The sequence below is a fragment of the Cupriavidus sp. C2SS-8b genome (assembly GCF_057073745.1).
Genome location: NZ_CP172718.1, coordinates 515,412 through 573,082, shown reverse-complemented (window position 1 = coordinate 573,082; position 57,671 = coordinate 515,412). Strand labels below are relative to the sequence as shown.

41 protein-coding genes and 8 pseudogenes (1 of these 49 only partly in view) are annotated in these 57,671 nt (G+C 60.4%); 22 read left to right on the top strand and 27 right to left on the bottom strand.

Annotated features, from left to right (window positions below; genetic code table 11):
• Window positions 1-40: 40 nt before the first annotated feature.
• The 5 genes from ACIGJB_RS32260 to ACIGJB_RS32240 all read right to left on the bottom strand — a co-directional run bounded on the left by ACIGJB_RS32260 (window position 41) and on the right by ACIGJB_RS32240 (window position 5,351).
• A complete protein-coding gene (locus ACIGJB_RS32260; RefSeq protein WP_483734928.1) occupies window positions 41-1,207 on the bottom strand; it encodes an MFS transporter in 1,167 nt (388 codons plus the stop codon).
• Entirely contained in the window at window positions 1,111-2,709 is a 1,599-nt protein-coding gene (gene tnpC / locus ACIGJB_RS32255; RefSeq protein WP_483733013.1) for an IS66 family transposase, read from the bottom strand. Before tnpC ends, ACIGJB_RS32260 begins: the two co-directional genes overlap by 97 nt.
• A gap of 70 nt (window positions 2,710-2,779) precedes the next feature.
• Window positions 2,780-3,118, bottom strand: coding sequence for an IS66 family insertion sequence element accessory protein TnpB (gene tnpB, locus ACIGJB_RS32250; RefSeq protein WP_058698242.1), 339 nt, complete (start codon window positions 3,116-3,118; stop codon window positions 2,780-2,782).
• Window positions 3,115-3,519, bottom strand: coding sequence for an IS66-like element accessory protein TnpA (gene tnpA, locus ACIGJB_RS32245; protein ID WP_483733012.1), 405 nt, complete (start codon window positions 3,517-3,519; stop codon window positions 3,115-3,117). Before tnpA (ACIGJB_RS32245) ends, tnpB (ACIGJB_RS32250) begins: the two co-directional genes overlap by 4 nt.
• Before the next feature lie 572 nt (window positions 3,520-4,091).
• The gene (locus ACIGJB_RS32240; protein WP_483734927.1) at window positions 4,092-5,351 is read right to left on the bottom strand and encodes an MFS transporter; all 1,260 of its coding nucleotides are present in this window, start codon (window positions 5,349-5,351) and stop codon (window positions 4,092-4,094) included.
• Window positions 5,352-6,132: 781 nt separating this feature from the next.
• Between ACIGJB_RS32240 and ACIGJB_RS32235 the strand changes: the two genes are divergently transcribed.
• Window positions 6,133-7,113, top strand: coding sequence for a LysR family transcriptional regulator (locus ACIGJB_RS32235; RefSeq protein WP_483734926.1), 981 nt, complete (start codon window positions 6,133-6,135; stop codon window positions 7,111-7,113).
• Window positions 7,114-8,278: 1,165 nt separating this feature from the next.
• On the top strand, window positions 8,279-9,211 hold the full coding sequence (locus tag ACIGJB_RS32230; protein WP_483734925.1) for a LysR substrate-binding domain-containing protein: 933 nt from the start codon (window positions 8,279-8,281) through the stop codon (window positions 9,209-9,211).
• Here ACIGJB_RS32230 and ACIGJB_RS32225 read toward each other — a convergent pair.
• Window positions 9,187-10,476 carry an NAD(P)/FAD-dependent oxidoreductase gene (locus ACIGJB_RS32225; protein WP_483734924.1) on the bottom strand — a complete coding sequence of 430 codons (1,290 nt, stop codon included), beginning with the start codon at window positions 10,474-10,476 and terminating at the stop codon, window positions 9,187-9,189. The two genes, ACIGJB_RS32230 and ACIGJB_RS32225, sit on opposite strands and share 25 nt — an antisense overlap.
• Before the next feature lie 262 nt (window positions 10,477-10,738).
• Here ACIGJB_RS32225 and ACIGJB_RS32220 point away from each other — a divergent pair, with 262 nt between their 5' ends.
• From ACIGJB_RS32220 to ACIGJB_RS32205, 4 genes and pseudogenes are all read left to right on the top strand, one after another.
• Window positions 10,739-11,740, top strand: coding sequence for a tripartite tricarboxylate transporter substrate-binding protein (locus ACIGJB_RS32220; RefSeq protein WP_483734923.1), 1,002 nt, complete (start codon window positions 10,739-10,741; stop codon window positions 11,738-11,740).
• Window positions 11,741-11,987: 247 nt separating this feature from the next.
• The gene (locus tag ACIGJB_RS32215; protein ID WP_483734922.1) at window positions 11,988-13,313 is read left to right on the top strand and encodes an IS4 family transposase; all 1,326 of its coding nucleotides are present in this window, start codon (window positions 11,988-11,990) and stop codon (window positions 13,311-13,313) included.
• Between the two features lie 88 nt (window positions 13,314-13,401).
• A protein-coding gene (locus ACIGJB_RS32210; protein WP_483734921.1) for an IS630 family transposase occupies window positions 13,402-14,390 on the top strand; the annotation gives its coding sequence in 2 pieces (ribosomal slippage) (window positions 13,402-13,864 and window positions 13,864-14,390; 990 coding nt in all).
• Between the two features lie 506 nt (window positions 14,391-14,896).
• Window positions 14,897-15,722 (top strand): annotated as a pseudogene (locus tag ACIGJB_RS32205) (IS5 family transposase).
• 98 nt (window positions 15,723-15,820) lie between these two features.
• On the opposite strand, the pseudogene ACIGJB_RS32200 reads toward ACIGJB_RS32205, so the two are convergent.
• Window positions 15,821-17,157, bottom strand: a pseudogene (locus tag ACIGJB_RS32200) (IS701 family transposase).
• Window positions 17,158-17,210: 53 nt separating this feature from the next.
• Window positions 17,211-18,137, bottom strand: a complete 927-nt coding sequence (locus tag ACIGJB_RS32195) for a LysR substrate-binding domain-containing protein (RefSeq protein ID WP_483734920.1) — start codon at window positions 18,135-18,137, stop codon at window positions 17,211-17,213.
• A gap of 144 nt (window positions 18,138-18,281) precedes the next feature.
• Between ACIGJB_RS32195 and ACIGJB_RS32190 the strand changes: the two genes are divergently transcribed.
• The 11 genes and pseudogenes from ACIGJB_RS32190 to ACIGJB_RS32140 all read left to right on the top strand — a co-directional run bounded on the left by ACIGJB_RS32190 (window position 18,282) and on the right by ACIGJB_RS32140 (window position 33,983).
• Window positions 18,282-19,262, top strand: a complete 981-nt coding sequence (locus ACIGJB_RS32190) for a Bug family tripartite tricarboxylate transporter substrate binding protein (RefSeq protein WP_483734919.1) — start codon at window positions 18,282-18,284, stop codon at window positions 19,260-19,262.
• A 45-nt stretch (window positions 19,263-19,307) separates the two neighbouring features.
• Entirely contained in the window at window positions 19,308-20,603 is a 1,296-nt protein-coding gene (locus tag ACIGJB_RS32185) for a hypothetical protein (protein ID WP_483734918.1), read from the top strand.
• A gap of 415 nt (window positions 20,604-21,018) precedes the next feature.
• Window positions 21,019-21,861 (top strand): IclR family transcriptional regulator, encoded by an 843-nt coding sequence (locus tag ACIGJB_RS32180; RefSeq protein WP_483734917.1) that lies wholly within the window; start codon window positions 21,019-21,021, stop codon window positions 21,859-21,861.
• Between the two features lie 445 nt (window positions 21,862-22,306).
• Window positions 22,307-23,359 (top strand): porin, encoded by a 1,053-nt coding sequence (locus ACIGJB_RS32175; protein ID WP_483734916.1) that lies wholly within the window; start codon window positions 22,307-22,309, stop codon window positions 23,357-23,359.
• A 45-nt stretch (window positions 23,360-23,404) separates the two neighbouring features.
• The gene (locus ACIGJB_RS32170) at window positions 23,405-24,229 is read left to right on the top strand and encodes an alpha/beta fold hydrolase (protein ID WP_483734915.1); all 825 of its coding nucleotides are present in this window, start codon (window positions 23,405-23,407) and stop codon (window positions 24,227-24,229) included.
• 203 nt (window positions 24,230-24,432) lie between these two features.
• Window positions 24,433-25,278 (top strand): Bug family tripartite tricarboxylate transporter substrate binding protein, encoded by an 846-nt coding sequence (locus ACIGJB_RS32165; protein ID WP_483734914.1) that lies wholly within the window; start codon window positions 24,433-24,435, stop codon window positions 25,276-25,278.
• 111 nt (window positions 25,279-25,389) lie between these two features.
• Window positions 25,390-26,901 carry a carotenoid oxygenase family protein gene (locus ACIGJB_RS32160; protein ID WP_483734913.1) on the top strand — a complete coding sequence of 504 codons (1,512 nt, stop codon included), beginning with the start codon at window positions 25,390-25,392 and terminating at the stop codon, window positions 26,899-26,901.
• A 10-nt stretch (window positions 26,902-26,911) separates the two neighbouring features.
• Window positions 26,912-27,625, top strand: a complete 714-nt coding sequence (locus ACIGJB_RS32155; RefSeq protein ID WP_483734912.1) for an alpha/beta fold hydrolase — start codon at window positions 26,912-26,914, stop codon at window positions 27,623-27,625.
• Between the two features lie 733 nt (window positions 27,626-28,358).
• A pseudogene (locus ACIGJB_RS32150) lies at window positions 28,359-29,050 on the top strand (transposase); the annotation flags it as partial.
• A gap of 290 nt (window positions 29,051-29,340) precedes the next feature.
• Entirely contained in the window at window positions 29,341-31,896 is a 2,556-nt protein-coding gene (locus tag ACIGJB_RS32145; RefSeq protein WP_483734911.1) for a putative bifunctional diguanylate cyclase/phosphodiesterase, read from the top strand.
• Between the two features lie 494 nt (window positions 31,897-32,390).
• Window positions 32,391-33,983, top strand: a complete 1,593-nt coding sequence (locus ACIGJB_RS32140; RefSeq protein WP_483734910.1) for a methyl-accepting chemotaxis protein — start codon at window positions 32,391-32,393, stop codon at window positions 33,981-33,983.
• Between the two features lie 261 nt (window positions 33,984-34,244).
• On the opposite strand, the gene ACIGJB_RS32135 is transcribed toward ACIGJB_RS32140, so the two are convergent.
• The 14 genes and pseudogenes from ACIGJB_RS32135 to ACIGJB_RS32070 all read right to left on the bottom strand — a co-directional run.
• Window positions 34,245-35,060, bottom strand: a complete 816-nt coding sequence (locus tag ACIGJB_RS32135) for an AraC family transcriptional regulator (protein ID WP_483734909.1) — start codon at window positions 35,058-35,060, stop codon at window positions 34,245-34,247.
• A 24-nt stretch (window positions 35,061-35,084) separates the two neighbouring features.
• On the bottom strand, window positions 35,085-35,735 hold the full coding sequence (locus tag ACIGJB_RS32130; RefSeq protein WP_483734908.1) for a hypothetical protein: 651 nt from the start codon (window positions 35,733-35,735) through the stop codon (window positions 35,085-35,087).
• 1,182 nt (window positions 35,736-36,917) lie between these two features.
• Window positions 36,918-37,976, bottom strand: coding sequence for an AAA family ATPase (locus tag ACIGJB_RS32125; RefSeq protein WP_483734907.1), 1,059 nt, complete (start codon window positions 37,974-37,976; stop codon window positions 36,918-36,920).
• 92 nt (window positions 37,977-38,068) lie between these two features.
• The gene (locus ACIGJB_RS32120; protein WP_483734906.1) at window positions 38,069-40,030 is read right to left on the bottom strand and encodes a hypothetical protein; all 1,962 of its coding nucleotides are present in this window, start codon (window positions 40,028-40,030) and stop codon (window positions 38,069-38,071) included.
• Window positions 40,031-40,032: 2 nt separating this feature from the next.
• Entirely contained in the window at window positions 40,033-40,569 is a 537-nt protein-coding gene (locus tag ACIGJB_RS32115; RefSeq protein WP_483734905.1) for a hypothetical protein, read from the bottom strand.
• Between the two features lie 378 nt (window positions 40,570-40,947).
• Window positions 40,948-41,511 (bottom strand): hypothetical protein, encoded by a 564-nt coding sequence (locus tag ACIGJB_RS32110; RefSeq protein ID WP_483734904.1) that lies wholly within the window; start codon window positions 41,509-41,511, stop codon window positions 40,948-40,950.
• A 437-nt stretch (window positions 41,512-41,948) separates the two neighbouring features.
• Entirely contained in the window at window positions 41,949-42,563 is a 615-nt protein-coding gene (locus ACIGJB_RS32105) for a hypothetical protein (protein WP_483734903.1), read from the bottom strand.
• Between the two features lie 10 nt (window positions 42,564-42,573).
• On the bottom strand, window positions 42,574-43,557 hold the full coding sequence (locus tag ACIGJB_RS32100) for an AAA family ATPase (protein ID WP_483734902.1): 984 nt from the start codon (window positions 43,555-43,557) through the stop codon (window positions 42,574-42,576).
• Window positions 43,558-43,582: 25 nt separating this feature from the next.
• Window positions 43,583-45,571, bottom strand: coding sequence for a helix-turn-helix domain-containing protein (locus ACIGJB_RS32095; RefSeq protein ID WP_483735190.1), 1,989 nt, complete (start codon window positions 45,569-45,571; stop codon window positions 43,583-43,585).
• A gap of 2 nt (window positions 45,572-45,573) precedes the next feature.
• Window positions 45,574-46,200: a hypothetical protein gene (locus tag ACIGJB_RS32090; RefSeq protein WP_483734901.1), complete on the bottom strand. Its 627-nt coding sequence runs from the start codon at window positions 46,198-46,200 to the stop codon at window positions 45,574-45,576.
• 188 nt (window positions 46,201-46,388) lie between these two features.
• Window positions 46,389-46,889 (bottom strand): annotated as a pseudogene (locus ACIGJB_RS32085) (transposase family protein); the annotation flags it as partial.
• A gap of 226 nt (window positions 46,890-47,115) precedes the next feature.
• Complete coding sequence (locus ACIGJB_RS32080) at window positions 47,116-47,823, bottom strand: site-specific integrase (RefSeq protein ID WP_483734900.1); 708 nt, start codon at window positions 47,821-47,823, stop codon at window positions 47,116-47,118.
• A 757-nt stretch (window positions 47,824-48,580) separates the two neighbouring features.
• Window positions 48,581-49,753, bottom strand: coding sequence for an IS91 family transposase (locus ACIGJB_RS32075; protein ID WP_483735189.1), 1,173 nt, complete (start codon window positions 49,751-49,753; stop codon window positions 48,581-48,583).
• Window positions 49,754-49,772: 19 nt separating this feature from the next.
• A pseudogene (locus ACIGJB_RS32070) lies at window positions 49,773-50,372 on the bottom strand (tyrosine-type recombinase/integrase); the annotation flags it as partial.
• A 138-nt stretch (window positions 50,373-50,510) separates the two neighbouring features.
• Here ACIGJB_RS32070 and ACIGJB_RS32065 point away from each other — a divergent pair.
• From ACIGJB_RS32065 to ACIGJB_RS32050, 4 genes and pseudogenes are all read left to right on the top strand, one after another.
• Window positions 50,511-52,292 carry an IlvD/Edd family dehydratase gene (locus ACIGJB_RS32065; RefSeq protein ID WP_483734899.1) on the top strand — a complete coding sequence of 594 codons (1,782 nt, stop codon included), beginning with the start codon at window positions 50,511-50,513 and terminating at the stop codon, window positions 52,290-52,292.
• 287 nt (window positions 52,293-52,579) lie between these two features.
• Window positions 52,580-52,987, top strand: a complete 408-nt coding sequence (gene tnpA, locus ACIGJB_RS32060; protein WP_483734898.1) for an IS66 family insertion sequence element accessory protein TnpA — start codon at window positions 52,580-52,582, stop codon at window positions 52,985-52,987.
• Entirely contained in the window at window positions 52,981-53,328 is a 348-nt protein-coding gene (gene tnpB, locus ACIGJB_RS32055; protein WP_265923203.1) for an IS66 family insertion sequence element accessory protein TnpB, read from the top strand. The genes tnpA (ACIGJB_RS32060) and tnpB (ACIGJB_RS32055) overlap by 7 nt, the downstream gene beginning before the upstream one ends.
• A 25-nt stretch (window positions 53,329-53,353) precedes the next feature.
• Window positions 53,354-53,758, top strand: a pseudogene (locus ACIGJB_RS32050) (IS66 family transposase); the annotation flags it as partial.
• Between the two features lie 225 nt (window positions 53,759-53,983).
• Here the strand turns inward: ACIGJB_RS32050 and ACIGJB_RS32045 are convergent.
• The 5 genes and pseudogenes from ACIGJB_RS32045 to ACIGJB_RS32025 form a co-directional block, all read right to left on the bottom strand.
• Window positions 53,984-54,599, bottom strand: a pseudogene (locus ACIGJB_RS32045) (IS5 family transposase); the annotation flags it as partial.
• Window positions 54,576-55,042: pseudogene (locus ACIGJB_RS32040) on the bottom strand (transposase); the annotation flags it as partial. The pseudogenes ACIGJB_RS32045 and ACIGJB_RS32040, both read right to left, overlap by 24 nt.
• 317 nt (window positions 55,043-55,359) lie before the next feature.
• Window positions 55,360-55,908, bottom strand: a complete 549-nt coding sequence (locus ACIGJB_RS32035; RefSeq protein WP_483734897.1) for an isochorismatase family protein — start codon at window positions 55,906-55,908, stop codon at window positions 55,360-55,362.
• Between the two features lie 80 nt (window positions 55,909-55,988).
• Entirely contained in the window at window positions 55,989-56,648 is a 660-nt protein-coding gene (locus ACIGJB_RS32030) for a GntR family transcriptional regulator (RefSeq protein WP_140949007.1), read from the bottom strand.
• Window positions 56,649-56,651: 3 nt separating this feature from the next.
• Window positions 56,652-57,395 carry a maleate cis-trans isomerase family protein gene (locus ACIGJB_RS32025; RefSeq protein ID WP_140949006.1) on the bottom strand — a complete coding sequence of 248 codons (744 nt, stop codon included), beginning with the start codon at window positions 57,393-57,395 and terminating at the stop codon, window positions 56,652-56,654.
• Between the two features lie 89 nt (window positions 57,396-57,484).
• Here ACIGJB_RS32025 and ACIGJB_RS32020 point away from each other — a divergent pair, with 89 nt between their 5' ends.
• On the top strand, window positions 57,485-57,671 hold the start of the coding sequence (locus ACIGJB_RS32020) for an isocitrate lyase/PEP mutase family protein (RefSeq protein ID WP_140949005.1). It continues 716 nt past the right edge of the window; the window shows 187 of its 903 coding nt (coding positions 1-187); the start codon lies at window positions 57,485-57,487; the stop codon falls past the right edge of the window.

Here is a 57,671-nt window from a genome sequence, read left to right as displayed (position 1 = left end):
ACCACTTCAACGGAAGCGAAAGGCGACGCCTAATCCGAGATCAGCGTCGAAAGAGACAGATGCTCATCTGCACGACTAGTCCAATGCTTGCCATTCCCGCTGCACAGAAAAAATTCAGTGTGTAGTCTCCCGACGCGTCGCGCAGCACACCCCCAAGCCAACTGCCAAGCCCCGATGCGATGAACCCCCAGAAGTACACTTCGCCGATTCGCTGCCCTGCCGCCGACGGTGGAAACATCTCCCGCACCGCAACGGCGAAACCGGGAATGTACACGCCGAAACCCACGCCGATGACCATGACCGAAATCCCTATGCCAATATAAGTGGTTGACGTGAGTAACATGCAAAGCCCTGAGATCAGGGCGAATCCGCTAATGGCTAGCATTCGATCCGTACCACACCACTTATTTAGTAGGACGAGCCCGAGTCTGAGGGGCAATGTGGACCCTAGCAACATCGGCATTAGCAGTGCCGCATGAACGGTGGTGAAGCCTCGCTCTTCGCCATATGCGGCCAGATGTCCCAATACCAGAAAGGTAGCAAGGTTGAATAGTGCAATTCCCGAACAATAGCCAACAAAGCGCCAAGGCGGAGAAGGATTATCCCGTCCACGTGCCACTGTGAGTTCCCGCTCAGGCGCACGGGCTGGCGGCGCACGCCTAAAGACTAGCGAGGCTGTGGCGATCAGAGTGCCCGCGATGATCGCAAAACAAGCAAGCGTCGCCCGCCAACCGTATGCCTGTGCGCCCAGCCTTAGTAAGAGCGGAGCGATCAATCCGCCAACCCCTTGGCTGCAAGCTGCAATGGACATTGCAAGCGGTCGATTTTTATCAAACCATAAGCTTACTGCCGCCACGAGCGGTCCAAAGAACGCCCCCTGCGCAAGTCCACCTACCAGTACGCCATATGCAAGTTCAAGCTGGCCGATAGTCGAGGCGCGGGACGCCAGAAACAGGCCCGCGCCAGTCGCCATCGCACCGATCAACGAGATTCGGAAAAACCCGATACGGTCGAAGATCCTGCCAAGCACCACCCCCCCGATACCCGAACCGTAAGCGTCTCGCCGTCCCACCTTGCCGGTTGGGAGCGGTTGTGAGAGAGCAGACGCGCTCAGCGTGCGGGACGCCAGTTGTGGGGAAGCAGCTCGTCGATGCGGCTGTTCAGATGGGTGGGCAGGCGGGTCAGCACATCGGTGATGTAGGCCCATGGATCGTGCCCTTGCAGCCTGGCTGATTGCACCAGGCTCATCACGACCGCGGCGCGCTGACCGGCCAGTTCGCTGCCAGCGAACAACCACGAGCGCCTTCCTAGGGCCCAGGGGCGGATCAGATTTTCTAGGCTGTTGTTGTCCACACTGACCTCTCCATCGAGGAGGTGGTGCGTCAGCGTCGGCCAGTTCTTGAGGCTGTAGTCGAGCGCCTTGGCTGTGATGCTGCCGTCAGGCACACGTGACCGCTCCAGTTGCAGCCAGGCATGCAGTTGCTCCCACAGCGGCTTGGCGTCGCTGTGCCTCCTGGCCTGACGTTGCTCGCTGCTCAGCGTGGCGAGCTCGCGCTCAAGACGGTAGATCTGCGCGATGCGACGCAGCGCCTCTGGGGCGACCGTGCTGTTGCCCTGGTTCCGCAGCAGTTCGTCGTACCGACGTCGGGCATGAGCAAGACATCCCGCCGCTACGCGACCGGGGCTGGCTTGCAACACGCTGTCATAGGCAGCGTATTCGTCGCGCACCAAGGTACCTTGCCAACATCGCTCGTTGCGGTCTTCGCTGGCACCTCCCAGGAAGGCAATCGGGTACTGCGCGCCTCGGCCAATACAGAAGTCGTAGATCACGCCAGGCAGTGGATCGAAGGCGCCGCGCGAGTAGGCCCAGACGTACGCTCGCTTGGTCTTGCCGGCTCCCGGGTCAAGCAATGCCACCGGCGTCTCGTCGGCGTGCAGCACCCTTGCTGCAAGTACGAAGCGCTTGTGCGCTTCATAGAGCGGTTCGAGCGCCGCACCAGCACGTCCGGACCAGGCAGCCAGTGTTGAGCGCGGCGTGTGTACGCCCGAACGGGCGTTGATCGTCTCCTGCCGGTAGTAAGGCAGATGGTCGACGAAGCGGCTGATCAGCGTGTGCGCCACCAGCCCGGCTGCAGGCAGCCCACCGTCGATGATCTGGGGTTCGACGGGTTCCTGTACCAGGCGTTGGCAGCAGCGGCAGGCCCACTTGCCATAGATGTGGCGGTGCACGAAGAACTCCGCCGGCACGATATCCAGCTTCTCGCTGACGTCCTCACCCACGCGTACCATGGTCCGTCCACAGCCCGGTGTTGGGCAGTGAGTATCCTCGGGTTCGTGGTGATGCTCGACTCGGCGCAGGTGGGCCGGCAGTGGCTGGCGACGGGGCTTGCGCGTGGACCTGGTGTTGTCTTCAACAGAGGGCTCGCCCTTGGCCTGCTGTAACTGCGCTTGCAGACTGGCCTCGTCCTCGGCCAAGGACTCCTCGAACAGCCGGCGCTGCTCAGCGCTCATCGCCTCGGTCTTGGCCCCGAACTTCCAGGCCTTGAGTCGCGCCAGCTCGAAGGTGATCTTCTCGATCTTGACGTCCTTGAGCTTGATCTCGCGTTCCTGCTGCTGAATGTGTGCGAGCATCTGCTGCGCCAATGCCAGCACGTCCTCGGGCGCGAGGTCCTGAAGGCCTTGGTCTTGTAGTTGGCGCAGGTTCAGCATGGAACCATCGTGCCAGCCACCGGGCACTACCACCATCCGGATTTATGCTGTCAACGCGCCGTGATCATCCTCATATCCGCGTAATGGCGCGCAGGTCCTCCAGGCGCTGCCAAGGTAGGCCGAGGACCAGGGCGTCGAACTGCGCCTGCGTCAGTTGTGCGCCGGTGGCGCCGGCCTGTACCGCAGGCCAGACAAATCGTCCCTGGTTGAGGCGGCGAGCGGCGCACCACACGCCAAAGCCGTCATGTATCAATAGCTTGACGCGGGTGTGGCGGGCGTTCGCAAACAGGTAGGCGTGATGAGACTGGGCTGCGCCGAAGACCTGTACCACGCGCGCCAGCAGCCGCTCGGTGCCGGCACGCATGTCGATGGGCTCGACGGCCAACCACAGCGCGTCGATGCGGATCATCGCAGCCAGTCCCGAAGCAGTTGGGCACATTGCTGTGCCGCTGACAGAGGCCAGTGCACAACCAGCGTGCCGCCTGGGCGCTGGATCTCGATGCGGATGGCGTCGGGAGCTGCCGGAGCTGGCGTCTCGCATGGGACCGCCTCGGCCGGCTGCATGGTTGGTGTCAAAGGCTGAACATGCAGTGGAATAAACGCACGGCTCTCGCGCTGCGTTGCCCGCATCTGGCGTTCACGTTCCTCTCTGACCCATCTGTGCACCATGTTCGGGTGCAGCCCATGGCTGAGCGCCACGCCGGCCACCGATGCCCCAGGCTGGCGAGCTTGCTCCAGTACCGTCGCCTTGAACTCGGCGCCGTACTCTCTGCGGCGCGGCCGCTCGATAGTTGTCGACACTCGATCCATCGTCCCCACGATCCTCCATCGTGGGGACGATGCAGGATCCCGTGGATCGATTCAAGGCGGAAGAACTGGACGCTTACCCCGAACCGACCATCGCCAAGCCATGAACGAGTGCGAGGTCCCGCGCATCCGCATGCCAGTCGCTCGCTAATGGCTTCAGCAACACCGGTATCGAAATGATTGCTGAAAAGCTCAGTGAGCCGATTAGTAAGGTCACGAAGAGTACATGCCAACTATACAAGGACTCTATCGAAGTGTCGGCAGGCGTTATCTTGCGGTACCGCTCAGCTCGAGTGCCTAGACCCGATTCAGTAAGCAAGTTGCGAACGGGGGCCCTGGATTGATCAACATCATTCATCTGGCTCCCTCACCAGTCGTCAGCCGCACCTCTTGGTTGGCCCGATGGGGCCTCCACGTAGATTCGCCGACTATTCCCTATGTCATGCTGCCCGCATCAAGACGCGGGTAACTTGCTTTGGAGCCGCGTCATCGCGCCTGGTTGCCGACGCGTGGCCGGCAGAATGTCATCCCTGCTGCTGGCTGCGCGTGCGGCAACTCGAGAAGCGAATCACAAGCTAATCAACTAATGTTTTTGCCTTTCTCTGGAGTTGAATCAACCGATTCACCGCATTTATTTCTCGTTGTGGATTAATTAACAGCAACCCAATAATTCCACCGAACGCAATTAGAACCCCTGAAATGAGGATAGCTGTATGGTATCCATCAATTCCGGAGCCATTTTGTTGAACGATGAACCCGAAAATAGAAGGGCAAACGACACCGCTAAGCGATAGCGTACCAACGTATATGCCGAGAAGCGCGCCGCGCTGCCGGACGGGAGCAAACTCCGAGATAATCGCTGCGCCTGTCGTGAAAGTGACAAGCACGAGACCGAACCCAACGCAAATCGTGGCCGTTTGGACACCTCCGGGCGCTATCATTGTACTCGCCACAATGAGACCTCCCGCGATGACGACGCTAGCAGAAGCCATCACTCCTCGCGCAATGCGTGTACTAACCCCTCGTGCCATTAAAGCTTGTGCGGTCATTGCCTGCGTTGCGAGAAAAAAGATGGCGGTAAGGGACACACCGAGCATAATACTTGCAGCATGGTCAGCGGAATATCCCTGTCCCTTGCGGAGATAGGCCGGCAGCCATGCAGAAACGATCGTGAGAGCCCAGTAGGCGACAAAGCCAACGCTGGTCGCACCGATAAAAGTGGGATTGAGAAGGAGCTTCCTATACGGAACCTGTAAATCAGCTTCTGCCAACGACGGAGACTGGGTCGACTTCGAACCACCGGAATACGGACCTTCCTTTCCCACAAAAGTCCAAAAGATCATCCATATCAGTCCGACGAGGCCAACGGTAAGGAATGCAGCGTGCCAGCTATAGTTGCTCACAACCCAGGTGAGTCCGGGCGCTGCAACTGCAATGCCTGCAAAGGCTCCGATGCTTTGCAACGCTATCGGTAGATTCCGTTCGCCATCTTGAAACCATTTTCCAACCGCATGGTAAGAAAGCCCAGATGCGGGGCCCTCACCTAAGCCGAGGAGAATTCGCGAAACTAGTATCACTGCGAAAGACGGCGCGAGCCATATGCTGAACTGGCAAATGGACCAGAGGGCCGCCATCCAAAACAAGATCCACTTCGCAGATCGGTGGTTGGCAAGGAAGCCAACGGTTGCTGCGGAGAACGAGAACAAAAAATAGATGGCTCCCGCCAGTGTGCCGTACTCCGTTGGACTCAACTTGAGTTCGGCCATCAGTGGGACAGCGACCATGCCGAGGACTGCTTTGTCCATCCAATTCACGACCGCAAGCAGGACCAGCATAATCGTTACAGCCCACGCTCTCGTGATTGACCGCGCCGGTGCCGCTTCACATGGCGCCGAGCCATGTTGGCTTGAAGTCGTTCTACTGCTCGCAACTTGGTGAACAAACGTCCCTTGAGGCTCGGGGGCAGTGTTGTGCATTTGAGAACTCATCGTGTCGCTCCAACTCCGTAAAGAAGCATCAAACAGCTTTGTGCAGTGCGCTGGCGCCACGCGCAGAACGGCGAAATGAAACTGGCATACGCACGTGGCCAAGACACCGGGACAGTAGGGGGATTTGCCGACGGGTCACGGACATCATCGTGCGCTCGCCCTGAATATAGGCTTACCATGCCCAGGAAGGTCTGATGCACTATGGGTTGGTCGAGCACATAAGCGCGAAGGATTCGGCCCGAACGGATGCGGCGAGGGGTCGATCGCTGACATGCTGCGTGGCAGCGGAACGGTGATGTGCTTGATGCATTACGTAGTCTCCAAACATGGTCAGGCCCAGTTGTGCCACTGGGTATGCACTTGGTACTTGAGTCGACCGGCTACCCGCAGGTCAGAGGAAAATGCCGGTGACATAACGATCCTAAACGTCACGCGCATTGAGCGCCCCTCGGAATTTGTGATAGCAGCTATGCAAGCTATGCAAGACGGCTCGACGGACAAGCCTCTGGGCCGTATATTTCACCTTTCGACCAAAGCCGCCAATGACATCTTGGTAAGACCGTGTTTTGGCAGACCCTCCCTCAAAACCTCATTGTCTATAGGTAAATGCACCTAATACAAGCACTTGGTGAATCGTCTGAATGAAGATAACAAATATTTTCCGACGCAAAAAATAATGCAGAGCGACACAACCGAAAAGTTCAGACTTCCTGCCATCCTCGATCCTCGATGGGAACTGTTTGTTAAAGTTGGCGAACTTCATAGCCTAACAAGGGCAGCCTTGGCGTTGGCAATGCCGCAGTCAGCAGTGAGCCGACATATCAGTCAGCTTGAGCTCGAATGCGGTAGCAAGTTGTTTCGGCGGACTGGTCGCGGAGTCATACTGACAGAATTCGGAGAACATATTTACCCAAGGATCAAAGAGTTGATCACGCAGGCGGCATATCTTGCTGACGAAATGCGGACAATTAGTAAAGCGCCTATGGGTGTCGTAAAAATCGGCATACTGCCGGCAATGGTTCCGTCGTTAGCCGGCAGGCTATTTTCGGACGTCCTTGAAAAGTATCCTCATGTACAACTACACCTGGTTGAAGGTTCAAGCGGGCAGCTAGAAGAATGGCTGGCCGAGGGCCGTGTCGACTGCTCGCTTCTGTTACGAGACGCGACAAGCTTGGCCCGAGGAGAGCTCTTGATTGCGCAGCAAGCGCTGCACCTGGTTGCCCGTCGCGACAGTATATTTAGGGGCCGATCAAATGTGGCGTTCGACGACTTGGAAGGGATTCCGTTGGTCGTGTCAAGTCGGCCACATGCTTTGCGTTCCTTGTTGGACGGCGTGGCACAATCTAAAGGTGTACGGATATTAGTACAGGCCGAGGCTGATTCAATTCGCCTTCAGCATGCGATTATCAAGCAAGGACGTATATACGGAATGATGTTCGGAAAATTGGCCGTTGGAGAGACGACCGAGCTTGAAGCCATACCTATTATTGAACCGACTTTATCGGAAGCAGTGGTATTAGCAAAGGCGCCGCAACGCCCTGACACACTGGCGACTCGGGAGGTCGCGAAGCGGCTTATTGCGTTGGCGTCTAGTTTACTCGCCGCCTGACGACTGGCCGCGATCTTTCGCCTACTGTTGTTGCAGATCGTTATGTCCGCCAATGGCGGTCACGATTTCCGCCAATGCAGTAATCTGGACCCGATTACTCACCCTTGCGATGACGCTTGCCAATCTCACGGAGCACCGCAGTGAGGTTGCGGCAGATGCGTAGCGTGCATGGCGAGAGCGCATTCAGTCTATGGCCAGGGACTTGGCAGACATCCGTGTGCGGATCAAGCCAATCCCGTTTCCGGCGAGGCGAGAAAACGTCGAATAGATTCAGCACAAGGCAGTCGAAGCAATATGGGAGCTGATCTCGGTCTGACACCCACGCCATTGGCGTTTGAAGCGCCTCCAGCCTTGGGATATCAACATGAGTCAGGCGCGCAAAGCGGCACAATCCACTGCCGGCTCGGATTGCTTGTCGAACGCGTTTGCACGCACCAAGTTTGGCGCCTCACCAAGAATCTGAGGTGCCAGCTCCTTCAGCGCTTCGCCTTGACGGCTTGCCCCCAATGTTTGCGATCTCGCGCTGGTGTTGCTGTTGCAGATTGCTATTTCCGCCAATATCGAGGTCCGAGCGCCTTCTCACGCCCTTTCGCTGACGCTTGCGCCCCTTGTTCGCATGGTCAGCCGTCGATATTCGGCGAGGCCGGCGCTCCATATCAGGCCTGCGCCTCGGCCTTGGCGGCCTGGGGCAGTCTGTTACGGCATCCACTCGGCGTAGCAGCCCACGACCGGGCCCGGCGTGCCGTCCTCGAGCGCGGGGCCACGCGCGGGCTGATCATCAGCCTGCAGTAGGACGATAGCCGCCTTAAAATAGAGCGCTTCTGCCTTTGGAGCCGCCGACGTGCCGACCTCGCCTTCTAACCCCTTGCGAATGATGGCCCCCCCTGTCCGACGCGGAAATGGACGAACTCGATCAGTTTCTGCTGTCTGACCCGACATCGGATGAGACGACGAGTCTCGACATGCTGGATGGGTATTGCTTGCCGAGTATGGCGTCGATGACTGATCGTGAGGCGTTCGCCGCCAACGCGGGTACCGGGCGATGGGATATCGGATGTTTGGAAGGGACGGGACAGAGTGATTGTTTCCCTGCAGCTGGATACGGCAGGGTTGCGTTTCCTTAAATTAATGTTCCAATGAGATGACGGGGGAAGAAAGCGGCTACATGAGAAGAAAACTGGGTTTTCGCCATATCGAGACAGTCCACGCGATTGTCCTGACGGGCTCGGTGACGGGCGCGGCGACGCGCCTGCATCTCACGCAGCCGGCGATCAGCAACATCTTGCGCGACGCTGAAGAGCGCCTCGGCTTTACGCTCTTTGAGCGACGTGGCGGGCGTCTGTTGCCCACACGTAGCGCAGACCAGCTGTTTGAGGAAATCGAGCGTTCCTTTATCGGGCTGGATTCCATTAACGCGTTCTGTGAGCGTATTCAGCGCAACCAGCGCAAGCATCTTTCGGTTGCCTGCACACCGGCATTTGGTGCGGCCGTCCTCCCGAGGCTGGCTGCGAGTTATGCACACCGCTGCGCTGACGTATTTCTTTCAGTTCATTCCCGTGTCGCGCATCATGTTGCCGCGTTAATCAGCTCCAGAAAGGCTGATATTGGCTTCGCGCTCGAGGTGCCGCCTGTCCCTGGCGTGGAGAGCGAAGTAATTGGGGAACTGCCGATGTTGTGCTACTTGCCGCCCAGCCACCCGCTGGCTCGACAGGATGTGGTCACGCCGGCGCAACTCCTCAGCGAGCCAATGATTTCGCTTTCGAGTATTGAAGGTATCGAGGAACTGGTGACGGCTTCGTTCCGGGACTGCGGCGCCACACCCGTCCCGGTGGCGGAATGCCCTGCCGCCATCGCAGCTTGCGGTATGGTTGCGGCGGGTATAGGCTTTACCCTGTTCGATTGCCTACCTGCCCAGATCTTTGATCCGGCTCGCCTGATTGTCAGGCAGTTCGCGGCGCCGAGCCACCTGACGTATCGTGCCTACTGGCTGAAATCCAAGACACCGGATTTCGACCCCCAGCCGCTGGTAGCCTTGGCGCGCTGCATCATGGCAGAGATGGCAGGCCAGGAAATTCAGCGGAAGCGTGCCAGCTGGTAGGATGCCAGGTCTATCGGGGCGGGTCCGCCGGTGATGAGCTGCGCCACGAGCCGGCCAGTCATGGGGGCTCCCGTCAGTCCTGTATGACCATGCCCGCATGCAATGTAGAGCCCCGGATGGCGCGGCGCCTCGTCGATGATCGGCACACTGTCCGGCGTCGATGGACGAAGGCCGAGCCACATGCTGGCGCCGCGTGTGTTGATGCCGGGAAAAAGGCGCCTGGCCGTTGCTAGGATGGCTTCAGTCCGCCGCTCGTCAGGCGGATGCCGCAGGCCCGCAATCTCGACCGTTCCCGCAAAGCGCAGGGCACCGTCCATCGGCGTTACGGCAACGGCTTTGTCCTTGTAGATAAAGGGATAGGGCACGGTGACCCCGGGATCGGGCAACTGTACGTGGTAACCACGCTCCGCTTCCAGCGGGAGTCGGATGCCGAGCGGGCGCAGCAACTCCCCCGAAAAGGCGCCAGCGGCCACGACCACGCGCCCCGCGTAGACCTCGCCCAGGTTGGTCCACAGCCGGAATCCGGCGCCATCCGGTTGCAGCTTAACGATTCGCCGTTGCAGGATGCGGCCGCCCTCGCGCTCGAACTGGGCGGCCAGTGCCCCGGTCAGGCGCAGCGGATCCACTGCGTGCGCGTGCCTCGGAAACCGTATGCCGCCGCGCACGTGGTCAGCCAGGCCCGGCATCATTGCTCGGATCTGCGCTTCGCTCAGGCTCTCGCACATGACGTCCTGCTGCCGGCGCAGCTCGTTTACCAACCGGTCGACCGGGGACTGGCCCGTACTGGCGGACCACAGATGCAGTTGCCCGCCGGTCCTAATGACCGCATCGCAGGCATCGCCGCCGAGCAGTTCACGATAGGCCAGCAAGGCCGGCGCGTGCAGTGCTCGCAGCGCGCGCGAGGCCTGGGTCACGCGCTTGCGACTGCTGGCGCGCAGCCACGCCAGGAGCCATGGCGAGGCGCGCAGCAGGTGTGGCGGGTGGATGGCAAGTGGTCCGGTGGGATCCAGCAGCCAGCGCGGCAGCTGCCGTGCCATGCCCGGTAGGGCGATCGGGATGCAGCTGTCGACGCTGATCAACCCGGCATTGCCATACGATGCGCCCCCCCCCGGGGCGAGGGTGTCGTAGATCGTTACCTTGCAACCCGCGCGCTGCAGCCACAAGGCAGCACACAGGCCGACGATGCCTGCGCCGATGACGGCGATAGTGCCTTGATGATCGGTACTGGCTGGCGGGGACGGAGGAAGATGCGAGCAGGATTGCATGTGTGAGTGCCGGTAGGATTAAGGAGCCGCGCGCGGTGCAGGATCGGCCCTGCCCAGGCTCTTGTTCCGATATTGCAGGTGAACGCGGAATCTGGCGATTTCGCATTCGTGATAGCGTATTTGCAATCATGATTCGACAGCGCTTCATTCGCCTCCGATGATTGGCTGACGCGGTCGCATTCGGCGAGTTCCGGGCACCCGCCCGGTCCGACACGTAACCGCAGATCAGCACCCAGACAACCGATAAAAGGGGGAAGCAATCATGTCAAGCGAAGCAAAACGAATTGGACGGCGCGATGTCGTACGCGGCCTGGCAGGAATAGGGGCCTGTCTGGCTATGGGCCTTGGCGTGACGCAGGCTGCCCGCGCTGAAGCGCCAGCGCGCTTCATCGTACCTTTCCCGGCCGGCGGCGCCGCCGACGCCATGGCACGCGTGCTCGTGGAAAAGCTCAGGGACGAACTCAAGCAGACCGTGATCGTAGAGAACCGCCCGGGTGCGAGCACGCGCGTGGCGGCGGAAGTGCTGAAGCAGGCCGCACCGGACGGCAATACGGTACTGATGACCTTATTCGACACCATGGTCATCGCGCCGCTGGTCTATAGCAATCTCCGCTATGACCCGGACAAGGACTTCGCGCCCATCAGCGAAGTGGCAGCCGTCAACTATGGGCTGGCAGTCAGCGCAAGCTCGCCCTACCGGTCACTGGCTGATTACATCAGGGCCGCGAAAACCGATCGCAACGCGGCAACACTAGGGGTGTCCGGCCTCGGCTCCGTACTGCACTTCATCGCGTTCGAGTTCACCAGAAAGGCGGGTGCCGACATCTCCATCGTGCCGTTCCAAGGGGGGCCGGCGATGGTGACCAACCTTGTCGGCAATCAGATCGGCTCGGCCGTCGATGGTCTCGGCGTGTTCGTGGAACAGCATCGTGCGCACAAAATCCGTGTGCTGGCTGTGTCGGGCAAGCAGCGTAGCAGCCAGCTTCCCGATGTTCCAACCTTTAGCGAACAGGGCTATCCTTCGCTGGTCGTCGGCTCGGGCTATGCGCTCTACGCTCCGGCCGGCACTCCGCCAGCGCAGGTGTCACGCTGGAACGCAGCATTGCGCAAGGTCCTGGCCATGCCAGATGTGCGCAGCCGCATCCAGAACATTGGCTACGAGCCGCTGTCCGGTTCGACGCCGTTGGAGGTCACCCAGTTGAAAAAACGGCTCGTGGAGCACTGGGCTCCAATCGTCCAAACGGTGGGCTTCAGAGGAGACTGAGCCGGAGGCGCGCACCCGCGCCGCTAACGGCGCCCGGCCGAGCCTATCGGTCACTGACTGTGCGTGAGCATGGGGGATGCTGATGGACGTGGCGATCAAACGCGGAGGTCCAAATGTGGAGCGACGGCATTGATGGAACAAGGGGCTCGTCGGGCTAATGCCGTTCAGTTAAGAGCTGAGCGGCATTTTTGTATTTAGCGTCCGGCAGGTTGTAAACATTGCGCCGAAATGTTAACTTCGCGGCGCAATGTTCTCCAGTCACCTGACCGTTCTGCTCGAAGCACAACAGCCGGCCGATTTGAGTCGGCTGGCCGAGCATCTCCCGTACGAGTGGATCGAGCGTGCGGTAGAGGCGACGGGAACGGCAAGTATCCGACGTCGCCGGTTGCCCGCCGAGCAGGTGGTATGGCTAGTGATTGCACTGGCGATGTATTGCCATTGGTCGATCAGCGAAGTGCTCGACAATCTGGAACTGGCACTGCCTGACGAGGTATCGCCGTTCGTGAGCAAAAGCGCGGCGACGCAAGCCCGCCAGCGCATCGGGCAAGCACCGCTGGCGTGGCTGTTCGAACGAACAGCGCAGGCCTGGAGCCGGCAGGACGCCAGCGACCACGCTTTCAAAGGGCTGAGCTTGTGGGCAATGGACGGCACAACGCTACGCACAGCCGATAGCCCCGCCAACCGCGAGCACTTCGGTGCGCAGGCTTACGTTCGCAAGGTTGCCAGCTATCCACAGGTGCGCATGGTGACGCTGACGGCTATCCCTACGCATCTGGTGGCAGGTGCCGGCTTCGGTCGCTACGGTTGCAATGAGATGGTGTACGCCAAAGGCTTGTTGGGGCAGATACCAGATGATTCGCTGACGGTATTCGATAAGGGCTTTCTGTCTGCCGAGATCCTGTGCGGCCTGACGATGGGCGGGCACAACCGCCACTTCCTGATTCCGGCCAAATCCAACACCTGCTGGGAGGTGATCGCCGGCACGGCCGATGATGCCACGGTACGCATGCGGGTCTCGCCGCAAGCACGCAAGAAGTGTGCGGCACTGCCGGAGTTCTGGCAGGCGCGGGCGATTCGCACGACCGATGCACGCGGGCGCAGCCGAATCTTGCTGACATCCCTGCTCGATCGGCGTCGCTTCAAACCTGCCGACATCGTCGCCTGCTACGAACGTCGCTGGCAGATCGAAACGAGTTACCGGGAGCTCAAGCAGTCGATGCTCGGCACGGAGCTGACCCTGCGCAGTCGCAACGTCGATGGGGTATGCCAGGAAATCTGGGGGGCACTGATTGCCTACAACCTTGTTCGCCGTGAAATGGCCAGCGCCGCCCGAGAAGCGAAGCTCGCACCAACCGATATGAGCTTCGTGCGTGCCTTCCACGTGATTCAGCACGAGATGATGTGGGCGGCCGTCACGCCAGCCTATGCCAAATTGCCCGCCTGCCTGCACCGACTCCGTGAACGCCTAAAGTCGCTGCCCAATGTGAAACGACCCGGCCGCTCATGCGACCGGGTCGTCAAAGCTCGCCCTTCACGCTACACCGTTCGATTCCTCAGCAAGGACCTTAACTGAACGGCATTATTGAGGCTTGTATAAATCATGACAACCGATTCGAGTCTGACGCGTTATCTGATCAAGGCGTTGATCGGGAGTCGATTGCATGGCAGGGAAGATGGACGAAGCGACCAGAAAGCGGGTTCGCGCTGGACGGATGCTGTTAGCGAACAAGCCGGTCGCGGAGGTTGCGGCTGCGGTGGGCGTGGCACGGCAGACGGTGTACACGTGGAAGGCGCGACTGGACGAAGGCGGCATCGATGCGCTGCGCACCATGGCCCGTGGACGGCCGTCGTTGCTCGACGATGCCCAGCGCGAGCAGTTGTGTCGTGCCTTGCTGCAGCGCCCCACCGAGCATGGCTTTGGCACCGAACTGTGGACGCTCAAACGGGTGCGTCTACTCATCGAGCAACGCTTCGGGGTGTCATACAACGAGGCCCATGTCTGGCGCATTCTGGATTCGCTCGGCTTCTCGCCCCAACGCCCAGATCGACGCGCTATCGAGCGCGACGAGGACGCCGTTCTGGCGTGGAAGCGCAAGACTTGGCCCGCGCTCAAAAAAAGTGTACGCGGGAGCAACGGCTGATCGTTTTCATTGACGAGTCTGGGCTCTCGGAACGCCCCACGCGCGTGCGCACCTGGGCTCCGAAAGGTCAAACGCCAGTCATCCAGTTTCATTTCAACTGGAAGCATGTCTCGGCCATCGCGGGAATGAGTTATCACAACTGCCTGTTCCGCCTTTACGACGGCGCGATCAAGAGCGCACAGATTGTGGAGTTCCTCAAGGCACTGCGCGCGCACCTCAAACGCCGCCTGATGATCATCTGGGACGGCGCCGCGCAGCACAAGAGTCGCATCGTGCGCGACTACCTCGATAGCACTGGTGGTGCAGTGCAGATGGCCTTTGTCCCGCCCTACAGCCCGGACCTGAATCCAGTGGAGTATCTCTGGGCCTGGCTCAAGCGCCATGCCCTGGCCAACTTCTGCCCACACTCGCTCGCCGAACTCAAAACGACCGCCCGCAATCGGCTGCGCAGCGCACAGCAACGCGCCAACATCATAGCCGCGTGCTGGAAGCAGGCCGAGTTGTGGTGATGTCAGCATTTATGCAAGTCTCAATAGGCTCGTCGGGCCCCTTGTTGCTGGATCAGCAGTCTTTATCGGCGAGATCGCCAAGGTCTCCAGGATGCTGCTGCCGATCTTCGGGCGGCCAAAGCCAATTGACGAACTGCTCGACGATCTGCGCTACCGTCTGCTTGCACACTATCAATCACAGCCCAGGCCTGCGCGGGCGTCCAGTTGGCGTCGATGAACAGGGCACCCCCTGGGTGATACCGGATGGCTGGTGTAAGGTCATGCTGATGTCTTGGTCGTATTGAGACGTGGCGGTGATGGCCAACGACATCACGCACCGCAGTGGGTGAACTGACGTCAGGTCATTGCTCGCTTGGCGGGAATTGCACGGCAGTCCGGCTAATTCCGGCTGCCTACAGTTGCGATCGAAGTTCAAGCGATAGACTAATGCCAGCGCCTAGCAGAACCCGCCTTTGGGACGTTAGAGCCCGTTTGAAAATTCGCCGTAGATGTGATTTAACGTTCGGATGTGGAAAAAAGAACATCGAGAGCGGCAGGCAAGCATGGCGGCCAAGACAAAGCGATATCCGAGCGACCTGACAGACATCGAATGGGCAGCGATGGAAGGACTGCTGCCGAAGCCAGCACAGCGTGGACGACGTAGGAAGGCCGACCTGCGTGAAGTCATCAATGCGCTGCGATACCTGGTGCGCTCCGGGCTGCGGCTGGCGCATGCTTCCCAAGGACTTCCCGGCCTGGCAAACGGTGTACTGGTGGTTTCGCCGACTGATGCGCAGGTTCCTGTTTCGCACGCTCCACGATGTTGTACTGATGCTCGATAGGGAATTGGAAGGAAGGCAGCCTTGCCCCAGCGCTGGTGTCGTGGATAGTCAGTCGGTGAAGGCGCCGTCGGCGCAAGAGCGCGGCTATGACGCGGGAAAGAAGATCGTCGGGCGCAAGCGCCATATCGCGGTCGATACAAACGGCAGGCTGTTGATGGTCAACCTGACGCGAGCGGACATTGCTGATAGCACGGGAGCCATCGCGGTGCTTGAGGCACTGAAGAAGCGCTGGCCAGGCCTGAAGCATTTCTTTGCCGACGGGGCATACGACCGTCGTGCGTTGATGGACAAGGCGGCGACGCTGGATTTTGTGGTGGAGGTGGTGCGCCGCCATGAGGAGCAGGTTGGTTTCGCTGTGCTGCCCAGGCGCTGGGTAGTTGAGCGAACCTTTGGTTGGATGGTCCGGTGGCGTCGGCTGGTCAGGGATTACGAACGGCGAACTGACGTATCGGAAGCTATGGTCTATATCGCTATGGGCGGCCTGCTGCTACGCAGAATCGCCCATCCTTGAATTTCCAAACGGGCTCTTAGTACTACTGTGTCACAAATGTGATTGATCAGCCAGACGCGCAACATGGGCAAAGCCCAAGGCTGCGCATCAGATGCACGCTAAGTTGATGACGGAGTGTGGTGATTGAATTCCTCACATGTCGCTGCGCGCGCTGGGCTGCCACGGGGGATGTAATCCGCGGGAAGCGCAGGTATTTGGCATTCGGGGAAGTTTTTTTTATTTCCTATGGACTTGTCTGCGGTGAGTCGCTCGGCCATCAGGAAGCCATAGGCTGCGATGCTCAACGTCGCATGATGGTGGAATCCACGCCAGCCCCGACCTTCGTAGTGACCAAGGCCGAGTTCTTGTTTCAAGTCCTGATAATCGCGCTCAATACGCCAACGCATTTTGGTCACGAACACCAGTTGTTCTATCAGCGCATCGGCCGGTGCCGTGGACAAGAAGTATTTGGTTGGCTCCGCTTCGCCCTGCGGCCACTCAACCAGCAGCCACTCTTCGTCACGCATGGTGCTGCGCCAATAGTCCCGATGCGCCGCGCGAACCCGCACGGCCGCAAATCGCGATGAAAGGGCCGTATTGGTGCCTTCCCGCCAAGTCACCACTTGGTAAGCACTCGCGGGTAATGCCATCGCCAGAGTCTTCGCCGAAACCGGTTCATGGCCCGGTGCGCGACGCAGCAACTTCGGCGGCCTACCCGGACCGCTTGCAGGTTTGGCCGGCAGTGGCGAGACGCCCGGCGGCCAGACTGTCGTCGCGGGCCGAATCCCGACGGCGTAAAGCAGCCCAAACTCGGGCAGGCTTTCGCGAAACCCCGTTTCATCGCCATACGCGGCGTCGGCAAGCACGACTCCGGCAGGCACGCCGGCTGCGATCGCCTCGCGAACTTGCGCCAGAGCAATCTCCGGCTTGGTAGCGAACGCGACATCGTCTGGCACGCCGGCCTTCTGGCGGCGAGTCTCATCGGCGGCCCAATCCTTCAGGACATAGAGCTGATAGGCAATGGGGAGGCTGCCTTGCTCCGTAGCCAATGACAGGCTGACCGCGACCTGGCAATTGTCCTGTTTGCCAAGCTGGCCGCAATATTGGCGAGCCACACCGACCGAATGCTTGCCTTTCTTCGGGAAGCCCGTGTCATCAATGATCCAATAGCGACCGGTTCGCGCTTGCATTAATGGCTGTACCCATTCGCGGATGCGCGTCAGTAATACCGCATCCGACCAATCGGATTTGGAGATGAAGTGGTGCAGCGATTGATGCCGGGCGCTGCGCGCAGGGGGTCAACCCGTGCGGCCATCGGGTCCACACTCTTTCGCGACAGCGGCAGCATCAGACCAGTGCAGTAGCTCTCCAAGCCGGCGCGGCGATCTGCGTGTCCCAATCCCTCAGCCAAGTAGTTGCGGAATGACTTCTTTCGGCCGGTGAGTCGGTGCGACATGCGCGGACGCATCGTGTTGTGCCGCCATCTCCTCAGTGACGTCAGGCGTAGGCTCAGCCGGGCTGGAGATTCTCAACCTCGAATACAAACTCGTTGGCCAGGCTCTCGGCCACCAGACCGGCAAAGGTTTCCGCCAAACCTGAGTTCGCCAAGTGGCCGGCGCGCGCCATGCGCACCTCCACCAGGCAGGCCGGCAACAACGGCACGACGCGCAATGCATGCGCAAAAACGCGCGCCGCATAAGGATTGACGATGCCGATCCCCGCCCCCTGCGCGGCAAGACTGCAGATCGTGCCCGAGTAGGTTGTCTGCAGGGTAGCCGCCGGCTCTGCGCCGGCATCGCGCAATGCCTGCCAGAGCGCGATCGAGAGTTCGTCGTCCGCATTCAGGGTCAGCAGCCGTTGACCGGCCAGTTGGGAAGCATGAAGCTGCTGCAGAGACGCCAGCGGATGCTCCGGGTGCATCACGCAGACAGCGTGCTCCTGGTGAAGCACCTGGATATCGAGCTGGGGCTGGTCCAGCCGCCCGGTCGCCAGCACGAGGTCGAAGCGGCCATGCATCAGCCCTTCGCTGAGCTGGTGGCTGCCCACAGTCTGCAGGTCGACGTGCACATCGGGATGCAGTTCGATAAAGCGCCCCACGATGCCCGGCATCAGCCCGAGCCCCAGCGCCGGCGTACAGCCCAGCCGCAGCAGGCCAGTACCGGATCGGCGCAACAGGTCCACTTCCTGCCCGATGCGCGCGAGCCCCTGGAAGTGGCTCTGGACCGTCTGGAACAGCCGCTGCGCTTCTGGCGTGGACCGCAACCGGCCCTTGTCCATGTCGAACAGCTTCAGTGCCGTTCCGGCCTGCATTTGCGCCAGTAGCCGGCTCACCGACGGCTGTGTGGTGTGGAGCATTGCGGCTGCGGCCGTCGTCGTGCCGGTCAGCATGACCGCGCGAAAGGCTTCGATTTCCCGGAAAGTTGGAGTACGCGGCATAGGAATGGCGTTCGGCGATGGGGCCAAATGTATATCACGAATGCATAGCCCACACGCAAGATTGCATTATTCAGCATGGCAGCACCAACCTACACTGGCAGCCATCAAACGGCCGACCACGCCTGATTCCTTCGGAGACTACCCATGCCACGCAAGCCGACCCTTTCGCGCTGCCTGACCTTGTTGACCGCGCTGCTTGCCGGCACGGCGTCCTTTGCTGCCCACGCGGCCTACCCGGACCACCCCCTGCGCCTGATCGTGCCGTTCAGCGCGGGCGGCAGCTCGGACCTGCAGGCGCGCATGCTGGCCGACAAGCTCGGCAAGCTGTATGGGCAGACGGTGGTGGTCGAGAACCGCCCGGGGGCCGGCGGCCATATCGGCGGCAAGGCTGTCGCCGATGCGCCGGCGGACGGCTACACCCTGCTGCTGGGCTCGATCGGCCTGCACGCGACCTATGGCACTTACCCGAAGCTGAACTACAACCCGGCGACGGACCTCAAAGTGGTGACCGTGCTGGCGGAAATGCCGCACGTCGTCGTGGTGAACCCGAATATCCCGGTGACGAACCTCAAGCAGCTGGTCGAAGCCGCGGGCAAGCGTCCGCAGGGCATGACGTTCGGCTCGGCCGGCGTGGGCTCGTCGGTCCATATGATCGGCGAGCTATTCCGGGTCACGACGGGCGCAGCGCTGACGCACGTGCCCTACAAGGGCAGCTCGGCGGCCATGGCGGACCTGCTCGGCGGGCAGATCGACATGATGTTCGAGAATCCCCCGACCACGCTTGGCTACATCCGCACGGGCAAGCTGCGCGCCCTGGCCGTCACCGGCAAGACACGCCTGCCGGCCCTGCCACAGGTACCCACGGCGGCCGAATCCGGCGTGCCCGGCTTTGTCGCGACGTCGTGGACCACCATCGCCGTCGGCGCCAGGGTGCCGGATGCCATTGCGGACAAGCTCAATGCCGACATCCGCGCCATTGCGGCTACGCAGGAGTTCCGCAACGGGCTGGCGGAGCAAGGCATGACGCCGGTAGCCAATACCCGCGACGCTGCCGCAAAGTTCATCGGTGCCGAAAAGGCACGCTGGGACGAGGTCATCAAGAAGGCAAAGCTGAGCGCCGAATAAATCTCCGGCAGTCGCTGGCCATCCTCTCCAACCTTGCGCATGACCATGAACCACCCAGCTATCCAACGCCAGCCCCTTCCCTACCGACGCCTGGGAGACGGCAAGCTTCATCACTTCTTCGGCTACTACAACAAGAGTACCTGGGATCGCAGTGATCGCTATGTGCTCGCGCAGCGCGTTCCGATGGCGGATGCCGACCTGACTCCGGAACTGGTGGCGGAAATCGGCTACTTCGACACGCACGACGGCGACCGCTTCCACAAGGTCGGCGAGACCACGGCGTGGAACTGGCAGATGGGCGCGCAGCTCCAATGGCTCGATGGCGCGCCGGGCCGTCAGCTAATTTACAACTGCCGCACCGGTGATGCCGGGGCTTTCTACCCGTGCCTCGGGTCGGCCATTCATGACGTTGCCACCGGCACTACCCGACACCTGCCGTTGCCGGTCTACGTTGTAGCCCCGGACAGCCGCTACGCACTGTGTGTTGACTACCGCCGGCTCTACGTGACGCACCAGACCATCGGCTACAGCGACGAAAGCTCGCTGCGCCAGCGCCCCGTGCTGGATCTTGCGCCGGCGCACGACGGCATTCACGCGATGGATCTGGAGAGCGGCCAGGCGCGCCTGATCGTCAGCTACCAGGATCTCCGCAACTTCCATCCCGTTTCATCCATGGACAAGGCCATCCATTGGGTAAGCCACATCGAGATCAATCCGTCTTCGTCGCGCGTGCTGTTCCTGCACCGATGGACAGAACGCGTGGAGGACGAGACGTGTTTCCTCCATCGCCTGATCACCGTCAATCCCGACGGCACGGACATGCGCCTGCTGGAATGCTCGGACCACCCGCTGCCGCAACTGGCTGGGCATTTCGACCCGAATGCCGTGGGCACCTTCGACTACGAGAAGTCGGAGTATCAGATTTCACATCCGCTGTGGAAGAACGATACGCACATCATCGTCTGGGGGCCGCACGACGGCAGCATCCACTATCACCTGTACGAGGACCGCACGGACGGCGAGGTCGCGGTGATCGGCGCGGAACTGCTCACCGAGAACGGCCACATGACGTTCTCACGGACCCATCCGGAGTGGCTGCTGAGCGATACCTATCCTGATGCGCAGACCAATGAGCGCATCCTGTTTCTCTATCACGTGGAGCGCGGCGTGCGCCATGACATCGGCACGTTCTACACCAGCCCTCATCTGAAGAAGGAAAACCGGTGCGATCTTCACCCGCGCTGGAGCCGGAATGGCAGGCACGTTTGCATCGATTCGATCCACGACGGAAGCCGGCAAATGTACGTGCTGGATGTGGACTCCGTCATTGAAGCAAATTGATAGCGAGCTGGGTTTTACTGTAAGAGAAGCCCTTACCTCGAATTTCCCGCAGCCTCAGGCATCAGCGCTCCGCTGCTGATCCGACCCCAGTTCTATACCAAGATGGGGAAACAACACTTCCAGTATCGGCCACGTGGTGTTTGGATCAGCAAAGCATTGTTGGGCGCGCTGGGCTGCCCCACCGGATCGCCGGCGGCCCTCAGCGAACCGTGGATGTCGCACTCATTGGGATGGGGCAACGGACCAAGGTGATGCGCGCAGCATGGGCAACCGCAACACAACTTCGCGCGATCGCCCGCTTTTACCTTCGCGCAACTTACCGCGGACTCGATTTCAGGGCTCGAACTCTTTGCTTACGTGTGGCGGATCGCCTAGCATTACGCGTTCTCTGCGTTGAAATTTCGCCACATTAAGTATGTTCGCTACCCCTAAGGAAAAAGCTGGTTCCATACCTGCGGAAGATCGCCGCTTCGTTACTGCGCTGGCACGTGGGTTGGAAATACTTGGGGCTTTCGAGGGGGGGCGCCTGCTTGGCAATCAGGAGATCGTCGCGATGACAGGCTTGCCCGCGGCAACCGTTTCGCGGCTCACCTTCACACTCACCGCACTTGGCTACCTGCGTCGCGATGAGCAAAGCCGCAAGTATTTCGCCGGCGCCGGTGTGCTGGGGCTAAGCGGGGCGATACAACGCAATGTAGGTGTGCATCGTATCGCAAAGCCACACATGGAGGCGCTGGCACGAGAGCAGGCGGTCTCGGTGGCCATGGGTACGCGTGACCGATTGGGAGTGATGTTTCTTGACGTGGCACGCCACGATGCGCGTCAGGAAGTGGCTCGCGTAGACGTGGGATCCGTGTTGCCGATGGCATCTACGGCGATGGGCACAGCATATCTCGTCGCAGTGCCGTTGGCTGAGCGGACGCATCTGCTGGAACAGATTCGCGCGCGCCATGCCGAGGAGTGGCCTGCAATCCGCGAGACTGTCGAGCGTGCTCACAAGGAGTATCGCAAGCATGGATTCGTCATCTCGCTGCGATCGTGGTCGCGACCCGTCAACGCGGTAGGGGTGCCCCTCGTGTTGCCCCGTGGTGGTGGCGTGTACGCTTTCACTTGTGTGGCAGACCCAAGGAAGGCGCCGCGGGAGCGGCTCATGAACAATTTGGGGCCGGCGCTCGTGTCGATGGTGGAAGCCGTGCGGCAAGAGCTCGCCAGCTCGCGTCCCGTCCAGCTGATCGGTTCGCAGGCATATCAGCCCTGACACCTGATTCGCCACTGATTGAACTGGATTTCGCACGCATTCAGCGCGATGTGATCGCACGCGGTGTCTTCACCTCGGTGAAGACCTGGACCGCAAACTTATGCGTTATATCCATCAACACAACAAGAATCCCGAGCCAATGCAGTGCAAGTTCGGCGAATCCATCTTGGCGAATTCGCAGGCGCCAATTCGATGACGCAATGGACCGATTTCCCTGTTTGGGCTCTTGCTCGCCTGCATGACCACTGCTTTCTCGCGCGGTTTATTTCCTTGAAAATCAATATGTTAGCCTTTCCATTTCCGCTGTGCGGATAGGCAACCTCTTACTTCTATACACTCCGCAGCGCTCTCGCAAGAATGACGTCCTAAACAACGCCCAGCCAGGTGGGGAAGACCCAGCAACGCGTGGCCCCATTTCAACAAAAAGGACATACGGGAGACATCAATGAAGCATGCAGTCATTTGCGCTGCCGTCGGCATATGCAGTGCCGCCGCGCACGCCCAATCGAGCGTGACGCTATACGGTGTTGTGGATGCCAACATCGAGTACATCAACAACATTCCGGACGCCAGCGGCAAGGGCAGTGCCTCTCGCGTGAGCCTGCGCTCTGGCGGCATGTCGACCTCGCGTTGGGGCCTACGCGGCGTGGAAGATCTTGGTGGGGGCCTGAAGGCCGTGTTCACGCTGGAGAACGGCTTCAACGTCGATGCGGGCACGATGTCCGACTCCGCGCGGCTTTTCGACCGGACTGCTGCTGTCGGACTCTCGGGAAACTACGGCGCGCTCACGTTCGGCCGCCAGTACACGACCATGTTCTCGATCCTCGGCAACTACATGCCGCAGGCCTACGCGCCGCAATATGAACCAATTTCGACGGTAATCACCTCACGCACCGACAACGCGGTGAAGTACGTCGGCAAGTTCGGTGCCGTCGGACTTGGGGCGCACTATGCATTCGGCGAAGTGCCGGGCGCAACGCCGACCGGCGCGGGCTGGGGCGCTGGCGCGACATACGCTCCCGGCAATTTCAGTGTATCGGCGGGCTACGACCAGGTGAATCCACAGGTCGGTAATAGCACCTCGCACGGTAAGACCCAATACGCAACTCTTGCCGCCAAGTACGAAATGGGGCCCGCAACGATATTCGCCGCTTATCGCTGGGGCCAAAAGCAAGATAACACTGGTCGCACGCTCTCGCGCGACAACTTCTGGTGGACCGGTTTGCGCTACGAGGTCACGGCGGCGCTTGCCCTGACCGGCGCCTTCTACTATGACGACCTCCGCCAGACCTGCACCGCAATCGCCTGCGTGAATCCTGCCAATCCATGGCAGGGGGTCGCCCTGGTCGACTACAGCTTTTCCAAACGGACCAACATCTACGCCGTGGCGGCGTACTCGAAAAACGCCGCGATGAACTTCGGCTTTGGCGGCTACACATTGGCCCCGGGGAAGAACAGCCAGACCGCTATCGCGCTCGGCATCCGTACCAAATTTTGAGCGCCCCCCGTCAGCGCCTCACATTCGCATAACAACGGAGACAAGATGATGAAACCCTATCGCTTCCCCGATTACCAAGTGGCCGGCGACTCGGAGACCACGATCTTCCTGCTGCACGGTGCGTATGGCTCGAAGACATACTTCGGCCCCGAGATCGAGATGCTGGTGCGTGCAGGCTACCGTGTGGTGGCATGGGATGCTCCGGGATATGGACTGAGTCCACTACCGGAGCGACTCAGCATCGAAGGGCTCGCGGCCACTGCAGCCGAACTGATTGAGCATACCGGCAGCCGTTACAACGTAGTTCTGGGCCACAGCATGGGCGGCATCATTGCGCCCTTGGTTTGTCGCATGTTGCCGGAGCGTACGAATGGCCTGGTGGTCTCCGCCACGGTCGCGTCATTCTCCCGGAAGAGCGAAGAGGACAAGGTGACCTTTCTCGCCGAGCGCATCGAGCCTCTCAAGCTTGGTAAGACGTTCCAGGAAACTGCCATGCCCGTGATTCGCTCGATGTTCGCTCCGGGATCACAGGGCCCGCTGGTCGACTTGGTGACGAAGGTTGCCGCCAGTACCAATGCCGACACGTTCTGCGCTGCAATTGCTGCGATAGTTGAGTACGATGGCATCGAAACATTGCAGCGCACGCGTGTGCCGGCGCTGCTGCTGGCTGGGGAGCATGACAAGGTGGGGCGCCCAGAGGGCATGCGGCAGATCCAAGAGTTAATTCCCGATGCGGAGTTCGCCTGCATTCCGAATGCCGCCCACTACGCGTTTGCCGAACAGCCAGAGATGTTCAACCATCACCTGCTGGACTTCATCCGTCGCCGAGTGGATGGCGCCGCTGCGGCGCCGGGCAACCCCGTCGCCTGAGCAGCAGGCCGGGCGCGGGGCACTGCCCGAGCTCCGGCGTCCCCTTAGAGGAAAGTATGATGCAAAACAATCGATCTTCTGTGACCCGGCGCGCGCTACTTGCACTGAGCATTGCGATGGGACTTGCCTTGGGGGCGGAAGCCCACGCTGGCGAGTGGCCAGAGCGGCCGATCACACTAGTAGTGCCCTATCCGGCAGGAGGCTTGACCGATACGGTCTCGCGCACACTTGCCGAAGAAGCCGGTCGGTTGCTGGGCCAGCCGATCGTGGTCGAGAATCGTGCCGGCGCCGGCGGCAAGATCGGGCTCGATACCGTGCGACGCGCCCCGCGCGACGGCTATACGATCGCGCTGGTGGTTCCCGCGACCATGATCACGCTGCCGTTGACCGACAGGAACTACGGCATTAATCCGTTGAAGGACTTCGAACCGATCACCGAGGCCGTCGAGACCTACCTGGCGCTAGTGGTGGCTCCGTCGACTGGCGTACACGATCTGAAGGGATTCACCGACTATGTTCGCAAGCGTCCCGGCGAATTGAACTACGCCACACCCGGTGCAGGTACCAGTTTCCACTTCAACAACGTGATCTTGGCGCAGAAGCTGGGCATCCGGGCCACCCACGTGCCCTACAAAGGCGAGATTCAGATGATGAACGACATCGCCGGCGGCCAGGTGCAGTTCGCGCTAGTCACGAACTCGGCGCGGCCTTTCGCAGAGAGCGGCAAGGTGGTGCCTATCGCTGTGGCTGCAAACAAGCGGGTGCCGGCTTTTCCGAAGGTGCCGACGTTCCGCGAGTTGGGCATCGACTTCCGTACCGATGGCTGGGTGGGCTACGCCGCCGCCTCGGGTACGCCCGCGCCAATCCTCGACAAGCTCAACACCGCGTTCGTAAAGGCTCTCGCCACGCCGCGCATCCGGTCGCAGTTCGAGCAAATGGGCTACACCGTTGTCGGCAACTCTCGGCAGGCCTTCCGGACGGTGATTGAGGACCGCACGCGGCAGTACGCCCGGATGGTGAAATCGGGCGAGATCAAGCTGGAGCAGTAAGCAAGACATTGTGCGATGTCCTGCCGTTGTCGGGCGCCGCACACTAAATCTGCATCAATCACGCCCCGCATGCAGGGCGATACCGCCCGACTTTCGGAACAGGAGCCAAACATGCTGGAACGCATTCGACACTTTCCCACAACGATTGCCAAGGACACCGACCATCCCTTTCTCACGGGGCCGTTCACGCCCAATGAGGATGAATTCATTGCCGACACCGGCAGCCTGGAGGTCATCGGTGAGATTCCAAAGGATCTTCACGGCATCTACGTGCGTAACACCCATAACCAGGCGCACGAGTCGATCGGCGTCTATCACCCGTTCGACGGCGACGGCATGCTGCATGCCGTGCATTTTGAGGCCGGGCGCGCAACCTACCGCAACCGCTACATTGAGACAACGGGCTTCCTCGCGGAACAGACCGCCGGCCGCTCGCTCTGGCCCGGCATGCTCTCTCCGCAGCTCTATTCCCGTCGCGGCTGGGGCTCGATGGGTGCGATGAAAGACAACGCGGGTACCGACGTGATCTGCCATGCGGGCAAGCTGCTGGCCTCTATGTCGCAGGGCAGCGAGCCGTGGCGGCTTGATCCGATCTCGCTGGAGACGCTGGGGCCAGACCACGAGTGGGCCCGCGCCGTGCCAGACGGCGTGGCTTCGCACTACAAAGTCGATCCCGAGACCGGGGAGATGATGTTCTTCAACTATCCAGAAAGCTGGCCTTACATGCACTATGGGGTGATCGACCGCCACAACCGGCTCGTACACTACGTTCCCATCGAACTGCCGGGCCCACGTTGGCCGCACGACCTCGGCATCACGAAGAACTACACGATCCTGCACGATCTGCCGTTCTTCTTTAACCCAGAAGCGCTAAAGCGCGGCCAGCGCCAGCTTGCTTTCCATCGCGACCTCCCTTCACGCTTCGGCGTGGTGCCGCGCCACGGTGACACCACGCAGGTCCGTTGGTTCGAAGGCACGCCTTGCCATATCCTCCATCTCACCAACTGCTACGAAGATGGTGACGAGGTGGTAATGGACGGCTGCATCATGCCAGACCCGCACAAGCCCGCCGTCGGCCAGACTGATTCCAGCCGCCAGGCCGCTTACGCCAAGATTCGCGCCCACCTCGACAAGCACAACAATCCTACGCTGATGTACCGGTGGCGCTTCAACCTGAAGACTGGTCAGACGCGCGAGGAGCAAATCGATGACGAGATCACTGAATTCCCCGTCTGCAGCAACGACTATGTCGGCCGTCCGTACCGCTACAGCTATAACGTGCTCTACGAGAAAGGCGAATGGCTGTTCCGCGGCCTTAAGCGTTATGACATGAAGACCGGTTCGACGATACGCTATGAGTACGGCAAGGGTCGTTATGGCAGCGAGCCGCAGATCGCGCGGCGGATCGGAGCGAAGGCGGAAGATGACGGCTACCTGCTGACCTTCATTACTGACATGGTGCAGAACCGGTCAGAGTGCGCGATCCTCGACGCCAGCAATATCGCCGCCGGACCGGTTGCCCAGATCATACTTCCGCATCGCATCTCGATGGGCACACATGCGTGCTGGGTGGAGGGCGATCGCATCGCTGGCGAAAACCGAGATCCTTCTTATCTGCCCTGAGCTAGCCAGTATGCGCAAGAATCTTGTCCTCGTGCCCGGATTGAACAATACTCGCGCAGTGTTTGACCGGACACTGGCGGCGCTACCTGAGGATGTGCGGGGTATCGCGGTCGATTGCCCCGCACTTTCCACGGTGGAGGCCGTTGCCTCAGCCCTGCTGCCGTCCCTTCCGGACCGATTCTGGTTGGCCGGTTTTTCGTTCGGCGGCTACGTCTCGCTGGCTATGCTGGAACTCGCGCCGGAACGTATCGAAGGTATCGCGCTGATGTGCACCGCACCTTACGCCGACACGCCAGAGCAGTCCGATAAGCGGCGCGCCTCGATCGACGCCGTACACGAGGGGCGTTACTTCCCGATGATCGACGCTCAGGCGGCTAACGCCTTCCACCCAGATAGTCTCGGCGACGCCGCCCTGATGGCCGAGCGCCGGGCGATGGTGCGCGATTACGGGCAAGAGCGCTACCTCGCCCATGTCCAGGCCGTCATTGCCAGGCCTGACCGGACGGGGCTGTTGGCCAGCAGCATGCCGATCCTGGTGGTAGGTGGCGCCGAGGACAAAGTATTCCCGCTCCCCATTATGGAGCGCGTGGCGAAGGACGCTCGGGTAGACCTTTGCGTCATCGCTGGCGCCGGGCATCTGCTTCCGATGGAGCGCCCGCGCGAACTGGTATCTGCCTTGATATCGTGGATGACTCGGCCGGAAGCACGATCCGGCGCGGCCTGACGGCCGACGTCTGTTGCGGCGCCGCGCCCTTCTTGCGCATTGTCAAAAGAAAAAAATGCTCGGTTGCCTTGGCGTAGCACAAACAATAAGGCATCGAATCAGCATGACGGCAAGATCGTGCCGGACATCCGATCGGCAATTTCGCATGAGAGTGCCCTTCGGTCCGTCTCACTGGCAGCACGCATTTTCACCGGCGTAACCGCTGGCACCATGGATCTTCCTCTTCTGGAGCTATGTGCGCTTCCCGCGATTCAGTTAGGCTAGCCCTTTGCCTGATTCCGGGAGGGCATCGCAGGCTCAACCAGCGACAATACAAGGCAGGAAGGGCAGGAGGATAAGGGCGACAATGATCAGCCGATCTGTCAAATGCACCGTGACATTGGCACTCGCGGCGGCCAGCGCCGTATGCGCGTCAATTTGCTCTGCCGCGGCAGCAGATGCGATCTACATCAACGGCAAGACTCTGACGGTGGACGTCGGCAACCGTACTGCGGAGGTCGCTGCGTGTCAAGGAAAAATGAGTACTTGGATATGTCTATGACGACACTCTGGTCACAGAGAAGCGGCACCCGATCCAAAGCCCTGAAACCTGTGCAGATCACCAGGGACAGCCCGACTCCGCAGGGCGCATAGTTCCGGCGCGATGTCGCCGCGGGCGAACTCAGTAGCGCACTGGACGCCCCACCCCCGCGCTGGCGCCGCTAACAGCGAGGATACCGTCACTGGGCCGAGAGAAAATGCGATAGCGAAGAACGGCATCCTGTTTGTATTACGAACGGGCATTGGGTGGATAGAATTGCCGCAGGAGCGGGCCTGCGGCAGCGGCATGACGTGCTGGCATCGCCTTCGTGATTGGCAGGCCGGCGGCATCGGAGAACGCTTGCACTTGGCCCTGCTGACGCGATTGCGTGTGCGTGACCAGATCGACTGGAATCGGGCGAGTATCGATGGTCCGGCAGTGGCCAGGCCGCGGCAGTAGACCGAACCTCGCGGACCGTGCCAACGTCGGCACAAAAAGGCCATCTCGTTATAGACCGGCGCGGAGTCCCCTTGACGCCGGCCGTGACCGGTGTCAATTGGCACGACTCGGGGAGCTTCGAACTCTTGGTTGGTGCTATACTCAAAATGCCAGGCTCGCCCGGCCGCCTGCCCAGTCGCGCCGGCAAGCTACAGGGCTATGACTTCGCACCGTGTCGGCGACAAACGCGTCCGCGGGGCGTCGGCAACGAGAAAAGCAACCACCTCGGCAAGCATCGTTGAGTCATAGAACGCAAACACGCCTAGCTCGCCGCGTTCGGCACGCTGCGTATTCACTTCTAACGGCGCCTCTGTATTCCTCCCCCCTGCTCAAACTGAGCTTGCGCTGTCATCTGCCCCCGATTCGTCGAGAAAGTTTGTGAGCTGTTCCTAAGCGAATCGAACTGATGTTCCTCCTAAGCATGGCCGCCTCCCGCCTCGTGCGCATGCATTTGCTGGGACAGACCCATTCGCAGTTGAGATAATTCGGGGAATGACACTCCCAAGCGCAACAGATCCCGCTTCAAGAGCCCACATTTTTGACTATGAAAAAACACTTCCCAGTCAGACGGGCGGAAAGCATGCCATCTGTGCGTAGAGTACTTCAGCGATACGACTTGATCTTGCCACCATATTCGATGCTAAAGCATTTTTTTGTGAGATTTGAGACCAAACGCGCCAGGCAGTTCGATATCTGCATGACCATATCAATCTCTCTCTTGCTTGGCGTTGCGGCATACGGGATTCTCAGAGATCGTCTTTCGACCATGCGGGCAGCGCATCAAAGCACCATGCAATCGGCCGAGGCGCTGCAGGTTCAAATTTCTGCTCAGCTTGAGCAGGCATCGCACAGCATAGCGGGTATCGGGGTGGATCTGCATGCGGCGAGTCAACCAGCGGATGTGTCCGTGAGGCAAAGCATAGCCCAAGCCATGCGCTACGATCCGGTGTCTGCATTTCTCGGATTCACATCAGGCAGTCGCTTGACAATGCTGGACAGAGCGGGAAATCACGCAGATGTTGCCGATTTGCTCGTGCAACTGAAACGAGCTCTGCCGAAGGTCGGTGCGAACGCACTGGAGATTCTGCCACTCATGTATTCGAGAAGGATGGGTGTCTGGTACCTGCCAATTGCACAATCGATTGATGGCCTGGGCGGGCAGACTGGCGTAGCTTTCGCCCTAGTGCCGATCCGGGATGTCATTAAGTCCGCGCAAAGCCTTCAATCTGTGTCCATGGTGCGGTTCGATATGATCACACGAAGTGGCTGGCGCCTATTTAGCTACAGAGCCGACAGAGGGCTCTTTGATACTCAGCCGGTCCAGATGTCCGCAGCGCGGCTGAAGAAGCTTGAGCAGGAGGAGGATGGTGCTTTTTCGGATCGTTCAGCCAGGGACGGCTACGAGACCATCTTCGGATTCTCATGGTCGGAATCGCACCCCTTTGCCGTCGTCACCGCCGTATCGAAGCATTCGCTTGAAGGGGTCTGGCTGCAGCGTTCCGCCGTCCCGCTTCTCCTGCTGTTTTTTAGCGGAATCGCGGTGATAGTGTTTGCCGTACGTCTGAGACGCGCGGCTGTCAGGATCGCACGCAGTCATCGCCTGTATACGCAGTTGTTCGAGTCGGTCAATGATGGCCTGCTCATTCTTGGTCGCGACGGGGGTATCCAGCGAGGGAACCAGGGAGCAGCGCGCATCCTTGGCCTTGAATCGCCGCAATCCATCGTGGGCATGAATCTGTTCGACCTCACCGTCGCGGATATGGCCAGCGGCACGCTAGTACTTGACGGACTCAGTCAAATTCGCGAGCTTGCAGCCGGAGCCACGTTCACTGTCGATTTTCGTTTCCGCAGGATCAACCTGCCTGACACGGTTGACGTAAAACTTCAGTTGGCGGCCTTTCCTGTCGGAGGCGAGCCTCTGGTTACGGCACTGCTTAGCGACGTGACTCAGGAGCGCGAATACCTCAGGGCACAAGAGTACCTCGCTCGACACGACACGCTTACAGGACTGCTCAACCGCTATGCCTTCCTCGAACACCTCGCGCTGAAGGTTGGCGAGACCGGCGGCAGGCCATGTGCCGTCATGCTAATAGATGTGAACCGATTTAAGGAAATCAACGATTCGCTGGGCCACTACGCTGGCGATATCGTGCTCAAAATTCTTGGCGACCGCTTAAGTCAGCTGCTGTGTCGTTACGCGACGTGCGTAGCGAGGCTCGGCGGCGATGAAATCGCCATTTGCGCCGACCCCACGGAGTGGTCCGGGGGTGTTTCAGGTTTGTGCGAGCAACTAGCATCCACGATCCGTCAAACGATTGTGGTAGAAGGGGTAAGTCTGGAGCTGACCGCAGCAATCGGCGTTGCAATGTATCCGGAAGATGCGACCACACCGGAGCAACTGCTGCGCTGCGCCGACGTCGCCATGTATGCCGCCAAGCGTAGCATGCTGGGGTATCAGCGCTATATGCGTCATCAAGATCAATTGACGCCGCAATGGCTGTCTCTGAGGTCTGATTTTGCGCGGGCCATAAGGGATGGTGACCTTCACCTAGCGTACCAGCCGAAGGTGAGGCTTCGCGATCAAGCTTGGCAGGGATTCGAGGCCCTCGCGCGCTGGACGCACCCCGTCCGCGGACCAATATCGCCAGCGGTCTTCATTCCGTTGGCGGAGACGACCGAGCTTGTCCATTCGTTGACGAAGTGGGTAATCAGTACAGCCCTGGCACAGTTGAGTGCTTGGCAGCAGGTAGGCTTCCTGACGTCCGTTTCCGTGAACGTTAGTGCAAACAACCTCTTGAGCGCGGACTTCATTGAAGAGGTGCGGGTCATGCTGATCGAATTCGACGTGTCGCCGGAGCGGCTTGAACTGGAAGTAACGGAAAGTGCCCTGATGCGGGATCCGGAGATAGGAATGGCGCGTCTTTGCGCACTTCGAGAGCTGGGCGTGCGACTGGCCATCGATGACTTCGGTACAGGCTATTCGTCGCTGACTTACTTGAAGAAATTGCCGGTAGATGTGCTCAAGATCGATCGAACGTTCATTGCCTCAATGACGGTAGACGAAGCGGATCGTCGCATTGTCGACTGGACGATACGGTTGGCCCGGGACTTCGGCATGCAGGTAGTCGCCGAGGGCGTTGAATCTCCTGAGGTTGCTCAACTGTTGCTGGAAATGGGATGCGATACGGCGCAGGGCTACTTATATGGTCGCCCGTTACCGGCGGAACAGATCGAGCCAAGCGCGGTGAATTGACGGGCAAGGTGGCCTGACGCATTTGGTTAAGCATCGCTCTGGCATACGGCAGCAACGGCCGAATTCTCCGCGCGCCGTCAGCCTGCGAGGACCACCAACCCTTGGGAAAACTTGTGCGCGTGGCTAAAGTTTTCTTTGTGAAGGACGTAAACATCATTTGCGTTGTCGAGCCATTTTAGTCTCATGCGCCGAGAACATCGAGGCGGCGTCGGCAAATGGCGCTTCGGTTCAAGTCCGACGGAGGATAGCGTCGACTTGGCCAACGTCGCATTACGCCGCGACGGCTAGTGCGCCTCGCGATACCCTATCCCGCTTACACACCATTGCGGCAGCGTTCAGATACACGGACGAGAAAGCCTCCGCTTTTGGAGCGGGCGCACCACATGACAACGCGGGTTGATTAATTAACTTCACGTACCGAAATCGGTCTCCATTTCTGCCCGCCTTGAACCGGCGTGCAAATCAATGCCATATGAGCAAAGAAGGAAAACATTATGCCGTCCTTTAAAGATATGTCAGTCTTTACTCGGGTCGTTTGCGCGTTCATGGTCGTGGTGGCGATGTGCTGTGGCCTGGGCGTCTTTTCCATCCACCAACTGGGAAATGTTGGCGATACAACGAACGAAATCAAGGACAACTGGCTTCCCTCCGTGCGAACGGCAGCGGAGATGCGACGCAGCATGTCTGAATTCCGCATAGGCGAGCTCCAGCATGTCCTGTCCACATCGCAGGCGGACATGGACCGGTATGAGGAGCGTATGCAATCCTCCCTGGAGGCTTTTCGAAAGGCCGAAGCGGATTATGCGCGCCTCATTAGCGAGCCCGCGGAGAAGCTGCTGTATGGCGAAGTGAAGAAATTGATCGAGGAGTACTTGGCACTCCATGCGAAGGTCGTGGCGCTATCGCGCAAGAACGAGACGGAGGATGCACTACAACTGACACGCGCCGACGCTTCCCGCTTGCGCGCCGACATTGACGACAGGCTTGCCAAGATCGTCGAGGTTAATGTGACGGGTTCAGATCGGAGCGGCGAGCAAGCGGAGAAAATTTACAGTGACGCGCGGTCTTGGGTACTGACGGCACTTCTGCTTTGCGCGGCCGTCGGCATCTCGCTAGCACTGGCCTTCGCCCGAGGACTCGTAAAACAGCTGGGCGGCGAACCATCTTACGCCGTGGAGGTCGCTTCCGAAATCGCGGCCGGGAACTTGGCGATCGATGTTCGGCATAACGCCGGGGACACCAGCAGCATGCTGTACGCCATCGGTCGGATGCGCGAGACACTCGCCAACATCGTTCGCGACATCAAGCTTGCGAGCGAATCTGTTTCCGTCGCCTCAAACCAGATTGCGCAGGGTAATGTGGAATTGTCCCAGCGCACCGAGGAACAGGCCTCTTCGCTTGAGGAGACCGCCGCGAGCATGGAGGAGCTGACCATGACAGTGAAGCAAAATGGGGACAATGCCAAGCAGGCCAACCAATTGGCGGTCAGTGCCTCCGAGATCGCAGAACGAGGTGGCGAAGTGGTGGGGCAGGTGGTTGCCACGATGGATGATATTTCCGGTAGCTCAAATCGGATCGTGGAAATCATCAGCGTGATCGAAGGCATTGCGTTCCAGACAAATATCCTCGCGCTGAATGCCGCTGTGGAGGCGGCGCGGGCCGGAGAGCAAGGGCGCGGGTTCGCTGTCGTAGCGGGGGAAGTACGCAACCTCGCGCAGCGAAGCGCGGCGGCCGCCAAGGAGGTCAAGGATCTGATCGAAGGCTCTGTGGCGAAGGTCGAGGTTGGTTCGGAGCTGGTAGGGACGGCGGGGAAGACGATGGAGGAGATTGTCGCGGCCGTGAAACGCGTGACGGACATCATGGGCGAGATCACGGCTGCGTCGAGCGAACAGACCGCAGGGATCGAACAAGTAAATGCGGCCGTGATACAAATTGACGGCGTAACGCAACAGAATGCGGCGCTCGTAGAGGAAGCGGCGGCGGCGGCCACCTCGCTGAACGAACAGAGCGAAAGTCTACGAAAGGCGGTTGCCGTGTTCCGCGTATCCGACGATACGATGTCGTCGCAAGAACGTCGGCAACATTGAGCCCCCCGGGCCCGAGGTTCCCCCGTTCGCCATGACAAATGTGTAGGCGTACATGCCTGAGCATATCGCGTAGACCTTGATCGGAAGAGGTGGGCCAAATCCTTTTCGTGCTGCGGTCCGGCATTCCCTGGGCGATGTTGCCCCAGAGAATGGGCTGTGGCTGCGGAGGGAGGAAAGCGCGTGGTGATCTTGAAGTCGGATAAGATCGATGCGGCCATCCTTAAGTGCGGGAGCCCCTCTTTTCTACAGTTCACGTCCGCGCTAGCCGCACTGACGGGTAAATTCTCCGGGTGTCATGCTGAACAGGCGCCGGAACGCGATAATAAACGCCGACAACGATTCATAACCGCAGTCGTAAGCGACGTCGGTCACGGGCTCGCCGCGCTCGAGCCGGGGCAGGGCGTCGAGCAGGCGAATGCGCTGGCGCCAGGCGCGAAAGGTTAGGCCGGTGTCGCGCAGGAACAGGCGCGAGAGGGTCTTTTCTGATACCGCAAGACGTTTGCTCCAGGCGCTCAGGCTAGTATAAGCTCCGTCGCGGCACCGCAGACCGGTACATACAAGCCGGATCCGCCAGTCGGCCGGCATCGGCAACATCATGTCTGTTTCCCGAGCGGCGATAAGCTGGTCCAGCAGGACTTGCGCCAGGCGGCCATCGGCGCCGCTTTCATCATAGTCTACGGGCAAGCCGCTGAACGCGCAGACTAACTCCTTCAGCAAAGAGCTGACGGTTAGCACACGGCAGTGCCCATGGCGGGTATCGCAAACCGCGCGGTCGAGATAAAGGCTGCGAATTTGCGCGTCCTTCGTGCAGCGCACCTGATGCTTTACGCCTGGGGGAATCCACACGCCACATTGCGGTGGAGCGACGTAGATGGCACGCTCCGTCAGGATTTCCAGCACGCCGCGCGCTGCATATGAAAACTGACACCAGGGATGTTGATGGCGAAAGTCCAGAACGCGGTTTGGCAATGCGTCGACATGTCCATACAGCGGACGAGGCAGGCGTGTGAGCCGTGAACTGTAGTAAAGATGGTACGTTTTCGTAGTAATGTTGGTACGCGCAGCGGAAGCGCCCATTTCTTCTCTCACGACTAAGAATCGTCACTGCAGGAGTTCAGGCAGCAACGCGACAACTTGCCGTTCGGCCTTCATCGCAGCAACGAGCTGGCGGCTTTGCCGTTCGACCCGCACTACCCTTTCCGCCAGCATCATGAGGATCTCTCGCGAATGCTCATGCTGTTCGACAACGTCAAAGCCGCTGAGCCAACGCACCACTCCGGTCAGGGGATGCAGAGGTTTGCACCACAGCGCGTTGGGATGCCGACAGCCGTTCCAGTGCATCGCGGCGAGCAACCACGCCACAGCGTTGACCTGAGAGGCTGCCACCTTGATGTTGGGCTTGTTCGGATCGAAACGTCGAACGGCGCGACGGATCATTATCCGTTGGCGACGCGGCACCTTTGCCCACGCCCGGCGCAGCAATAATCTCGTCAAATGCTCGCTGTCGTGCAGCAACGCACTCGAATCGCCGCAAGCCATCGCCTCGTAGGTCCAGTCGCTCGAGGCACGGGCCTGATGGCGCCAGCTGCTGGCGATAGACGCTCGGCGGGCCAGGAGTTGGCGCCAGTAACGAATGAGTTTATCGCGCTTGCTCGTTGGCGGTGGCTGAGAAGCTGCTTCCTGTTTGCGCGGTATCGGCACATACGCGGGGTCGGGCTCAGACAGCTCCAACACAAGGATCGGCAAGACCATGGCCTATACCTCCTGTCGTACTCTCCGACGTACCCTGACTCTCACACTGCTCTGGGCCTCCGCTTGGCGTTGGGCGGCCCAACGCCTTGAAAGAGTCATGGCCTATACCTCCTGTCGTACTCTCCGACGTACCCTGACTCTCACACTGCTCTGGGCCTCCGCTTGGCGTTGGGCGGCCCAACGCCTCGAAATGGTAGGTCTGCTCGGCGTACTAACGCCTGCCGCTGCGCATCGCTTCCGGATTTCGACGCAGAGCTCGAGAAGAGGATGCGTGAGATGACGCTGTCGTGGCAGCCAATCGGTAAGCACGTTACTCACGATCTTTTCGACCGGCGCTGCTAGATGCCGCTCCCCCGCCTTGGGACCTGGGTCATGACGTATCAACGCGCTCGCCACGGGATCCGCGAGAAAGATCCGGCGCAAGCGATAAATCGTAGACCTATGGACTCCCAGCAATTCGCCAGCCTTCGTGGCTTGCTGACGCGAGAGAGGCCCCCTCCCCAGCGGATGTAAGACCCTCACAATCGCCCGCTCGCGCTCCGTTGCATTCGTGTCCGTCATGTTCAATTCCGTGGTCTTACCCGCCCGAGACGATTTGCTGAGCGGAGGCTTGACTCTCGCATCGCTCGCCGCCTCTGCCCTCCGATGGGCGGCCCAGCGTCGCGAAACGGTAGCTCTGCTGGGCGGACAAACACTCGCCCCCGCACATCGCTTCCGAATCTCGACGCAGATCTCAAGAAGCGGATGTGTGAAATAAGGCTGGCGTGGCAGCCAATCGGTAAGCACTTCTTTCACGATATTCTCAACCGTCGCTGCCAAAAAAAGATCTCCCGCCTTGGGACCCGAGCTATGCGGTATCAACGCGCTCGCTACAGGATCCGCGAGGAAGCGCCGCCGCAAGCGATATACAGATGAACAATGGAGCCCAAGCAATTCCCCAGCCTTCATAGCTCGCTCACGCGAGAGGGGACCAATCCCCAGCGGACGTAAGATCCTCACAATCGCCCGTTCTCGATCCGTGACAATTCTCACCGCCATGTTCAAGTCCGCGGGCTTCCGCGCCCGAGGCGATCGATTGAGGGGAGCAACTGGCGTGGCGGAATCAGTAGACGGGCGCGGTATCCACACTTTCGCTGGAGCGGGCTCGATCAGGTCCGGCACAAGGATCGGCAAGACCATGATCTATACCTCCGGCTGGACGGTCTGTTGCGCGGCGACGTACCCGGACTCCCGCACGGCTCGCTCCCAATGCGCTGAATCTAGTACCAATCCCGCACTGTCCCACTGGGGCCCGTTCAGTAACACCGACTCGACGGCACGGGTAAAATAATCCATGTGCGGTTCAACCGGACCAGCCAGTTGCGCGACCGTGTGGGCGTTCACGAAGCCATTCCACAGCGCCGCGGCCGATTGCTCCAGTCTTAAGCCGGCGGCGTATGCATCGGGATAGAAAAAGGCCGTGAAGGTGCTCCCGGTGTCCTCTGGATAGCGCGTCATATCGTAACTAGCCAGGCAGGTTGCTGCTTCAACGGCGCCTGTAATGCCCCTGAAGTGCAGTTGCTCGATCATGAAGCGAGCGACAATTTGCTCGTCACCGGAGAGCTGATATTGCGCCTTCTGTTCCATCAGCTGCGGCTGCCCTACCAGAAAGGTGATCAGGCGCACGCCGTGGTGGGCGAGCTGATCATGGACGTCGCGCAGCCATTCCAGTGCGTGCTTGGACAGTCGCTGTGCTTCGTCGCAAAAGAGCACCACAATGTGACCCGAGCGCATTTGTAGTTGTTCGTTAATCCGACGCATCAAAGCGAAGCGCTTGTCGGCAATGAACCTGGGTTGTGGGTCCCTGATGCCAGCGGCGCTCAACAATGCACTAAAGAACGCCCCCTCGTAGTCGGTGCGATGATATTCGCAAGACATCCTTAGCACGAGGATGTCACCCCGGTTCCTGCCAAGATGCAATGCCAAATAGTCAATTGCGTGAGTCTTGCCCATGCGAGGGCGGGCGTAAATCAGCGCGCCCGGGATCAGTACGCGCACGCAGTGTTCGACGAGGTCGACGAAGCCTTCGATCGCTGCCGTCGCCACCCGATAGTGCCGGCGAGCAAGCGGGTGATTGTGCACCGTCAGGTCTGCCGGATTCACCGTCGTTGCATGAGGCGTGCGGCTGGCTGCGCGGACTCGGGTCGCGCTGACACGTGCGCGCGGTGCGCCTTTCGAGGCTGTGGTGGTCTTCTCGTTCATGCCTGCTCCTTGCCGGCGAGATCAGTTCCTCTTCGCCCTTCACGGCCGGCAATCGGCGGGCCCGGCCAGCGCCCGTTTGCGCGCCCCAATCATCAGCGGGAGTACCCCCTGGTGATGCGCAACGCCTTGCCTTTAACTGGCCCCTTGGCCAGTGGCGAAGGTGGCTGTTCCGGTGTCACTGTTTCACTTTCCGGTGCAGACGGAGGGGGCTTTGCTGTCCGGCGCTCGCGCTGCACCTGTGCGATGTCGCTGGCCGCCCTCCTACGCTTTTTGGCCTGCTTGCGTCTGAGAGCCAGGAAAGCCTCGATTGGATTGTCGCCCGGGCCGAAGTCGAGTTCGCGCGCCCGCTTGGCCTTGAAGATCTGCTGGCGCAACCGCAACGAATGAGGTTCGTTTCGCCATTTGCCGCTAGCAAACAAGTCGTCCAACATGTGACCGTCTTCGGTACAGGCCCAGAGCCTCCTCAAGTCCGAGGGGTCATAGTGAATGCGCAGACGCGTGCCAATCAAGCCGCTGCTTCTGGCCAGCCGCTCACTGGTGTAGCGCACGTGATAGAAGGTAATGTACGGTCGCTCTCCACGGCCGAGGTTTCCATGGACTCGGCACAGTACCGGGTCATGCAGCTGTTCGAGATGTTCCCGTAGCGGCTTGGGGATCAGACGCAATCGGATCGCATCGCGACCGATGCCAAGCACGTGCCGGTGCATCATCTCCAATGGGGTGAGACCACCCAGGCCAGCGTGAGGCGTGCCGTGATAGTTCCACACCGTCACATGCAGCAGCTCCTCCAGCTCCTGCGTGGTGACCAGTAGCCGCAGAGTGTCGTCCGGGTCGCGCAGACGTTTCAGCATGGCCTTTGCCGCATCCTTTCCTCGTATCGCCCCGGGGAGCCGCTGCGAAAGTGTTGCGGTGACCGTGCCAAAGTAGCGCTCGATGAATGGTCGGTCATCGGGCTGATACGCCGGACCGAAATCGGCCACGCAACCCAACGCCTCGCAGACGACATCGAGGCTGGTGGCCGCCAAGTGCGCTCGCGCATTGTCTAGCCGGATCTGTCGCCAGCAGGCGTAGCTGGTTTGCTCCAAAGCCTGCGAAACGAACCCACCGGTAGGCAGCAGGCGCAGGCCCGGCAGCGTGAGTTCGGGAACCTTTGCCGGCGTCACGGCGCGTTTGAAGGTTTCGATGGCGTCAAAGCGGTTACATTCGCGCGAGAACGAAATCGTGTAGCCCAAAAGGCAGCGCGTAGCAACATCGATGATGGCCAGCAACCATACGCGCTCGATCTCATAGCTTTGTTCGCCGCCTAGTGGATCGTTGTCGATTACCTTCAGGCGCACGTCCATCTTATGGGCGTCAAACTCGACCGTATCGAACGCGTCAGCGCTACCCCGCTCAGGCAACTTCCGCAGCGCCGATGCGGGCTTGATCCTTTGGCCGGCAGCGCGCGCAGCCAAATCGAAATCGTCTTGCAACCATCCCCTGAGTGTGCGGGCCAAGGAACGAACAGCTCTGTCATGCTGGCTCAGCGGATAGTCGCCAGCGCCGAGACCCAATTCACGGCAGGACTGGTGGAAGCGCTGTATCACTGCCTTGAGGCCAACCAGACGGCCTTTCTCACCGGGCTGCAAATGGACGTTTCTCGTTTCGATCTCTTTGCGCAACTGCTCGTCCAGACTATGGTGGCGCTGCAGCAACTGTCCGAAGGCCCCTGCGTTTCCCGCTGTGCTGTGCACCAGCACGTGAGGCGCCCTGTTCCGTTCATAGGCCTGTACGTGGACATGCGGTACCAATGCGCGATAGCCCCACAGGCGGCCGTCCGGGTGTGCGCTCAGTGCGCGACGGACCATACGGTGTAGCGTGGAACGGTGGATGCCCCAGGTCTTGTAGATATGCAAAAGAGAACTGCCGCTGGCATAGGCCTCAACCGCGTCGCGGCGCTGTCCAAACGTCGCCCGCGCTTCGCCCGTGAGAGCACGCTCGTCCAGTTGGGGCCAATCCGACAAACGAATTGCGTTCGGATCGATTCCGCGAGACGGATCGACCCATTTGCACACCCCTATGCCCTTTGAAAGGAAGTCGCTCCGCTCAATGCCGCTGCCACCAAGTCAGGACTGACAACGCGGCCGGATGCCAACAAAGCAAAAAGCGAAGCCTCCACGCTCGCCGGGTCGTGATCGGCGAAGCGCTCAAGGATCGCATCCAACGCCCTCGGTTGATTCAGGTAGACCACGATAGCCTGCTCAAGCACAGGGGCACGGAATCGCCGGTAGCTGACGAGGTAGGGGACAATCCGCGACCAGTTGGCGATCGGCACTGTCCAGGCCTGCAGTTCAGTTTGATGGATGACGCGGACAGGGAGACCATGCAAGGTACTCGGGAGTTCATCAGGTGCCGGCTCGTTACCGTCCTCTGCACGACGTCGCTCTATCAGCCAGAACTCCCCGGCAGGCGCATCTCTGATTTGCACCCAGAAATCGATCACGGCGCTGCCCGCCTCGCCGACCTGGGCCGGTCGCTCGGTGAACGTTTCGATGGCGGGATTGGCTTCGACCATCAGCCAGGTCCGGTAGGCGTCATAGCTGCCGAGGCTCAACCGTCAACTCCCCTGCCCCGTTGTCATGTGACGGCATTTGATTGCACGACCGCATGGCGTCTCTCCCACCGGTAGTGACCCAAGCAGGTCAAAGCTGAAAATCCCAGCTCTATTCCTGTTGATGCAGCACTTCGGCATCCACGCCGGCGTTGGCCTGTGCTCTATGCGACGCCGCGCACGCACGGCATAAGTGACCCATGCTGTACTGGTCTTGGGGTGCGTCGATCCATGCGTTCGGCGCCATTGCCCTTCGCAAAGTACGCCGTCGCCTTTCGTTGGATCTCGAGGTTCAGGACTCTGCAACGCGATGCCGCTGCGGACTTATCAGGATTGGCGCTTGCTCGTCCATACGTTTGTTGCGTGGCTCAGTGTCATGCATCAGCGCCGCAGCGGCGCGTCACCAAGCCATTCAGAGGCCTGGCGCATGCCCATGCGCCCTTCACCTCTCCTCCTGGGAGCAGTTCGCTCGCCGGTGGCCTTTGGACGACGACGTTGCGATACTAAGTAAAGGGCCCGGGCTGTTTCCACACTCTCCTCCACCGCAGCGGTGGCCAACACCAGATCGCTGGATTGGAGCGCGGCGATCAACGCTAGGACTCGCCCCCCCTTCAGCGGTTCGGTGCCGCTGTATTGCTCTGAGACTTTCTCGAGGAAGTTTGCTTCGCGATCAATGCGGTACAGCGTATCGCCGGTGCGGTTGGCCAACGTAACGCCAGCCAAGCGCTCCTTGCCGGCGACGATGCGAACCTGCTCGCTCTGTCGGGCGATGGCGTCGGCCTTCTCCCGGCGAATAGCGGAAGCGGCAACCGAGAAGTCGGAAGGGCTCGTAGCGAGCTTTGCCAAGTATGCGAACAGTTTGCCGCCTTTGAGGATTCGCACGCGGTCGTGGCTCGCCTCGACGATGTCCGACAGCCGTTTGCCGTGCTTGGTGGCAAGTTGCATCAGTTTGAAAATTCCGGCCCGGGATAGCCCCTCAGCGGTGAGATGGGCTAAATCGCCTGGCAGGCCATTGCGCGGTGGCTCGGTGTGCTGACACCTTGCATTAGTGGGTTCTGATAACCCAATGCCGCATGACTTGCTGTCATGCGGTGCAGTGTGAACAAGTTTCGGGTCCTGTTCGCGTAGAACAAAGGAAGAGTGTCACCGTTACCGAAGGAATGTCGTCAATTCGCGCGGCAACGGCGCGGCAACCGGACGTACCATCAAAAGAATCAAGGACTTACGCCCAGCGAAGTAACTTTGTCACCAGCTGAGGGGCGCGAAGTGTCAATCGAGGGCACGCGAACACCTGCATGCCCCCAGAATGCAGCGCCGGCTCCATCTGGCGACCCAAGATCGGAGCGCGAAGGCGGGAAAGGTCAACCTGGCCCATGGACCCTTTACCCAAGGCTCCTGCATCCCAGACCATGCTCAAAGTACGAGCGCGCGAAGGCCTTGCGGTGTTCCGGCCGCATGGGCCGAAGTCGGTCGGGTCGCCACGCAAAGAAGCCATAGAATGCGTGGCAATGCGCGCAACGGTATGGTGCCTCGAGAAGCTGCACGTTCACGCAGTACGGCGCTTCATGTCCGCACCGGCGACATGTTGACTCCAGGAGGCAACGATGCGCAGGACATCGACTCGCGGTCTCGAATTGGTGCACCAGGGAGTGGTAGCCACGCACCATGCAGAAATGGCAGTAGCGAAACACTTCGCTATAGCGTCTCTGATTGGTTTCCTCGATGAGTGCCATGTGCAGCGATTTTGTTGGCAAGCCCAGCGCTCCGTTCAGCCGAACGATATCGACGAATCCCCTCTGCGGCGGAATGCTCTCGTAGGGATCGATGTCCAACCTTACCAGCCGCATCACAGCGACGCCTGACAAGGCATTCGCCACTTTGAGCTTCCACAAGATCGAGACGAATGATTCGCGTGGATCGATCCACTTCTTGTCGAACACGTATCCCAGCGCCGGAGTGAGCTTCGCCTCGTCGAGCGTGAGGATGGGAAAGCGCATCGCTTCCACCTCACAAGGCGGCGGAGACAAGCACACGTCCGGTTGCATGACGTGATTGGACATAGCCGCAATGCCGTACCGCGTGAGCCCATAACGCAGGCTCGGGACAGTAGCCCGGGCAATCCCTGATTTCGCTGTCTTTCAGAAGGATCTCGACGGCACGGGCGAACGATTCCATCGGTATCTCCAGGCTGCCTGGCAAGCTGGCCTTGTGGTGCGCCGTCTCGAACGCGTCCCACAGCGCGTCGGCATCGTTGACCAGTCGATAGCCAGCGTCAAAGGCTTGCGGAACGTAGAATCGGGTAAAGCTCCATTCGGTACGCTCAGGATAAGCCGTCTCGTCATAGCCGCTCAGACACGTCGCCACGTCCTTCGCATTTCGAATGCCGTAGAAGGCCAATTCCTCGACCATCAGCCGCGCGACGATCTGCGTCTTCCCTGCCAACTGCATGGCCGTCTTCTGCGCAAGCAATTCCTGCTGTCCGACGAGGAAGGTGAACAGCTTGATCTGCTGTCGATCCAACGCATCGTGAACATCACGCAGCCATTCGTATTCATTGTCGTTGTAGCGCTGCGCCTCATCACAGAAGAGCAGAACCGTTCCACTGCCTGCCCGAGCCGCGGCCTCACGTATCCTCAGAGCGAGGCGCAGACGTTTGGCCGGATTGGAGCCAGCGTTAGGATCCTGGTCGCCAACCGCCTCAAGCAGGTTTGCGAAGAACGGCCCTTCCGCATGCCTCGGCTTGTGTTCGCATCTTGCGTGGTAGCTGGTCATCCGTGGGTGATTGCGTGCCAATAGCAATCGCACGTACTCGATCGCCCGCGTCTTACCGATGCGCGACGGGCCGAAGATTAGGGCGCCCATGATCCTGTAGCGCAGACATCGAGTGACCAGTTCGTAGAGCTCTTCGATAGCCGGCGTGGCGATACGATAGTTGCCGGTGACCAACGGGTGCAGCGATGGATCGATCGGACGCGGTATCTGAAGCGACATGATGACTCCCTCGCGGAGGACAGGGTTAAAAGACTTGGCCGGTACCGATAGACAGCTTCTTCGGTCGCGTCGGTGTTTTTTTCTGCTCGGAAGCCTTGTCTACTTTCTGCTCTGACTCGGTGTTCGCTGCGGTCTGCGCGGCGGATGCTCCCCGCCCCATCGCAGTTCGCGCCGTCGGCGCGGATGACAGAATCCGCTTTGCTTCCGCCAGTTCGGATGCCGCCTTCCGTGACTTCTTTGCCTGTGCCATCTTTCCGTCGACGTAGTCTCCGATGGGATCCGCATCAACTGGCCCACGCGACCGCTTCTTGTCTTTCTTCTCCTGATTGATTTGCTGGCGTAGTTTCAGGTTATGCCGTATCACGCCCCAAGCCCCTTGCGCCTCCAAGACCCCAAACTCAGCGCCGTCTGGTTGGAACGCGCGGACACAGCGAAGATCATCGGCATTCAGGTAGATAAGCAAGCTCTTGCCGATCAAATCCGTGCTACGCGCAAGGACGCTGCTTGTGTAGCGCACACCATACAAGTTGATGTGCGGTCGAACGCCCTGCTGGAGATATGCTCGTACGGTGCAACGCTTGGCCGATTGCATTAGACAAAGGGTACGGCGACGATGCTCTGGCAGCCATGTCACCAATTGTTCCTTGCCACGAATGAAGTACTCCATCGCCTCAAGTGGCGTGACATTGTTCAGGCTGGCATGCGGCGTACCGTTATAGCTGGCGATCGCGTACTCGACCAATTCCTCCAACTCGTCAAACGACACGTACAAGCGTAGCTTTCCCTTCGGATCGGCCAGCGCGCGCCGCAAATCACGGGGATGCGAACCTGTGTAGCCAGGCAATCTGGAGGACAGCCTGCTCGCAATAGTCCCGAAGAAGCGTTCGATGTAGGGGCGATCATCAGGACTGTACTTCGGTCCTGCGTCTGCGCAACAGCCAACGAACTCACACAACGCGTCGAGCGTCTCCTTGGCGAGATTCGCCTTCGCGTTGTCCAGCTTCATCCATTCCCAGGTTGTATACGCCAGTTCTGGGAGGCGCTGTGAGGGAAAGCCGTCGTGCGGACCGTAGGCCAAGCCAGGAATCGTGAAGTCGCGCAGTCGATGCGGCTCCAAGGCCGACTCGATGGTCTTGATGACGTCGTAGCGGCTATACTCGCGGCCAAGCCCAAGATGAAAGCCCAGCACCGCACGCGTGCAGACGTCAATGATCGCAAGCAACCAAACGCGTTCGATCTCGAATTCATGCTCAAAGCCCAATGCATCGCGTACGACCACCTTGAGACGGATATCGAGTCGGTGACCGTCGAACTCTACGACCTGGTAGGGGCGCATGGCCGGCCGACTTTCCGCCTGATCGTAGTGCGGAAGCCCCTTCAGGTGCGTGGCGCCTGCCGCCCGTGCCGCGGTGCGGAAACTGCGCGACAACTCGTCTTTAAGGCGCGCGGATAGCGACCGAATGGCACCGCCTTCCGTATTGAAGGGGTAATCCACCGCCGACAGGCCGAGGGACCGGCATTGCCACAGAAACTCCCCGTGCAGGGCATGCAGGCCGACCAAGCGCGTATGAAGTCGTCCATTGGTATGCACCTGTTTGAGCAACACGCGGCGCTGTTTTATTTTTAGGAGCAACCATCCTGCCAGCGCCGGATAGCTTTCTAAGAAGAGCGCGAACGCGCCTGCTTTACCCCGTCCATCTTCGCTGGGCCGACCATTGACCGGACTTATGCGGACGTACTCATTGACCCGCACGTACCTCAGCAAGGCGCGGAATCCAAAGATGCGTCCGTCAGGATGCAGCGCCAAGCCTCGCTCGAGCCACCGATAGAGCTGTCGACGGTCCACGCCGGTTGCCTTCTCAATTTCCTTGACACTTTCGCCGCTCGCATAACGCTCGATGGCCTGCACGCTTACCTTCGTGACCTCTCGCACTTCGGCGTCAAGCTCCGTCCACGCTATGCTAGGCCACGCGTTCAAATCGAGGGATTGGAACTCAGGCTTTCGGCGCGGCATCATCAGGACTCCCTGACTGCAAACTTCGTCATCCACGACAATGCGTCGGTTCGCAGTTCCTCAGCATGCACGCGACCGGTATGCAGCAGATTGAAGATGGCGGCCCGCACGAGCACGGGGTCACCTTTCGAGAACTCTCGCTCGATGGCTGAAAGCGTCTTTCGACTGGCGACAAAGCGCTCGACCGCATCAAGCAAGGACACCGACACGAGACCTTGCGTGGCTACGATACTCGGCAGCATACGCAGCCAGTTTTCGATCCAGACGCGTGAAGCGGCGTGTTCGGCCGCGTCGACCAACCGAACATTGACCGCATCAGCGTTCAACTCGAGGCCCTCCTTCGCTTCTGCATCGATCACTGGATCCGGCAGGAGGATCAACTCTTGACGATCGGAGTACGAGACCAGGAAGTCTGCTAAGTGCCGCCTCTCTCGAAACTGAATGAACCCGGGGCGCTCACAAAAGTGGCCGATTGTCGGATCGGATTCGATCAAGACCCATTGATCGAACGCACAGCGTCGGTAGAAAGTCAGCCGCCGCTTCAGCTTTGGACTGAAGGCTTCGAAGCGGTGCGCACCGCGCGGGCGAACGAGCGCAACCGGCTCCGCTATATGCAGAGAATCTTCCATGAGATCAATGCCTTACGAGCGGGATTCGAAGTCTAGGACGCCAATTGACGAAATTAATCCGGACTAATGCGAATTGACGATTTTGCTTCGTTGCGAGTGCACGCAATAGTGTCAATTCACCGGCCGGATTTCTATATTCGACGCGGGCTCCAGCTGGATTCCGGAGTGACAGACTTGCTCCGTTCTACGATCGCCCAATCATCGATGCCGACGACCCGCGGTCGTGGTTTGCGCTTGCGCCCAGAAGCTCTGCGCAACTCCCGCAGCACGGTGTCAGCACTGGTGCGCAAGCCCAAGGCGTCGGCAAGCCGGGCTGCCGCCTCACCACCGAGGGCGTGGCCCAGCGCGTGCAACGCCCGAGCCTGCGATCGCGTACGACGTTGATACCGCCCGGCCAGGGCGTGGACGTTCTCGACAAACGTACGACGGGGGCAATTGGCGTTTGTACACTTGAAGCGACGCACTTCAATAGCGAGAACGACCCGCTGCTCGAGCATTGGACGGTCTTCCAGCTTGCGCACATAACGGCCGTGGATTCGGTGACTCCAACGATGGCAGGCAGGACAAGGTGCCGCGCGAACCGTACTGCAGGCTTCGACAGTGATGGTCTCCCCGCACGCGTCGCTAGAGACAAAGCGCTTACCCACACGAGCGAGAATACGATCGATCCCACCGAGAACTTGGCTCATGGTAACAACGAACATGGGGCCAGATCGGCCCGAAATCAAGCCCTCGACGCGGCCGTCACACAAAGTGCGGAAGACCCAAAATTAATCCGGACTAATGCGAATTGACGACTTTGCTTCGCTGAGAGTGCAAGCAATATTGTCAACTCATCGGCCGGACTTCTATATACGGCGCGGGTTCCAGGCAGATTCCGGAATGACAGAATGGCTTCGTTCTACGCCGGTCGACTTACTCCGCCGTCAGCGTCTTGGGCAGCGAGGACAGTGACCAGTTGGCGGGATAGGACACCACGCCGATGAGTCCGTGGACGAGATCGCCGAGCGAGGCACGGTAGCGGAAGTAGCCGCGTAATGATGCTACGACCACCCCGGCGCTCACCGGTTTGCTGTAGAGCTTCGCTTGGCCGGCGAAGAAACGCCGAACATGCTCGGGCTTGATCGCGGCGATGTCGACTGCGCCCATGCCGAAACGGGCCGTTAGCAACCGCCCGACGATGCGCAAGGCCATGCTCCGAGTCTTCGGCGCCAGGCCCCGCACGTGCTCCATATACTCGCTGTAGCGGCGCAGTTCCTCGTCTACTTGTGTTGCTCTGACCGCTGGCACCGCGATGACGCCCTGAGCGCGCAGGACCACGAGCAAGTGTCCCAGCGCCGCGCTATGGTCACGCCGATCGTGATGTAACGCGCCAGCGCACTTGCATAGGAGATGCTCATGGAGGAACTCTGCGATCAACCCTTCATCGATTCGGCGCCGCCGATAGCGCCCGGAGTCCGCCCATTGGCCGAAATGCGTGATGCAGCGCAGGTAGGTAGCGACCGTCTTTGCAGCGTAGCGGCGTTGGCTCAGGTACTGCTTGAAAGCATCAACGTATGGTCCGACCGGCCCGTCGGCGAAACGGTCTATGTCGGTGCGGTTGGAGCGACGAACGATGTCCATGGTGATCTCCCGAAGTGGGACCACCACTGCATCCGCAGATTAAAACTATGTCCAGATCCTCGCTCCTTGCCATGCTTGGGGCGGCGTCGTCAGCAACCGACCATCTGCGCATAGTTGTGACCTGAGCATAGGGGTCGTCCTCTGCCCTACGCGGGCCGGTCCAGGAGGAACGCTGAGCTGTGCTCAGTGTCGGGCCGGACCCGGCCATTATCCGTCGCATGTCCTGCCGCGTTGAGCGGCGCAGATGGAAGGGATAACGGTCGATGGCGTCTCTATGCCGCCGATTCCCTTGGCCGAATGCCCGGAAATCGGCCCGCCTCGCGGCTTCCCTGTCTGCTCACCGCTGCGACGTTCATCATGCGCAACCCCGAAACCGACAGCAACCCGCCGCCTATTAGATGTTCTTCAAGTGTTAAGGATTGTTTGATGCCTGCCCTCGACTGCAGGACAGTGAGCGGCGGTGGCGCCTGTGGGCAGGCGTCGAACAATCCTCGGGGGAGGAAACCGCGGGATGCAGCGATGTGGTACGCCGGGCTATGGCGATTGAAGCGTTTGCTCGGTCAGCAATGCCAAGGGATGTCGCAGGAAGCGAGGCGTGAAGCGGACGAAGGCATGACGCGAGGTGGTGGCTGGACGGAACCCTTGGGACGCTGCGAGCATTTAATGAGGCGGCGCGAGACAGCGAGCACGACTGTCCGCTTTCGGCTCCGGTCTCCGAAGAGCCGACGATCGAGTTTGATGCGTAGGACGTGTTGGCTCATGCGATGACTCGGCTCGGTGGTGGTCCGCGGATACAGGCACTGCGCGGAATGACCTCAATGATGAGCATCGGTGCGCCACAATGCCGGCAGATGAAGGGCGTGGGCATCGCGAGCTCGGTGTCGTCAGGTGGAGCGGTGACTGCGGGCGCGGCATCCAAGAGCTCACGCGCCTTGGCCAGGTTGGCGCGACGCACCGGGTTGGCAAGCAGTCCATAGTGCCGAATGCGGTGGAAGCCGTGCGGCAGCACGTGCAACAGGAAGCGCCGCATGAACTCACCGGCATCCAGGGTCATGGTCTTGTAGCGGGTGCGGCCCTTGGCACGGTAATCCTTCCAGCGGAAGGTCACGCCACGCTCGTCCAGGGCAAGCAGGTGCTGGTTGGAGATCGCTACGCGGTGGGTGTAGCGCGATAGGTAAGCCAGTACCGCCTCGGGTCCTGCGAACGGGCGCTTGGCATACACGACCCATTCGGAGGTGCGGAGCGGCGCAAGCCACTGCGCAAAGGCAGCCGGATCGGCGAGCGCAGCGTAGTCGCCGAAGAACTGCAACTGACCCTGATCATGCGCAGCCTGGAGTGCCTCGAGGAAGCGGCGTCGGAACAGGCGGGAGAGCACGCGCACCGGCAAGAAGAAGCCGCGGCGGCAAGCCACCCACCGTTCGCCGTCCAGTGACAGGCCGCCGCCGGGGACGATGCCGTGCACGTGGGGATGATGGGTGAGTGCAGATCCCCAGGTGTGCAGCACCAGGGTGGCGCCAATCTGCGCGCCGAGGTGTTTCGGGTCGGCGGCGATGGTCCGCAGGGTATCGGCGGCGACATCGAACAACAGACCATAGACCACCGCCTTGTTGTACCAGGCGATGGCGCTGATGGACGCGGGCAGCGTGAACACAACGTGGTAGTACTCGACGGGGAGCAGATCCTCACTGCGCGCTTCGAGCCAGCGATGCGCAGCGCTGGCTTGACACTTGGGGCAATGCCGGTTGCGGCAGGAGTTATAGGACACCTCGAGCCTGGCGCAGCCGGAACAGCGCAGCACATGCCCTCCCAGTGCCCCGGTGCGGCACTGTTCGATGGCGGACATGACCTGCAACTGCCCAAGGCTCAAGCGGGCAGTCTGTCGCCAGGCCGGCCCGTGGAGGCGGAAGATATCCGCGACCTCGAGCACAATGAGCTCGGCGGCAGGATCTCTAGTCGGAGCGCAGGTTCTCGAGCGGGCTGACGACCTCGCGCAGCAGATCAGTCGCGACCTGGGCATAGAGCGCTGTCGTCTCCAGCTTCTTATGCCCAAGCAGGACTTGAATGACGCGGATATCGACCTTCTGTTCGAGCAGGTGGGTGGCGAAGCTGTGTCGCAGCGTATGCATGGATACGTGCTTCTCAATCTGTGCATCCTGGGCAGCGGCATGGATGGCACGATTGAGTTGCCGGGGGGTGAGCGGCTCGATGGGGTTAAGGCCCGGGAACAACCAGCCACCGTCGAGCATCTTGCCCTGGGCATGGGCGACGCGCCACCAGACGCGCAGGCGTTCGAGCAGCACGGGCGAGAGCATCGCGTAGCGGTCCTTGCGCCCCTTGCCCTGTTCGATGCGCAGGGTCATGCGTTCACTGTCGATATCGGTCACCTTCAACGCCACCACTTCGCTGGCGCGCAAGCCGGCGCCATAGGCGACCGCGAGCGCGGTCTGGTGCTTTAGGTTCCCAGCGGCCGCCAGCAGTCGGCCGACTTCGTCGGGACTGAGTACCACGGGCAGGGTGCGTGGAATTCGTACCGGTCGCATCTTGGCCATGCGTTGCGCATCGCCGAGCTTTTGCGCACAGCGGCATGATTCTCCGATCAGAGCTGAAATAGCAGTTCAATTCTCGCCGCTCACTGTCAGGTGCGGCATACTTTTATGGGACGCTGTCCCGAGACACCGCATCCACCCATGCCCCACGACGAACAGAATCCCAAAGGCGCCCCGCGCCACGACATCACCCCCGCCGACGCCACGCAGGGCATGTCGAAAGGCCTGACCAACTACGGCGACCGTGGCTTCTCGCTGTTCCTGCGCAAGGCCTTCATTAAGGGCGCCGGCTATACCGACGACGCGCTCGACCGTCCGGTCATCGGCATCGTCAACACCGGCAGCGCGTACAACCCCTGCCATGGCAATGCGCCTCAACTGATCGAGGCGGTGAAGCGCGGCATCATGCTGGCGGGCGGGCTGCCGATGGATTTCCCGACCATCTCGATTCACGAGAGCTTTTCCGCGCCTACCAGCATGTACCTGCGCAACCTCATGTCGATGGACACCGAGGAAATGATCCGCGCGCAGCCGATGGATGCCGTGGTACTGATTGGCGGCTGCGACAAGACCGTGCCCGCGCAGCTGATGGGCGCGGTATCGGCGGGCATTCCGGCCATCCAGCTCATTACGGGGTCGATGCTGACCGGCTCGCACCGCAGCGAGCGCGTTGGCGCCTGCACGGACTGCCGCCGCTACTGGGGCAAGTTCCGCGCGGAAGAGATCGATGCCGAGGAAATTGCCGATGTGAATAACCAGTTGGTGGCCAGCGTGGGTACGTGTTCGGTCATGGGTACGGCCAGCACCATGGCCTGTATTGCCGAGGCACTGGGCATGACCGTGCCGGGCGGCGCGTCGCCGCCGGCCGTCACCGCCGACCGCATCCGCGTGGCAGAGCAGACCGGCACCGAAGCCGTACGCATTGCGCGCGAGCGCCTGACCATCGACAAGATCCTGACTCCCGCCGCTTTTGAAAACGCCATGCGCGTGCTGCTGGCCATTGGCGGCTCCACCAATGGCATCGTGCATCTGGCCGCGATTGCCGGACGCATGGGCTATGACATCGATCTGGCCGCGCTGGACAACATGGGTCGCGATACGCCGGTGCTGCTGGACCTGAAGCCGTCGGGCGACCATTACATGGAAGACTTCCACCACGCCGGCGGCATGGCCACGCTGCTACGCGAACTGAAGCCCTTGCTAAACCTAGACGCGCTGACGGTCACCGGCCGCACGCTGGGCGAGGAAATCGAGCGCGCCGGCCCCGGCTTTGCGCAGGACGTTGTGCGCTCGCGTGACCACCCGATCTATCCGCAAGGCGGTATTGCCGTGCTGCGCGGTAACCTTGCACCGGGCGGCGCCATCATCAAGCAATCCGCCGCGCATCCGAAACTGATGGAGCACGAAGGCCGCGCTGTGGTGTTCGAGAACGCCGCCGACCTGGCGAGCCGGATCGATAGCGATGATCTCGACGTCACCGCCGACGACATCCTGGTGCTGAAGAACATCGGCCCGAAGGGCGCGCCCGGCATGCCCGAAGCCGGTTACATCCCGATTCCGCGCAAGCTCGCACGTGCCGGCGTGAAAGACATCGTGCGGATCTCGGACGGCCGCATGAGCGGCACGGCGTTCGGCACGATAGTGCTGCACGTGACGCCCGAATCCGCCATTGGCGGGCCGCTGGCCTACGTGCGCAACGACGACCGCATCACCTTGTCCGTGGCGCGGCGCGAGCTGACGCTCCAGGTCAGCGACGAGGAACTGGCACGCCGTGCCCAGGAACAGCCGCTGGTGGTACCCACGGCAGATCGCGGATATCGCAAGCTGTTCCTGACCACCGTGAACCAGGCGGACCAGGGCGTGGACTTCGACTTCCTGCGCGCCGCGCGGACGCGCGGCACGATACCAGGTAAGGGCGAATAGGCATCGGGCGATCTCGTCAGGAAAATCGGTCAAAATGTCGGCTTTCGTTTCCGATGTCCAACCCGCCGGGTGCGTATTTCGGGGCGCGTGATCAGCGATTTCGGGGGAACGTGATCACCTGTTTCGGTGGGAAGCTGATCGCTGATTTCGGCGGAACGTGATCACTTCGGCGACGCCGCCGAAATCGGTGATCACGTTCCCGAAACGTAACCGTCAGCGGAACCCGTCTGGCCAGACGGTAGCGCCGGTGAGAAGGTAGCGGCTTCACGGTATATGGGAGTGAAGCGGTGGCCAAACATCGAGATGGCGGTAGCGGGCGCGAAGGCGCGAGGTATTACCGGCATGACGAAGCCTTCTGGCGCGAGATGCTTGCGCAGTGGCAGGACGGCGGGCTGAGCATCCGAGGCTTCTGCCGGCAACAGGGCCTGGCAGTCAGCACTTTTGGCCTGTGGCGCAAGCGCGTGGAGCGCGAACGGCCCGCGGTGGCGCCGCTGACCGTGACCGCCGACACCGCCTTCATCACGGCGGACGCGAGTGAGGCGCCGGCCGCGATGCCGGTGTCCGACACGGCGCCGCCAAAGCTGCGTGACCAGGTAGTGGTGGCGCTGGCCGGCGCGCGCATCGAGCTGACCGGCACGCATGCCGAGCGCATCGTGCGCTTCGTGCTCGGGCAGTTGGGAGGCGGACGGTGCTGATCACCGGCGATGTGCGGGCCTTCATCTGCCGCGACACGGTCGACATGCGCAAATCCATCGACGGCCTGTCATACCTGGTGCAGCCGCTGCTGGGACAGAACCCGCTGTCGGGTCACCTGTTCGTCTTCGTTAGCCGCGATCGCTCGAAGGTCAAGATCCTCTACTGGGACCGCACCGGGTTCGCGCTGTGGTACAAGCGGCTCGAGCGCCGCCGCTTTCCCTCGCCAGCGGCGTTGGCCCAGCGTGGCTTCTCGCTGGCCGAACTGAACGCCTGGCTCGAAGGCATCGAGATTCCTGCGCTTCGCCCCCACCGCAAGGTGCAGGCCACGCGTGTCATGTAGCTTGTAAACGCTGCCACATCCGTGCATGATGGCATGCGTGCTCGCTATCCTGACACCCTCCGATCTGCCTACCGATCCCGACGCGATACGCGCCCTTGCGTTAGAGCAGAACCGGCTCGCCTGCACGCTGTGGGAGCAGCTCGAGATCCTGAAGCACCAGGTCGCACAGCTTAACCGTGCGCAGTTCGGCGCCAGTTCCGAGCGCCTGCCAGGGCAGGCCGAACTCTTTGCACAACCGCTGGACTTGCCGACACCGCCGGCGGCGCCGGAGGTGAAGGTGGCCTGCCACACCCGCAAGGGCCGCCCGGCCTTGCCCAAGGACCTGCCGCGCACGCGCATCGAATACGACCTGTCCGAAGCGCAGAAGGCAAGCTTCGACACCCTGGAGCGCATCGGCGAGGAGCGAAGCGAGACGCTGCACTACGAGCCGGCGAGGCTCAGCGTGATCGAACACATTCGCTTCAAGTATGTGGCTACCAAGGATGGCGAGTCCACCATCGTGACCGCCGCCGCGCAGCCCTCGCCGCTGCCCAAGAGCAACGCCAGCGCGGGGCTGCTGGCCAGCATTCAAGTCGACACCTTTGTGGACCACCTGCCGATCAATCGACAGGAGAGTAACCGTCAGCGGAACCCGTCTGGCCAGACGGGTTCCGCTGACGGTTACGTTACGCCAGGCTGCGCGCGGCGCATTTTTCGGACCAAGGCTTCGCTCCATCGCGTGGTGGAATCGAGCGCTGTGCACCTCGCGCGGCTATCTCCGCGTGACACGGCTTGCTGTCGTAAGCGCCGTCGCCTCCGATGGTATCGATCCGTGTATCAGCCGGTATCTGATCGAGCAGGTCGGCCAACACTTCGTCATCGCCAACGTCCTGGTGGGTCATCAGTGCAGCACAGATTTGGCCGGAATTCGCATCCATGGCGAGATGAACCATGCGCCAAGTCCGTCGCTTAGACCAACCGTGCTTGCGAACCTTCCGCTCGCCTTCGCCGTAAAGCTTCAGCCCAGTGCTGTCGATCATCAGATGCAGCGGTTCGCCGGTACGCGAGGCGGGCAGCACAACGTTCAGGCTCTGCGCGCGGCGGCTCAATGTCTTGTAGTTCGGCACTTGCAACGTTGGGAAGGCCAAGGGGCGCAAGCTCTGCGCGAAGCCTTGCAGCGCGCGCAGCGGCAAGTGGAACACTTGCTTGAGACCGAGCAGACCCTGGATCAACGCATCCGTATAGACGAGCGGGCGGCCACGCTTAGGCGACGGGGCTTTAGCCGGGAGTAACTGGTTTTTCCAGTTATACAACGTCGGCCTGCTTACGCCCGCGTTTTGAGCAACCACGCGCGCACTTGCCTCTCGAGTACAAAGCTCGATGACTGCCGTCTGCTTCAACTCTCGGGGCCGAGGTGCACCTCCAGCTTTGCCGACAACACGTTTCCTGGCTTCGGGATGCAGTTCATCGATCCAGTCTGCGAGCGTACCGCGCCCCGGATATCCCAACGCCCTCAGGGTTCCAGCAAGACAGCGACCATGGCTCAGATAGTGCTCGACGGCCACCTTCTTCTGCTCGGCCGAATACTTCGGCCTCCGGGCGCGAGGTCGCTGCTTTGTTCGTATTCCCGATGCCAGTTCTTGAGAGCATTCTTTGTCGGCTAACCCAACTGACGGATGGTGGCAGCGATGCGCTTGCCGAGTTTCACGCAAGAACCTGCGAATAGCCGGTCGATAGATGATGATGGTCCTCGACGACAAGCCCTCGCTCCTGTCGCAGATAATCTGCGAACTTCTCGACTCGCGCAGCACCACGAGCAGCCGTTTCAGCGAGGATCCTCACGGCCGAAATGCTGGAAGCACAGAGCCACCCGGCTTCATCGACACCTTTCATGCAAGGGTCAATGGAAATACCGATGGCTACAACGTCGGCACGTGCATTACATTGGCTTGCCCCCGCCGGAGGTACCGCTCATTTTCCCCTATGCTTTGCGGCGCGATCGCTTTTCGGCATTGCATTTCGGCAACTCTCCACGCCGCAATGTATGACGGATCAGCCGTGCCCCCGAAGCGCCTCGAATACATCACTGCTGCTGCGGACGTCGGCATACTTGGAAGCCATATCGAAAAGGCTCGCCTGATGGGGCGCATCGTTCCGGTCGCCGACGCAGTCTTCCAACACGACAGGAATAAAACCGAGCTGGATCGCGTCCACTGCCGTAGCACGAACGCAGCCGCTGGTGCTCATGCCAGCGATTAGTACACAATCGACGCGTAGCGCATTAAGAATTGAGGCAAGCGGCGTAGCAAAAAACGCACTGGCGTACTGCTTCGTCAACACAATCTCCCCGGCAGTGGGTTCCAGTCCTTCTGCGAAAGCACCAAGCGGGTTACCCTGTCGAAAGACAGAAAGCGCTCCGATCTTCCTATAGAACACGCCGCCATTGAGCCCCTCACTATCGTACTCCACGCGAGTATGGATGACCGGCAACGCCATCCTGCGCGCGAGCCTCAGCATAGCAATAGCCGATCGCCGCACGCCTTCCGCCTGCGCGAAAAGAGGCGAGCAGGGATCGAAATAGGCGCAGGCGAAGTCCACCATGATCACCGCCTGCCGGCTCCCTAAGCCCAGAGAGCGCCCAAAGCCTGAAGCGGCGTAGTCTTGTCGGAGCGCTGTATTGGTCATTGCGTATCTCGAATCATGGCCTGCCTGGCTGAGTTGATATGACAGTGCATAACGCTTCGTGCCCACATACCGTCATGCGCGGAGAACGCGTCGATCAACTCTTGATGGTGATGAAAGCTGCGCTGTAGTTGCATTGAGCCATACCGGCGGAACGTACGCTGCACGATTGGCACTTCGATCGCATTGGTCAACATGCCGACAAGCCGAGAATTTCGGCTCGCCTGCCCGATCAGCCTGTGGAACTCGCGGTTCAGCGCGCTGATTCTGGTCAGGTTTTCCTCGCTCATGTCAAGGCCTTGCGACTCGATTTCGTCCTGGATTTGCTGTAGTTCGACGACTTCTTCGGCGGTGATATGCGTGGCAGCCAGATTGGCAATCTCGCTTTCCAATAGCAACCGCAGGTCAAAGATGTCCCGCAGCTCGTCCACAGTCCAATGACGCACGAACGTGCCGCTATTCGGCTTGAAGTGTAGAAACCCGTCACTAACGAGCAAACGCATGGCTTCGCGCACGGGGGTACGCGAGGTCCCAAACTCCAATGCCAGCCCGTCCTCAGTGAGTCGCATGCCGGCCGGAAAAGCGCCATCGATAACGCGCTCCTTGATAAACCCATAGATTTCGCCGGCCGTGGATTTGGCTCCGTTGCTGCCTTTCATTACTTAGAACCTCTCTAGAAGCGATCCGAAGCCGCTGATCTTATCGTTGATGCCGGCGCTTCGTAAGGCTTGCCAATAGATAGCCGAATTGATTGCAAGCACCGGTTTTCCCAGTTTCAGCTCCATCTTGGCAGCCAACGATGCCATTGCCAGATTGGTGCCGACCTGTACCACAGCATCAACATCGTGGCCGTTGACCTCTTCGACAGCTTCGGCAAGCGCTTCAGGCTGGACGTGGGCGATCTGCACCGGACTGGCGCAACGCAGGCCCTTGATCTTCTTTACACGATAGCCGCACTCCTCGAAGAAGCGAACCACATTTTCGTCGCCAACCGGCTGGTAAGGCGTGACCACCCCGATCGTGCGAGCCCCGTAGGCGTCCAGCGCCAGCGAGCATGCATCAGATCCCATCGCCACCGGCAGGCCAGTCTTTTGCTCCAAGTAGGACTTTAGTTTGCGGCTGGCGGCCAAGCCGTCCCAAAACGTCTCCGCGGAGATGCCGAGCACGAGATGGTCCGGCTCGCACGACATTACCGAGTCAACGGCTTCGTCCTGCGCTGCGGCAATCAGGTCAATCAGACGCTGAAAGTCAGCGTTGTCACTGAGTGGAATATTGGGGATGCGGATCCGGCTGATGTGGTTCGTTACACCCGGTGGCCGCATTGCATCAAATTCTGGCTGCACCGACGTATTGGTCGAAGGGACCAGCACCGCGTACTTGCGACGGTAACCCAGGGAGTCAGTCATTTCAGTTTCTCTTCCAAAAAGAAAAGTTGCACTTCATCGAGCACCTGCGTAGCATTGTACACGATTGAGGCAATAACAGGGGGTAAGGCATGCTTGAAAACGAGTCATTGTGTACAATTAGGGGTGCGACGCTGCGGAAGCGGTTGGAAGAGCACCCTATCGTCATCACGCCGGGAGCCTACGATAGCTGGAGTGCCCGTCTCATTGAGCAGGCAGGCTTCCCTGCGATCTATCTGACCGGATATGGAGTGACTGCGGCCTCACTGGGCATGCCCG

Excerpts from the sequence above, each read along its gene's own strand:
- ACIGJB_RS32260 (WP_483734928.1), bottom strand. The coding sequence starts at position 1,207 with ATGGGCCTACATCACCGATGTGCTGACCCGCCTGCCCACCCATCTGAA.
- tnpC (WP_483733013.1), bottom strand. The coding sequence starts at position 2,709 with ATGCTGAACCTGCGCCAACTACAAGACCAAGGCCTTCAGGACCTCGCG.
- tnpB (WP_058698242.1), bottom strand. The coding sequence starts at position 3,118 with ATGATCCGCATCGACGCGCTGTGGTTGGCCGTCGAGCCCATCGACATG.
- tnpA (WP_483733012.1), bottom strand. The coding sequence starts at position 3,519 with ATGGATCGAGTGTCGACAACTATCGAGCGGCCGCGCCGCAGAGAGTAC.
- ACIGJB_RS32240 (WP_483734927.1), bottom strand. The coding sequence starts at position 5,351 with ATGCTGGTCCTGCTTGCGGTCGTGAATTGGATGGACAAAGCAGTCCTC.
- ACIGJB_RS32230 (WP_483734925.1), top strand. The coding sequence starts at position 8,279 with ATGAGAAGAAAACTGGGTTTTCGCCATATCGAGACAGTCCACGCGATT.
- ACIGJB_RS32225 (WP_483734924.1), bottom strand. The coding sequence starts at position 10,476 with ATGCAATCCTGCTCGCATCTTCCTCCGTCCCCGCCAGCCAGTACCGAT.
- ACIGJB_RS32220 (WP_483734923.1), top strand. The coding sequence starts at position 10,739 with ATGTCAAGCGAAGCAAAACGAATTGGACGGCGCGATGTCGTACGCGGC.
- ACIGJB_RS32215 (WP_483734922.1), top strand. The coding sequence starts at position 11,988 with ATGTTCTCCAGTCACCTGACCGTTCTGCTCGAAGCACAACAGCCGGCC.
- ACIGJB_RS32195 (WP_483734920.1), bottom strand. The coding sequence starts at position 18,137 with ATGCCGCGTACTCCAACTTTCCGGGAAATCGAAGCCTTTCGCGCGGTC.
- ACIGJB_RS32190 (WP_483734919.1), top strand. The coding sequence starts at position 18,282 with ATGCCACGCAAGCCGACCCTTTCGCGCTGCCTGACCTTGTTGACCGCG.
- ACIGJB_RS32185 (WP_483734918.1), top strand. The coding sequence starts at position 19,308 with ATGAACCACCCAGCTATCCAACGCCAGCCCCTTCCCTACCGACGCCTG.
- ACIGJB_RS32180 (WP_483734917.1), top strand. The coding sequence starts at position 21,019 with ATGTTCGCTACCCCTAAGGAAAAAGCTGGTTCCATACCTGCGGAAGAT.
- ACIGJB_RS32175 (WP_483734916.1), top strand. The coding sequence starts at position 22,307 with ATGAAGCATGCAGTCATTTGCGCTGCCGTCGGCATATGCAGTGCCGCC.
- ACIGJB_RS32170 (WP_483734915.1), top strand. The coding sequence starts at position 23,405 with ATGATGAAACCCTATCGCTTCCCCGATTACCAAGTGGCCGGCGACTCG.
- ACIGJB_RS32160 (WP_483734913.1), top strand. The coding sequence starts at position 25,390 with ATGCTGGAACGCATTCGACACTTTCCCACAACGATTGCCAAGGACACC.
- ACIGJB_RS32155 (WP_483734912.1), top strand. The coding sequence starts at position 26,912 with ATGCGCAAGAATCTTGTCCTCGTGCCCGGATTGAACAATACTCGCGCA.
- ACIGJB_RS32145 (WP_483734911.1), top strand. The coding sequence starts at position 29,341 with ATGACCATATCAATCTCTCTCTTGCTTGGCGTTGCGGCATACGGGATT.
- ACIGJB_RS32140 (WP_483734910.1), top strand. The coding sequence starts at position 32,391 with ATGCCGTCCTTTAAAGATATGTCAGTCTTTACTCGGGTCGTTTGCGCG.
- ACIGJB_RS32135 (WP_483734909.1), bottom strand. The coding sequence starts at position 35,060 with ATGGGCGCTTCCGCTGCGCGTACCAACATTACTACGAAAACGTACCAT.
- ACIGJB_RS32130 (WP_483734908.1), bottom strand. The coding sequence starts at position 35,735 with ATGGTCTTGCCGATCCTTGTGTTGGAGCTGTCTGAGCCCGACCCCGCG.
- ACIGJB_RS32125 (WP_483734907.1), bottom strand. The coding sequence starts at position 37,976 with ATGAACGAGAAGACCACCACAGCCTCGAAAGGCGCACCGCGCGCACGT.
- ACIGJB_RS32110 (WP_483734904.1), bottom strand. The coding sequence starts at position 41,511 with ATGCAACTTGCCACCAAGCACGGCAAACGGCTGTCGGACATCGTCGAG.
- ACIGJB_RS32105 (WP_483734903.1), bottom strand. The coding sequence starts at position 42,563 with ATGCGCTTTCCCATCCTCACGCTCGACGAGGCGAAGCTCACTCCGGCG.
- ACIGJB_RS32100 (WP_483734902.1), bottom strand. The coding sequence starts at position 43,557 with ATGTCGCTTCAGATACCGCGTCCGATCGATCCATCGCTGCACCCGTTG.
- ACIGJB_RS32095 (WP_483735190.1), bottom strand. The coding sequence starts at position 45,571 with ATGCCGCGCCGAAAGCCTGAGTTCCAATCCCTCGATTTGAACGCGTGG.
- ACIGJB_RS32090 (WP_483734901.1), bottom strand. The coding sequence starts at position 46,200 with ATGGAAGATTCTCTGCATATAGCGGAGCCGGTTGCGCTCGTTCGCCCG.
- ACIGJB_RS32080 (WP_483734900.1), bottom strand. The coding sequence starts at position 47,823 with ATGGACATCGTTCGTCGCTCCAACCGCACCGACATAGACCGTTTCGCC.
- ACIGJB_RS32065 (WP_483734899.1), top strand. The coding sequence starts at position 50,511 with ATGCCCCACGACGAACAGAATCCCAAAGGCGCCCCGCGCCACGACATC.
- ACIGJB_RS32035 (WP_483734897.1), bottom strand. The coding sequence starts at position 55,908 with ATGGTGGACTTCGCCTGCGCCTATTTCGATCCCTGCTCGCCTCTTTTC.
- ACIGJB_RS32030 (WP_140949007.1), bottom strand. The coding sequence starts at position 56,648 with ATGAAAGGCAGCAACGGAGCCAAATCCACGGCCGGCGAAATCTATGGG.
- ACIGJB_RS32025 (WP_140949006.1), bottom strand. The coding sequence starts at position 57,395 with ATGACTGACTCCCTGGGTTACCGTCGCAAGTACGCGGTGCTGGTCCCT.